The sequence below is a fragment of the Lentzea flaviverrucosa genome, from assembly GCF_003350445.1.
In the GTDB taxonomy this organism is placed as follows: Bacteria; Actinomycetota; Actinomycetes; order Mycobacteriales; family Pseudonocardiaceae; genus Lentzea; species Lentzea californiensis.
In genome coordinates this window covers 56,899-114,569 of record NZ_QQAU01000023.1, presented here as the reverse complement: position 1 = coordinate 114,569, position 57,671 = coordinate 56,899, and the positions used below count along the sequence as shown (strand labels likewise).

At 69.4% G+C, this 57,671-nt stretch carries 43 protein-coding genes (2 of these 43 only partly in view); 31 read left to right on the top strand and 12 right to left on the bottom strand.

Features of this window, described 5'->3' with window-relative positions:
- The 6 genes from DFR72_RS44110 to araA form a co-directional block, all read left to right on the top strand.
- On the top strand, positions 1-2,173 hold the 3' portion of the coding sequence (locus DFR72_RS44110) for an alpha-L-arabinofuranosidase C-terminal domain-containing protein (protein ID WP_090064688.1). It extends 296 nt beyond the left edge of the window; only the last 2,173 of its 2,469 coding nucleotides appear in the window; its start codon lies off the left edge, out of view; its stop codon occupies positions 2,171-2,173.
- Entirely contained in the window at positions 2,170-3,606 is a 1,437-nt protein-coding gene (locus DFR72_RS44105; RefSeq protein WP_090064687.1) for a family 43 glycosylhydrolase, read from the top strand. Before DFR72_RS44110 ends, DFR72_RS44105 begins: the two co-directional genes overlap by 4 nt.
- A 108-nt stretch (positions 3,607-3,714) precedes the next feature.
- Positions 3,715-4,701: a LacI family DNA-binding transcriptional regulator gene (locus DFR72_RS44100; RefSeq protein ID WP_090065199.1), complete on the top strand. Its 987-nt coding sequence runs from the start codon at positions 3,715-3,717 to the stop codon at positions 4,699-4,701.
- Positions 4,702-5,086: 385 nt separating this feature from the next.
- Complete coding sequence (gene araB, locus DFR72_RS44095) at positions 5,087-6,760, top strand: ribulokinase (RefSeq protein ID WP_090064686.1); 1,674 nt, start codon at positions 5,087-5,089, stop codon at positions 6,758-6,760.
- Positions 6,760-7,413, top strand: a complete 654-nt coding sequence (locus DFR72_RS44090) for an L-ribulose-5-phosphate 4-epimerase (protein ID WP_090064685.1) — start codon at positions 6,760-6,762, stop codon at positions 7,411-7,413. Before araB ends, DFR72_RS44090 begins: the two co-directional genes overlap by 1 nt.
- 17 nt (positions 7,414-7,430) lie before the next feature.
- Complete coding sequence (gene araA, locus DFR72_RS44085) at positions 7,431-8,933, top strand: L-arabinose isomerase (protein ID WP_090064684.1); 1,503 nt, start codon at positions 7,431-7,433, stop codon at positions 8,931-8,933.
- On the opposite strand, the gene DFR72_RS44080 is transcribed toward araA, so the two are convergent.
- Positions 8,903-9,730 (bottom strand): alpha/beta fold hydrolase, encoded by an 828-nt coding sequence (locus DFR72_RS44080; RefSeq protein ID WP_090064683.1) that lies wholly within the window; start codon positions 9,728-9,730, stop codon positions 8,903-8,905. The genes araA and DFR72_RS44080 overlap by 31 nt on opposite strands.
- A 155-nt stretch (positions 9,731-9,885) precedes the next feature.
- On the opposite strand from DFR72_RS44080, the gene DFR72_RS44075 reads away from it, so the two are divergent.
- From DFR72_RS44075 to DFR72_RS44065, 3 genes are all read left to right on the top strand, one after another.
- The gene (locus tag DFR72_RS44075; RefSeq protein ID WP_090064682.1) at positions 9,886-10,653 is read left to right on the top strand and encodes a hypothetical protein; all 768 of its coding nucleotides are present in this window, start codon (positions 9,886-9,888) and stop codon (positions 10,651-10,653) included.
- 156 nt (positions 10,654-10,809) lie between these two features.
- Positions 10,810-12,786 (top strand): RICIN domain-containing protein, encoded by a 1,977-nt coding sequence (locus tag DFR72_RS44070; protein WP_090064681.1) that lies wholly within the window; start codon positions 10,810-10,812, stop codon positions 12,784-12,786.
- 74 nt (positions 12,787-12,860) lie between these two features.
- Positions 12,861-13,796: a cellulose-binding domain-containing protein gene (locus DFR72_RS44065; RefSeq protein ID WP_170176679.1), complete on the top strand. Its 936-nt coding sequence runs from the start codon at positions 12,861-12,863 to the stop codon at positions 13,794-13,796.
- On the opposite strand, the gene DFR72_RS44060 is transcribed toward DFR72_RS44065, so the two are convergent.
- Positions 13,797-14,780 carry a LacI family DNA-binding transcriptional regulator gene (locus tag DFR72_RS44060; RefSeq protein ID WP_090064679.1) on the bottom strand — a complete coding sequence of 328 codons (984 nt, stop codon included), beginning with the start codon at positions 14,778-14,780 and terminating at the stop codon, positions 13,797-13,799.
- A gap of 73 nt (positions 14,781-14,853) precedes the next feature.
- On the opposite strand from DFR72_RS44060, the gene DFR72_RS44055 reads away from it, so the two are divergent.
- The 7 genes from DFR72_RS44055 (at position 14,854) to DFR72_RS44025 (ending at position 23,273) form a co-directional block, all read left to right on the top strand.
- Positions 14,854-16,026, top strand: a complete 1,173-nt coding sequence (locus DFR72_RS44055; RefSeq protein ID WP_090064678.1) for an MFS transporter — start codon at positions 14,854-14,856, stop codon at positions 16,024-16,026.
- Positions 16,027-16,113: 87 nt separating this feature from the next.
- The gene (locus DFR72_RS44050; protein WP_090064677.1) at positions 16,114-16,632 is read left to right on the top strand and encodes a DUF4365 domain-containing protein; all 519 of its coding nucleotides are present in this window, start codon (positions 16,114-16,116) and stop codon (positions 16,630-16,632) included.
- Between the two features lie 283 nt (positions 16,633-16,915).
- Positions 16,916-19,099, top strand: a complete 2,184-nt coding sequence (locus DFR72_RS47385) for a pectinesterase family protein (protein ID WP_245984056.1) — start codon at positions 16,916-16,918, stop codon at positions 19,097-19,099.
- The gene (locus DFR72_RS44040) at positions 19,096-19,971 is read left to right on the top strand and encodes a carbohydrate ABC transporter permease (protein ID WP_211335798.1); all 876 of its coding nucleotides are present in this window, start codon (positions 19,096-19,098) and stop codon (positions 19,969-19,971) included. The genes DFR72_RS47385 and DFR72_RS44040 overlap by 4 nt, the downstream gene beginning before the upstream one ends.
- Complete coding sequence (locus tag DFR72_RS44035; protein ID WP_090064676.1) at positions 19,968-20,849, top strand: carbohydrate ABC transporter permease; 882 nt, start codon at positions 19,968-19,970, stop codon at positions 20,847-20,849. Before DFR72_RS44040 ends, DFR72_RS44035 begins: the two co-directional genes overlap by 4 nt.
- A gap of 10 nt (positions 20,850-20,859) precedes the next feature.
- Complete coding sequence (locus DFR72_RS44030) at positions 20,860-22,131, top strand: ABC transporter substrate-binding protein (RefSeq protein WP_090064675.1); 1,272 nt, start codon at positions 20,860-20,862, stop codon at positions 22,129-22,131.
- Entirely contained in the window at positions 22,128-23,273 is a 1,146-nt protein-coding gene (locus DFR72_RS44025; protein WP_090064674.1) for an enolase C-terminal domain-like protein, read from the top strand. The genes DFR72_RS44030 and DFR72_RS44025 overlap by 4 nt, the downstream gene beginning before the upstream one ends.
- Positions 23,274-23,306: 33 nt before the next feature.
- On the opposite strand, the gene DFR72_RS44020 is transcribed toward DFR72_RS44025, so the two are convergent.
- Entirely contained in the window at positions 23,307-24,071 is a 765-nt protein-coding gene (locus DFR72_RS44020) for a pectate lyase (protein ID WP_090064673.1), read from the bottom strand.
- 173 nt (positions 24,072-24,244) lie between these two features.
- Here DFR72_RS44020 and DFR72_RS44015 point away from each other — a divergent pair, with 173 nt between their 5' ends.
- The 7 genes from DFR72_RS44015 to mmuM all read left to right on the top strand — a co-directional run bounded on the left by DFR72_RS44015 (position 24,245) and on the right by mmuM (position 34,139).
- Positions 24,245-25,177 carry a pectate lyase family protein gene (locus DFR72_RS44015; protein WP_090064672.1) on the top strand — a complete coding sequence of 311 codons (933 nt, stop codon included), beginning with the start codon at positions 24,245-24,247 and terminating at the stop codon, positions 25,175-25,177.
- A gap of 243 nt (positions 25,178-25,420) precedes the next feature.
- Complete coding sequence (locus DFR72_RS44010) at positions 25,421-28,297, top strand: glycoside hydrolase family 48 protein (protein WP_090064671.1); 2,877 nt, start codon at positions 25,421-25,423, stop codon at positions 28,295-28,297.
- A gap of 11 nt (positions 28,298-28,308) precedes the next feature.
- Positions 28,309-29,577 (top strand): lytic polysaccharide monooxygenase, encoded by a 1,269-nt coding sequence (locus tag DFR72_RS44005; protein WP_090064670.1) that lies wholly within the window; start codon positions 28,309-28,311, stop codon positions 29,575-29,577.
- Positions 29,562-30,029: a hypothetical protein gene (locus tag DFR72_RS44000; RefSeq protein ID WP_090064669.1), complete on the top strand. Its 468-nt coding sequence runs from the start codon at positions 29,562-29,564 to the stop codon at positions 30,027-30,029. Before DFR72_RS44005 ends, DFR72_RS44000 begins: the two co-directional genes overlap by 16 nt.
- Before the next feature lie 20 nt (positions 30,030-30,049).
- Positions 30,050-31,798, top strand: coding sequence for a glycoside hydrolase family 6 protein (locus DFR72_RS43995; RefSeq protein WP_090064668.1), 1,749 nt, complete (start codon positions 30,050-30,052; stop codon positions 31,796-31,798).
- 235 nt (positions 31,799-32,033) lie between these two features.
- Entirely contained in the window at positions 32,034-33,059 is a 1,026-nt protein-coding gene (locus DFR72_RS43990) for a LacI family DNA-binding transcriptional regulator (RefSeq protein ID WP_030478547.1), read from the top strand.
- Positions 33,060-33,293: 234 nt separating this feature from the next.
- Positions 33,294-34,139: a homocysteine S-methyltransferase gene (gene mmuM / locus DFR72_RS43985; protein WP_245984062.1), complete on the top strand. Its 846-nt coding sequence runs from the start codon at positions 33,294-33,296 to the stop codon at positions 34,137-34,139.
- A gap of 501 nt (positions 34,140-34,640) precedes the next feature.
- On the opposite strand, the gene DFR72_RS43980 is transcribed toward mmuM, so the two are convergent.
- The 6 genes from DFR72_RS43980 to DFR72_RS43955 all read right to left on the bottom strand — a co-directional run bounded on the left by DFR72_RS43980 (position 34,641) and on the right by DFR72_RS43955 (position 44,337).
- The gene (locus DFR72_RS43980; RefSeq protein WP_177224525.1) at positions 34,641-35,951 is read right to left on the bottom strand and encodes a ricin-type beta-trefoil lectin domain protein; all 1,311 of its coding nucleotides are present in this window, start codon (positions 35,949-35,951) and stop codon (positions 34,641-34,643) included.
- Between the two features lie 29 nt (positions 35,952-35,980).
- The gene (locus DFR72_RS43975; RefSeq protein WP_090064665.1) at positions 35,981-37,270 is read right to left on the bottom strand and encodes a CE1 family esterase; all 1,290 of its coding nucleotides are present in this window, start codon (positions 37,268-37,270) and stop codon (positions 35,981-35,983) included.
- A gap of 45 nt (positions 37,271-37,315) precedes the next feature.
- Positions 37,316-40,150, bottom strand: a complete 2,835-nt coding sequence (locus tag DFR72_RS43970; RefSeq protein WP_090064664.1) for a glycosyl hydrolase family 95 catalytic domain-containing protein — start codon at positions 40,148-40,150, stop codon at positions 37,316-37,318.
- A 25-nt stretch (positions 40,151-40,175) separates the two neighbouring features.
- Positions 40,176-41,513 (bottom strand): extracellular catalytic domain type 1 short-chain-length polyhydroxyalkanoate depolymerase, encoded by a 1,338-nt coding sequence (locus DFR72_RS43965; protein ID WP_090064663.1) that lies wholly within the window; start codon positions 41,511-41,513, stop codon positions 40,176-40,178.
- Positions 41,510-42,883 (bottom strand): glycoside hydrolase family 43 protein, encoded by a 1,374-nt coding sequence (locus DFR72_RS43960; RefSeq protein ID WP_090065196.1) that lies wholly within the window; start codon positions 42,881-42,883, stop codon positions 41,510-41,512. The genes DFR72_RS43965 and DFR72_RS43960 overlap by 4 nt, the downstream gene beginning before the upstream one ends.
- A 77-nt stretch (positions 42,884-42,960) precedes the next feature.
- Entirely contained in the window at positions 42,961-44,337 is a 1,377-nt protein-coding gene (locus DFR72_RS43955; RefSeq protein WP_090065195.1) for a glycoside hydrolase family 10 protein, read from the bottom strand.
- Positions 44,338-44,792: 455 nt separating this feature from the next.
- Between DFR72_RS43955 and DFR72_RS43950 the strand changes: the two genes are divergently transcribed.
- The gene (locus DFR72_RS43950) at positions 44,793-46,169 is read left to right on the top strand and encodes a glycoside hydrolase family 6 protein (protein WP_090064662.1); all 1,377 of its coding nucleotides are present in this window, start codon (positions 44,793-44,795) and stop codon (positions 46,167-46,169) included.
- A gap of 52 nt (positions 46,170-46,221) precedes the next feature.
- On the opposite strand, the gene DFR72_RS43945 is transcribed toward DFR72_RS43950, so the two are convergent.
- Positions 46,222-48,384, bottom strand: a complete 2,163-nt coding sequence (locus DFR72_RS43945; protein WP_245984054.1) for an RICIN domain-containing protein — start codon at positions 48,382-48,384, stop codon at positions 46,222-46,224.
- Between DFR72_RS43945 and DFR72_RS46595 the strand changes: the two genes are divergently transcribed.
- The 7 genes from DFR72_RS46595 to DFR72_RS43915 all read left to right on the top strand — a co-directional run bounded on the left by DFR72_RS46595 (position 48,371) and on the right by DFR72_RS43915 (position 57,164).
- On the top strand, positions 48,371-48,598 hold the full coding sequence (locus tag DFR72_RS46595) for a hypothetical protein (protein WP_211335796.1): 228 nt from the start codon (positions 48,371-48,373) through the stop codon (positions 48,596-48,598). The genes DFR72_RS43945 and DFR72_RS46595 overlap by 14 nt on opposite strands.
- Positions 48,599-48,885: 287 nt before the next feature.
- Positions 48,886-49,653: a FadR/GntR family transcriptional regulator gene (locus tag DFR72_RS43940; RefSeq protein ID WP_090065193.1), complete on the top strand. Its 768-nt coding sequence runs from the start codon at positions 48,886-48,888 to the stop codon at positions 49,651-49,653.
- A 141-nt stretch (positions 49,654-49,794) separates the two neighbouring features.
- Positions 49,795-50,835, top strand: coding sequence for a LacI family DNA-binding transcriptional regulator (locus DFR72_RS43935; RefSeq protein ID WP_211335794.1), 1,041 nt, complete (start codon positions 49,795-49,797; stop codon positions 50,833-50,835).
- A 170-nt stretch (positions 50,836-51,005) separates the two neighbouring features.
- Positions 51,006-52,019 (top strand): cellulose binding domain-containing protein, encoded by a 1,014-nt coding sequence (locus DFR72_RS43930; RefSeq protein WP_090064660.1) that lies wholly within the window; start codon positions 51,006-51,008, stop codon positions 52,017-52,019.
- 31 nt (positions 52,020-52,050) lie between these two features.
- Positions 52,051-53,508 carry a glycoside hydrolase family 62 protein gene (locus DFR72_RS43925; protein ID WP_090065192.1) on the top strand — a complete coding sequence of 486 codons (1,458 nt, stop codon included), beginning with the start codon at positions 52,051-52,053 and terminating at the stop codon, positions 53,506-53,508.
- 63 nt (positions 53,509-53,571) lie between these two features.
- Positions 53,572-55,209, top strand: a complete 1,638-nt coding sequence (locus tag DFR72_RS43920; RefSeq protein ID WP_090064659.1) for a glycoside hydrolase family 27 protein — start codon at positions 53,572-53,574, stop codon at positions 55,207-55,209.
- Positions 55,206-57,164, top strand: coding sequence for a family 43 glycosylhydrolase (locus DFR72_RS43915; RefSeq protein WP_090065191.1), 1,959 nt, complete (start codon positions 55,206-55,208; stop codon positions 57,162-57,164). Before DFR72_RS43920 ends, DFR72_RS43915 begins: the two co-directional genes overlap by 4 nt.
- Positions 57,165-57,168: 4 nt before the next feature.
- Here DFR72_RS43915 and DFR72_RS47655 read toward each other — a convergent pair whose 3' ends face one another.
- Both DFR72_RS47655 and DFR72_RS43905 read right to left on the bottom strand, forming a co-directional pair.
- Complete coding sequence (locus DFR72_RS47655; protein WP_090064658.1) at positions 57,169-57,501, bottom strand: anti-sigma factor family protein; 333 nt, start codon at positions 57,499-57,501, stop codon at positions 57,169-57,171.
- On the bottom strand, positions 57,498-57,671 hold the 3' portion of the coding sequence (locus DFR72_RS43905) for a sigma-70 family RNA polymerase sigma factor (RefSeq protein ID WP_090064657.1). It continues 336 nt past the right edge of the window; 174 of the gene's 510 nt are visible here — the last part of the coding sequence; the start codon falls outside the window, past its right edge; its stop codon occupies positions 57,498-57,500. Before DFR72_RS43905 ends, DFR72_RS47655 begins: the two co-directional genes overlap by 4 nt.

Here is a 57,671-nt window from a genome sequence, read left to right as displayed (position 1 = left end):
CGCCGACGACACCGGCCGGATGAACGAGCGCAACCGCCGTTACCTGAAGCTGGGGCTGCCCGCCGGGGTCATCAACTCCGGCTACAACAGCGGCATCGCGGTCCAGAGCGGCCAGCGCTACGACTTCTCCGTCTGGGCGCGAGCCGACCAGTCGGCGCAGCTCACCGCCACGATCACCGACCCCGCCGGCGCAGCGCTGGGCGACCCGGTGAAGGTCCAGGTCAACGGCGACGGCTGGGCCCGCTACACCGGCACGGTCCGTGCGAAGAAGTCCACCACGACCGGCAGGCTGCTGGTCACCGGCGGCGGCACCGGGACCCTGCGCCTCGACATGGTCTCGCTGATGCCGCAGGACACCTTCAAGGGCCACGGCCTGCGCCGCGACCTCGCCGAGAAGATCGCCGCGCTCAAGCCCGGCTTCGTCCGGTTCCCCGGCGGCTGCCTGGTCAACACCGGCAGCCACTACGGCTACGACGCGCCGGGCTTCGAGCGCCGCCGCTCGTACCAGTGGAAGGACACCATCGGCCCGGTCGAGCAGCGTGCCACCAACTGGAACTTCTGGGGCTACAACCAGTCCTACGGTCTCGGCTACTACGAGTACTTCCAGTTCTCCGAGGACGTCGGCGCCATGCCGTTGCCCGTCGTCCCCGCGCTCGTCACCGGCTGCGGCCAGAACCGCGCCACGGACGACCCGGCGTTGCTGGCCAGGCACGTCCAGGACACGCTCGACCTGATCGAGTTCGCCAACGGTCCCGCCGACTCCACCTGGGGCCGCAAGCGCGCCGAGATGGGGCATCCCAAGCCGTTCAAGCTGACCCACGTCGCGGTCGGCAACGAGGAGAACCTGCCCGACGAGTTCATGGCCCGCTTCACGAAGTTCCGCGACGCCATCAACGCGAAGCACCCGGACATCACCGTCGTCAGCAACTCCGGCCCCGACGACACGGGTGGCAACTTCGACCGCCTGTGGCAGCTCAACAAGCAGGCCGGCGTGAAGATGATCGACGAGCACTACTACAACAGCCCGAGCTGGTTCCTGGAGAACAACAACCGCTACGACTCCTACGACCGCAACGGTCCCAAGGTGTTCCTCGGCGAGTACGCCTCGCTGGACAACACGTACTTCAACGCGCTGAGCGAAGCCGCGTTCATGACCGGTCTCGAACGCAACGCCGACGTCGTGAAGCTCGCCTCGTACGCACCGCTGCTGGCCAACGAGGACTACGTCCAGTGGCGCCCGGACATGATCTGGTTCAACAACCACGCGTCGTGGGGCTCGGCGAGCTACGAGATGCAGAAGCTCTTCATGACCAACGTGGGCGACCACGTCGTGCCGAGCACCGCGTCCGCCACGCCGTCGACCCAGGCGCCCATCACAGGAGCGATCGGGCTCTCGACCTGGGCGACCGCCGCCACCTACGACGACGTGAGCGTTACCAATGCGTCTGGTCAGGCGTTGTTCCGCGACGACTTCTCCGGCACCGACGCGCAGTGGACCAAGTCCGGCCGTGGCGCGTGGAACGTCGTGAACGGCGCGTACGTCCAGTCCGACGCCGCCGCCGAGGACACGCTCGTCACGGCGGGGGACAAGACCTGGCGTGACTACACGCTGAACCTCAAGGCCACCAAGCAGTCCGGGCGTGAAGGCTTCCTCGTCGCGTTCGGCGTGCAGGACACCGGCAACTACTACTGGTGGAACCTCGGTGGCTGGAACAACACCCAGTCGGCGGTGGAGAAGGCCGTCGGCGGCGCCAAGAGCACGCTGATGACGAACAACACCCGCATCGACGCCGGCCGCACGCACGACGTGCGCGTGGAGGTCCGCGGACGTCACGTCGCGTTGTTCCTCGACGGCCAGAAGTGGGGCGAGTTCACCGACGACAAGCTGGCCGAGCCGTTCCGCCAGGTCGTCACCCGCGACCTCGCCACCGGTGAGTTGATCGTCAAGGTGGTCAACGCCCAGGACAACGCCGCCCGCACGCGCGTCGACCTCGGTGTGCCGGTGGCCTCGACGGCGCGGGCGACCGTGCTGCAGGGCCGTCCCGACGACGTGAACACCGAGTTCAGCCAGCCGATCCGCGCTCGTGCCGAGCAGGTCAGGGTGGCGAGCAGCTTCACCCACACGTTCCCGCCCCACTCCGTCACGTTCCTCCGGATCAGGAGCCGCTCGTGATCACCCGACGATCTCTGCTGGCCACGGGCGGCGTGCTCGCCGCGACCGGAGCGCTCAGCTCCGCCGCGCCCGTCGCCACCGCCGCCGAACCCGCCGCGGAGGTGCCGACCCGCGCCCCGCTGGTCGAGCAGCGCGCCGACCCGTTCATCACACCGCCGACCGACGGCATGTACTACCTGACCGGGTCCGTGCCCGAGTACGACCGGGTCGTCATCCGCGGAGCGTCCACTCTGGACGGTCTGTCCGCCGCCCGCGAGCGCACGATCTGGCGGCGTCCGGCGTCAGGCAAGATGGGCGGCTACATCTGGGCGCCGGAGCTGCACCGCATCGACGGCAAGTGGTACGTCTACTTCGCCGCGGGCGACAAGGACGAACCGTTCCGGATCCGCACCTACGTGCTGGAGTCCTCGAACGCCGATCCGCGCGAGGGCGGCTGGGTGCTGCGCGGGCAGATGATGACGGCGTGGGACACGTTCACCCTGGACGCGACCACCTTCGCGCACCGGGGCAAGCGCTACTTCCTGTGGGCGCAGAGCGAACCCGGCATCGACACCAACACGAACCTCTACATCGCCGAGATGGCCTCGCCGCTCGCGTTGAAGACGGCGCCGGTGCGCATCGCGACGCCGACGCTGCCGTGGGAGGTGCAGGGCTTCAAGGTGAACGAGGGGCCCGCGGTGCTGGTCCGCAACGGCCGGGTGTTCGTGACGTTCTCCGCGAGCGCCACCGACGCCCGTTACTGCATGGGCCTGCTGACCGCCGACGAGAACGCGAACCTCCTCGACGCGCGGTCATGGACGAAGTCGCCGAACCCGGTGTTCGCGACCCACGTACCGACGTCGCAGTACGGGCCGGGGCACAACTCGTTCACCACGGTGGGTTCCACCGACGTGCTCGTCTACCACGCCCGCGACTACCGCGACATCACCGGTGACCCGTTGTTCGACCCGAACCGGCACACCCGCGTGCAGGAGCTGCACTGGAACGCGGACGGCACACCGTCGTTCGGCGTTCCGGTCGGCCGCGGCGGTCCGATCGCGCGGCTGTCGCCTGTGGACGCGCCGTCGCTGGTGCTGCGGCACTACGAGTACCGGCTGCGGGTCGACGGCAACGTCCGGGACGTCGCCGACAGCCAGTTCCGCTTCGTACCGGGATTCCTCGGTGCCGGCACGGTCGCGCTGCAGTCGGTGAACTTCCCGGACCGGTACGTGCGGGTGGACGGGGACGCGTTCCGCATCGACCCGTTCGAGGACACCGACGCCTATGGCCGCGCGGCGAGTTTCGTTTGTGTACCGGGACTTGCGGACCGGGGCGCGGTGTCGCTGCGTGTCGGTGCGGACACGTATCTGGCCCACGACAACGGCCGCGTCGTGTTGTCCAGACCAGGAAGCGACCGCGACGCGCGCCGACGTGCCACATTCCGACTCGAATAAGTGGACAATGAGCACTGCATCGAAGCCGACCTGGTGTTATCGCTAACATCACCGGCTCAGATCGAAGATCGGAGACCGCTCGTGGAGAAGACGTCGCGTGACCCCGCGATGACCGATGTGGCACGACTTGCCGGGGTGTCGCACCAGACGGTCTCGCGTGTGCTCAACAACCACCCGAACGTCCGCGAGCAGACCCGGCTCAGGGTGAAGGCGGCCATCAAGGAGCTCGACTACCGGCCCAACCGCGCGGCCCGCGCGCTGGTCACCGGCAAGACCCAGCTCATCGGCGTGGTCGCGCAGAACTCGACGCTCTACGGCCCGGCCTCGTTGCTGTCCGCCTTCGAGGAGGCGGCGGGCGCGGCCGGGTTCGCGGTCAGCGTCGGCAGGGTCAAGGTCCTCGACCGCGACTCCATCGCCGCGGCCGTGGAACGCCACCGCGACCAGCGGGTGGCCGGCATCGTCGTGATCGCGCCGAACTCGTCCGCGGCGGACGCACTGGCCGACGTGCCTGCCGGCGTGCCACTGGTGACCGTGGACGGCGACCCGGACCGCCCCACCCCACTCGTGACAGTCGACCAGGCGAAGGGCGCGTTCGAAGCCACGAAGCACCTAATCGACGCGGGCCACGAGACCGTCTGGCACGTGTCCGGCCCAGCGGACTGGTTCGACGCGGCGGGCCGCGTGCAGGGCTGGCGCGCGGCGCTCGACGCCACCTCGGCCGAGGTGCCCCCGGTCGTGGCGGCCGACTGGAGCGCGGCGTCGGGCTACCGGGCAGGCCAGATGCTGGCCAGGATGCCCGAGGTGACGGCCGTGTTCTGCTCGAACGACCACCTCGCCCTCGGTGTGCTGCGCGCGATGAGTGAGCGCGGCAGGAGGGTGCCCCACGACGTGAGCGTCGTGGGCTTCGACGACGTGCCCGAGGCGGCGTACTTCATCCCGCCGCTCACCACCGTGCGCCCGGATTTCGCCGCGGTGGCGCACGAGACGCTCGGGCTGCTGCTCGAGCAGGTCAGCGACGGGGAGACCACCCGTCCTCAGCGGACGGTCGCGCCGATGCTGGTGAAGCGGGACAGCGTGGCGCCGCCGCCCCGGTAGGCGGGCTGGGCAAGTCGGGCTGGAGAGGCTGGGCCAGGAGGGCGGCCTCTCCGGTTGGAAGTTGTTCTCGCGGTGGCTGAGATGTGCCGCGACTGAGGCGGACATCAGTCGAGTGGCGCAGCGGCTGAGCCGCTTGAGCGCCGCTTCGGCACGCAACGGTCAACACCCAGGGCGCCGCTTCGCAACCAGGCGGTTCCCCTGCGCGGCGCCCGCTTCCTCGCCGTTCCCGCGCCGCTAGCGTGCCGCTCCCGCACTGGTCCCGGCACGGACGGGATTGTCGTGCGCTCACGCCGCACCCATTTCCCCCACTCGCAGGGAAATCACGATGTATCGGGCACATCTTGACTCCCTGATTGTTAGCGATAACACTCAGGTCGTGACTGACATGACGATCGACCGCGACGCGTGCGTGGTGGGTGTCGACTTCGGCACGCTGTCAGGCCGCGCCGTGGTCGTGCGCGTCCGCGACGGCGCCGAGCTCGGCACCGCTGTGCACGAGTACCGCCACGGAGTGGTGGACCAGGTGCTGCCCGCGACCAGCCGGCCGCTGCCGCCGGAGTGGGCGCTGCAGGTCCCGGCCGACTACCTCGACGTCCTGCGCACCGCCGTCCCGCAGGCCGTCGAGGCGGCCGGGATCTCCGCGGCACAGGTGGTCGGCATCGGGACCGACTTCACCGCCTGCACGATGGTGCCGGTCACCGCGGACGGCACGCCGTTGTGCGACCTGCCGGAGTTCGCGGAGAACCCGCACGCCTACATCAAGCTCTGGCGCCACCACGCCGCCCAGCCGCAGGCGGACCGCATCAACGAGCTCGCCCGGCAGCGCAAGGAGCCGTGGCTCGCGCGCTACGGCGGGCTGATCTCCTCGGAGTGGGAGTTCGCCAAGGGACTGCAGGTGCTGGAGGAGGCACCCGAGGTCTACGCGGCGATGGAGCACTGGGTCGAGGCCGCCGACTGGATCGTCTGGCAGCTCACCGGTACGTACACGCGCAACGCCTGCACCGCCGGGTACAAGGGCATCCACCAGGACGGCCGGTACCCGAGCGACGACTTCCTCGCCGAGCTCAACCCCGAGTTCGCGACGTTCGTCGCGGACAAGCTCGACCACCCGCTGTCCGCGCTCGGCGACCGGGCCGGCGGACTGACCGCGCGGGCCGCCGAGTGGACCGGGCTGCCCCAGGGCATCGCGGTGTCGGTCGGCAACGTCGACGCGCACGTCACGGCGCCCGCCGCACAGGCCGTCGGGCCCGGCCAGATGGTCGCGATCATGGGCACCTCCACGTGCCACGTGATGAGCGGCGACGTGCTGCGCGAGGTGCCGGGCATGTGCGGTGTCGTCGACGGCGGCATCGTGCCGGGGCTGTGGGGCTACGAGGCCGGGCAGAGCGGTGTCGGCGACATCTTCGCGTGGTTCCTGCGCAACCAGGTGCCGCCCGCCTACCACGAGCAGGCGAGCGAGCGCGGCATCACGGTGCACGACCTGCTCTCCGAACTGGCGGCCGGCCAGCAGGTGGGCGAGCACGGGCTCGTCGCGCTCGACTGGCACAGCGGCAACAGGTCCGTGCTGGTCGACCACGAACTGTCCGGTGTCGTCGTCGGCCAGACGCTCGCCACGAAGGCCGAGGACGTCTACCGCGCGCTGCTGGAGGCCACGGCGTTCGGCACGCGGATGATCATCGACACCTTCACCGACGCGGGCGTGCCGGTGACCGAGTTCGTCATCGCTGGCGGACTCGTCAAGAACACGCTGATGATGCAGATCTACGCCGATGTCGTGAACCTGCCGCTGTCGGTGATCGGTTCCGCACAGGGCCCCGCGCTCGGCTCCGCGATGCACGCCGCGGTGGCGGCGGGCGCGTACCAGGACATCCGGGAGGCGTCGGACTCGATGGGATCGGTGCGGCGCAACGTCTTCACACCCGTGCCGGAGAACGTCGAGGCGTACGAACGGCTCTTCCACGACTACCTGGAGCTGCACGACTACTTCGGCAGGGGTGCCAACGATGTCATGCACCGGCTGCGCGAGTACCGCCGCGCCGCCCTGGAGGGGAAGAGCTGATGTCCGCAACGGCAGAACTCCGCCGCACGGTCGCCGAACTCCACCGCGAGCTGACGCGCTACGAACTGGTGAGCTGGACGGCGGGCAACGTGTCCGCGCGGGTGCCCGACCAGGAACTGATGGTGATCAAGCCGTCCGGCGTGTCCTACGACGAGCTGGGACCGCACGCGATGGTCGTGACGGACCTGCACGGAAAGCTCGTCGAGGGTGAGCTCGCGCCGTCCTCCGACACCGCGGCGCACGCGTACGTGTACCGGCACATGCCCCACGTCGGCGGCGTCGTGCACACGCATTCTCCTTACGCGACAGCGTGGGCGGCGCGCGGTGAGCCCATCCCGTGCGTGCTCACCATGATCGCGGACGAGTTCGGCGGTGACATCCCCGTCGGGCCGTTCGCCTTGATCGGCGACGACTCGATCGGCAAGGGGATCGTGGAGACCCTCAGCGCCAGCAGGTCTCCCGCCGTGCTGATGCGCAACCACGGCCCGTTCACCGTCGGTGCGACCGCCCGCGCCGCCGTCAAAGCAGCGGTGCTGGTGGAAGACGTCGCCCGCACCGTCCACTTCGCACTCCAGCTCGGCAAGCCGGACGTGATCGAGCAGCAGCACGTCGACCGGCTCTACGAGCGCTACCAGAACGTTTACGGCCAGTGAGCCCAGAAGGAGAGCACATGCCGGACAAGCCCCAGATCTGGTTCCTCACCGGCAGCCAGCACCTCTACGGCCCCGAAACGCTCGACCAGGTCGCGGCCCAGTCCCAGCAGATCCAGCGGATGCTCAGCGAGTCCGGCCGGATCAGCGCGGAGATCGTGTGGAAGCCGGTGCTGACCGACTCCGGCGCCATCCGCGCGATCATGCAGGAGGCGAACAACGACCCGTCGTGCGTCGGCGTGATCGCGTGGATGCACACGTTCTCGCCCGCGAAGATGTGGATCACCGGGCTGGACCTCCTGCGCAAACCGTTGCTGCACCTGCACACGCAGCTCAACGAGGCGCTGCCGTGGTCCACCATCGACATGGACTTCATGAACCTCAACCAGGCCGCGCACGGCGACCGCGAGTTCGCCTACGTGCAGACCCGGATCGGGGTGGCGCGCAAGACGGTCGCCGGGCACGCGAGCGATCCCGTGGTGGCCGAGCGGATCGACGGCTGGGCCCGTGCCGCCGCCGGTCGCGCGCACCTGCGCGGCCTGAAGCTGGCCCGGTTCGGCGACAACATGCGCGACGTCGCCGTGACCGAGGGCGACAAGGTCGAGGCGGAGCTGCGGTTCGGCGTCTCGGTCAACACCTACGGCGTCAACGACCTCGTGGCCGTGGTCGACGCCGTGCCCGACGCGAGCATCGACCTGCTCGTCGCCGACTACGCCGAGACCTACCGGCTCTCGGCGGAGCTGGCACGCGGGGGAGAGCGGCACGACTCGCTGCGCTACGCGGCCCGCATCGAGATCGGCCTGCGGTCCTTCCTCGACGACGGCGGGTTCGGCGCGTTCACCACGAACTTCCAGGACCTCGGCGGGCTGCGGCAGCTACCGGGTCTCGCCGTGCAACGGCTGATGGCGGACGGCTACGGCTTCGGCGGTGAGGGCGACTGGAAGACGTCGGCGCTGCTCGCGGCCGTGAAGGCCATGGGCACCGGCACCGGCCGCGGCACGTCGTTCATGGAGGACTACACCTACCACTTCGGGCCGGGCACGCCGAAGATCCTCGGCGCGCACATGCTGGAGGTCTGCCCGACGATCGCCGCGGCGCAGCCGTCCTGCGAGATCCACCCGCTGGGCATCGGCGACCGCGAGGACCCGGTGCGGCTGGTGTTCGACGCGGCGCCCGGCCCCGCCGTGGTGGTCGGCCTGGCCGACATGGGCGACCGGTTCCGCCTGGTGGCCAACGAGGTCACGGTGGTCGAACCGGACGAGCCGCTGCCGAAGCTGCCGGTCGCACGGGCCGTGTGGCAGCCGGCGCCGTCGCTCTCCACGTCGGCGGAGTGCTGGCTCACCGCGGGCGGCCCGCACCACACCGTGATGACGCAGGCCGTCGGGGCCGAGGTGCTGCGCGACTTCGCGCAGATGGCCGCCACGGAGCTCGTGCTGATCGACTCCGAGACGACCCCGGCCTCGTTCATCGACCGGCTGCGCTGGAACTCCGCCTACCACCGCCTGGCGCTGGGAATCAGCTGACGAGCGTGGAACTCGGCGATCTGCCGCCACGTCGCGACGGGGTTGGAGTAGAGGGGGAGCTGCCCGCTGTGCGGGATCTCCGCCAGCTCCACCCCGTTCGCGTCGAGGATCGGCAGGTAGGACAGGCCGGCGCACTGCTCGCCGTAGAGGTACATCTTCGGGCAGGGCAGTGACAGGAACTTCTGCAGCAGGTTCCCGTGGTCGGCGAGTTCGACCATCGACCGGAAGAGCGTCGGCACGGCACCGCGCTGGACCTTGTTCGGGAGGTTCGACGCGTACAGGCCGCCGCCGTAGCAGGGCGTCTCCCGGCTGCGCTCCGCGAGCTTGAAGAGGAAGTCGCCGGGATCGCGGTGGTTCAGCGCCTCCCGGCTCAGCACGCAGTCCTCGGGCGCGAGCACGCCCTTGATGTTGACGAAGCTCAGCACCCGCCCAGGTTCCTTGTGCGCCAGGAGCAGCGCCGTGAGCGCGCCCGTCAGGTGCCCGACGACGTGGAACCGGCCGATGCCCGCGCGGTCGAGCATCGCCCGCGCGGTCTCCGCCAGGAACGGCAGGTCGACCTCTCCCAGACCGGCGCACTCCGTGGCGCCCGAACCGGGTGCGTCGTAGGCGAGGAACGGGCGCCCGGCGAACTCGTGCCGCTGGAGCACGTCGAGGTAGTCCTCCTTGCTCGTGCCGAACCCGTGCAGGAAGACGACGGGGGCGTCGACGCCTCCGCGGCGCACCGACGCGACCTTGAGGTTGACGCCGTGGATGCGCAACGGGATCTGCTCGTGGACGACTCTGGCTGCCGATGGCATGGCTGTTCCCCGGTTCTTCGCAGGTGCGGGACTGCGGAATGAGTCGAGAGCATGCCACTAGCTGTGAACGCTCACAAGTGGTTGAACTTTTTGCTTTCCCGGTCCGTACTCCACTTGTGCCGGCACAAAACGTCCCCAAGTCGTGAGGTTCGAATATGTCGAGAGCGCATGCACGACCGCAACGGAGCAAGCGGGTGCTCGTGGCCGGAGTCGCCGTCGCCGCGACGTTGACCGCGGTGACCGCGGCCGTCGCCTTCGCCGGCGGGGAGACCGTCACCGGCTCGATCGCGTGTCCGCAGCCGGTCGTCCCGGCGGTGCCGGCCGCGGCGCAGGCCGAGGTTCAGCGAGAGCTGGCCAACCTCGACAAGCAGATCGCGGAGGCGAACAACCGGCTGCGCACGTCGGCCGGTGAAGGCGGCCCGAACTTCGTGCAGAACGCGATCCTGGGCCCGCTGGCGAGCAAGCGGGTCGCGGCGCTGAACCGCATCGAGACCGCCATCGGCAGGGTCGCGGAGAAGCCGGAGGGGCTGGAGAGGTTCGCGACCTGCGGACTTGGTCAGGCACCTGCCGTGTCCGCGCCGGCGACGACGACGCGACCGGCGTCGACGAGCGCGAACGCCGGCACCGGTTCGGCGGCCGGGCAGGTGATCGAATGCCCGCTTCCGGTGGTGCAGAACGTTCCCGCGGCCGCGCGCGCCGAGGTCGACCGCGAGCTCGCGAACCTCGGCAAGCAGCTGGCCGAGGCCAACGAAAGGCTGCGCACGTCGGCCGGTCAGGGCGGCCCGAACTTCGTGCAGAACGCGATCCTGGGCCCGCTGGCGAGCAAGCGGAACGCGGCGCTGGACCGGATCGCGATCTCCATCGGCCGCGTGGGGGCGCGGCCTCAGGGGCTGGAACGCTTCGCCACCTGCTCGCTCAAGTAACTCTCCTCGGGGTTCGAGCGAGTGGGCCCGTCTCCTCGGGGGCGAGCGTTCCGCGGGTCCTGCCGGGCGGACGCGCCTCTGGCCGGCAGGACCTTGACGCACGAGTAGGTTCTCGATAGATGTTAGCGTGAACATCGCGCGTTCAACGGAGAACCGATGACCAGACTTCTTGCCCTGCTCGCCGTTTCGGCGCTCACGCTCTCCACCGCGGCCCCTGCGACGGCCGCCGTCGAGGCCGTCACGGTGAGACCGGATCCGACCTATCAGCAGGAGCCGTTCCAGGGCTGGGGCACGAGCCTGGTGTGGTTCGCCAACGCCACCGGTGGTTATCCGGACGAGATCCGCAACCAGCTGGCGGAACTGCTGTTCGGCGAGGACGGTCTCAACCTCAACATCGCGCGGTACAACATCGGGGGCGGCAACGCCCCGGACGTGCCGGAGTACCTGCGCGCGGGTGCCGCGGTGCCCGGCTGGTGGAAGGCACCCGCCGGCACCACCCGCACGGACACCGACTGGTGGAAGCCGGGCGACCCGCGCTTCTTCGACGCCGACGCGGATCCGCGCCAGCGGTGGTGGGTCGACCGGATCAAGCGGGACGTGACCCGGTGGGAGTCGTTCAGCAACTCGCCGCCGTGGTTCCAGACCGTCAGCGGGTACGTCTCCGGCGGCTTCGACCCGAACGCGGACCAGTTGCGCGAGGACCGGATCGGCGACTTCGCCGCCTACCTCGCCCAGGCCACCGCCGAACTGGAACGGGCCCACGGCATCAAGTTCGCCACGGTAGACCCGTTCAACGAGCCCAACACGTCCTACTGGCGCACGACGCTCGGCCCGGACGGCAACCCGACGGGCGGGCGGCAGGAAGGGGCTCACCTCGGGCCCGCCCTGCAGGCGAAGGTGGTGCCCGCGATGGCGCAGGCCTTGCGCGCCAGCAGGCTGAAGGCCACGGTGTCCGCACCGGACGAGACCAACCCCGGAATCTTCGCCGACGACTGGGCGGGCTATCCCGCCTCGGTGCGCGCGCAGGTCAGCCAGTTGAACGTGCACACGTACGGCACGGCTCGCCGCACGTCCGCCCGGGACATCGCCAAGGGCGCGGACAAGCCGTTGTGGATGAGCGAGGTCGACGGGCACTGGGGTTCCGGGCAGAGCTTCACCAGCATGGAACCGGGCCTCGGCATCGCCGAGCGCGTGATCGACGACCTGCGCGAGCTGGAGCCGCGCGCCTGGCTGCTGTGGCAGGCGGTCGAGGACTACAACAACATGAAGCCCGGTGCCGAGTCCCCGGACGGCATGAACTGGGGCGTGATCCAGATCCCGTTCGACTGCGGGGCTCAGGACTCGCTCGCGACGTGCCCGGCGCGCGTCAACACGAAGTTCCACGCGCTGCGCAACTTCACCCACTTCGTCAAGCCCGGCGACCGGCTGGTGAAGGTCAACACCACGACCGACGTGGCGGCCGTGCGCAACACCGAGCTGAAGACCGTGGTGCACCTGAACAAGTCCGACCAGGCGCAGTCCGTGACGCTGGACCTGTCGGCGTTCGGGTCGGTGCGGCAGAACGCGTCCGTCCGTCCGGTGGTGACGGACCAGCACGGCGCGTTGATGAAGGGCGCCGCAGTGCGCGTGAAGGACCGCAAGGCGACGCTCTCCGTGCCGGCGAAGTCGGTCACCACGTTCGAGGTGAGCGGTGTCAGCGGGGTGAACCGCGCGGCGGCGCTGGGCGGGGAGTACCGGCTCACCGGCGTGCAGAGCGGCAAGTCGCTCGCGCCTTCGGGCACTTCGCTCGTCCAGCGCACCACGGATGTGGCCGCGGCGAACCAGGTGTGGCGCGTGGAGCGCCGGTCCGGCGGTTACGACAACCGCGCTCGGTTCTCCATCGTCAACGCCGCCACAGGCCAGCGGATCGCGGCAGGCGGCGGGAACGTCGTGCTGAGCTCTTCCGACGGTCCGGCCGCGAGGTGGGTGCTCTCGTCGACCGGGGACGGCACGTGGACCTTCGTCAACCAGGAGACCGGAAGTCTGCTCGACGTGGTCGGCGAGTCGCGTGAGGACGGTGCCAGAATTGGTTTGTACCAAGCGACTTCCGGTGCCAACCAGCGTTGGTCGCTGACGGCCGTTCCGCGCAGGTAGTCCACTCCGAACGGTCGATTGCGCCGGATTCGCGACCCTCTAGGGTTGTTGAGGGTTCAACGACAATTGGGGTAGTGGTGGCGCGCAAGCACTGGCTCGTGGTTCTGGTCCTGCTCACCGGAGCCTGCACGGCAGAGCCGCCGTCACCGGCACCGTCCAGCCGCACGCCCTGGAAACCGCCCTCCCTCGTCAACGAGGAGGCGCGCTACCAGGGCGTGCTGCACTTCGTGCGCGACGTGATCGACGGCCGGACCGTCGAACTGGCGGACGGCACCAAGGCCCGCATCGCGCAGCTGGCGGAACCCCCGGCCTGCTGGTCCGAGGGCGCGCTGTCGTTCGCCAGGACGACACTGCTGGCCACCGCCGTCCGCATCAGCCCCGTCGTCTCCGGCGACGTGAACCTGACGCTGGAGGACGGCACCGACTACGCGTTGCTCGCGGTGCGCCAAGGCGTGCTGCGGGCGCAAGGCGTCGACGGCGGTGCGCTGCTCACGGCGGAGTCCGAGGCCGCCGGGGCGAACAAGGGCCTGTGGGGTCCGCCCTGCGACGGTCTCGACGCGCCCCTGCCCCCGGCCACCACGGGTCTCCCGGCGCCGGACACCACCGCGGCGCCGCCTCGGCCCGTTCCCACGACCACGGTGCCACCCCGTCCGGCACCCACGACCACCGTGCCGCCGAAACCGCCCGCGCGGACGTGCGCCGTCGCCTACCGAATCTCCGGTCAATGGCCGGGTGGCTTCCAGGCGAATGTGAACGTGCGCAACACCGGTTCCACGTCCGTCAACGGCTGGACGCTGCGGTGGAGTTTCGCCAACGGCCAAACCGTGACGGAAATGTGGAACGCGAAAGCACGGCAGTCCGGCGCGACCGTCAACGCGGCGAATGCCGATTACAACCCGCAGATCCAGCCGGGTGGTTCGGTGTCGATCGGGTTCAACGGCTCGGTGCGGGGGAGCAACTCCGTTCCCGGCGCCTTCACCCTCAACGGCCAGTCCTGTTCGGTCGAGTGATCACGCGCTGTCCCGCACGACGAGCGCAGAGGGGTAGAACGTCGCCCCGGAGGTGTCACGGCGGTCCAGGACGGCCTGCGCCGCCGCGGCGGCGATGTCCTCCACCGGGTGCGTGGTCGTCGTGAGCGCGGGGCGGCTGAGCCCGGCGAACGCGATGTCGTCGAACCCGGCGACGGCCACGTCCCCCGGCACCCGGACGCCCAGTGCGTGAAGTCCGTCGAGGACACCCAGCGCGGTGAGGTCGCTGAGCGCGAACACCGCGTCGGTGTCGGGCCACCGAGCCATGATCTCGGTGGCGGCCTCGGCGCCGCGGGCGGCGGTGAAGTCGCCGTGGACGATGCGGGGTTCGGCACCGCTGTCGCGCAGCACCCGCCGGTAGGCGTCGACGGCGCGGTCGCAGCAGGGCAGCCAGGCCGGCCCGGTGACCATCGCGATCCGGTGCCTGCCGGTGCGCACGAGGTGCCGCACGACCCCGTCCGTGCCGGCGCGGTTGTCGACGTCGAACGACGGCACGTGCCGTGCGCCGACCCCGACCGCGGCGACCCGGCCGCGCAGGGTCCGCGGCACGCTCTCCAGCGCCGGTCGCGTCGGGTTCACCACCACCAGGCCACCGAGTCCGCGCCCGTCGGCGAGCCGGGCGAGCGAGCCTGGATCGTCCAGGGGCAGCCAGTGCAGGGAGACACCGACCTCGCGCTCGGCGGCGACGTGCGCCGCGGAGATCAGCACGCGGCCCACGTAGGGGTCGTCGAGCACGGCCGCGGTGTGGCCGATGACGGCGATGGCGAGGCGGGTGCCGGTGCGGGTGACCAGCGCGCGGGCGGAGGCGTCCGGCACGTACCCGAGCTCCTCCACGGCCGCGGTCACCCTGTCCCGTGCCCGCGGCGACGCGGGACCCTGGCCGGTGACCACGCGCGAGGCGGTGGCCCGGGACACGCCTGCGGCCCGTGCCACGTCGTCGAGTGTCGCGGTGCGTTCTCCCGTCATCTCTGCAGTATTGCGGTGGAAGCGCTTCCATGTATGGGGTGGGTACTTCGTGTATCGAGAAAGGAGGGCCGGTATGTCGGTCACGGTGCCACGCAGTCAGGTCCGAGCCGCCGCCGCGGGGGTCGCGGTCACCTTCGGGCTGAACGGCGTGGCCGTGGCGACGTGGTTCGCCCGCGTGCCCGCCGCCCGTGACGCGCTGGGTCTCACCCCGGGCGCGCTGGGGTTGCTGCTGCTGTCGATGTCCGTGGGCGCGTGCCTGGCGATGCTCACCGCGGGCGAGGTCACGCACCGCCTCAGGCCGAAACGGACGGTCAGCCTCTCTGCGGTCACGGTCGCGCTGGGACTCGCGGTCGCAGGCGTCGGCATCGGCGCCTACCCGTCACCGGTCGTGACCGCGATCGGGATCTTCGTGCTCGGCTACGGCTCGGGCCTGTGCGACGTCGCGATGAACGTGGAGGCCGCCGAGGTGGAACGCGCCCTCGGCAAGACGGTGATGCCGCGCTTCCACGCCATGTGGAGCCTCGGCACGGTGGCCGCAGCAGGCATGGCGTCGTTCGCGGCGTGGGCGCTCCTGCCCGTTACCGCACACCTCGCGGTGGTGGCCGTCGTGGTAGCCGGCGGCACGCTGCTGGCCGCGCGCACGTACAGCCTGGCCGCCGAGGCGGAACACGGCACCGGCAGCGGGGTCATGGCCGCGTGGCGCGAACCCCGCACGTTGCTGATCGGGCTGCTCGTGCTGGTGCTGGCGTTCACCGAGGGCACCGCGAACGACTGGGTCGCGGTGGCGTTCATCGACGGATACGACGTCGACCCGGCCCTGGGCGCCCTGGTGTTCGGCGTGTTCGTCACGACGATGACGTTCGGCAGGATCTTCGGCACCATCGCACTGGACCGCTGGGGCCGTGTGCCCGCGGTCGTCCTGTCGATGCTGCTGGCCGCCGCGGGCGTGACGCTGGCGGTGTTCGCCGGGTCGTTCGGGCTGGCGGTCGCGGGCGTGGCCGTCTGGGGACTCGGGACCGCGCTGGGCTTCCCGGTCGGCATGAGCGCGGCCGCCGACGATCCCGACCGTGCCGCGGCCCGGGTCAGCGTCGTCGCGGTGATCGGGTACACGGCGTTCCTGGCGGGGCCGCCGCTCGTGGGGCTGCTCGGCAACCAGTCGGGGGTGTTGCGGGCCTTGCTGGTCGTGCCGCTCCTGCTGCTGCCCGCGTTGGTGCTCACGCCCTCGTTGCGGCAGCCCAAGGACTGAGGCTCGTAACTCGCCGACGTCAAGGTGCGATAGCACCGGCACGTGTCCGGTTGCGTCCGGCACCTCGACGTCGGCGAGCGGAGCCGTATGGATGAAGAGCCGTCGCCCGCGGGACGGATGGGCAAGGCCGCTGAGCACCTGGTGGCGGCGACGTGCATCCTGGCTTCACGCGGCAAACTCAACGTCGCCACTCCACTGGTCGACGACGAAGGCATCGACCTCCTGTTCAACGGTGTCGGGACCGAGGCGATCCTCGCTGTCCAGGTCAAGGCGCGGATGTCGACCAGCAAGCGCCTGAAGTCCGACACGTTCATGGCGTTCGTCGGCACCAGGACCTTTCGGCCGCGTCCCGCGCTGGACCTCCTGTTCGTCGCCATCGACGTGGACCGCGGCGCGATCATCTCCGCATGGCTGGTACCGAGCGTGAACTTCGCCGAGTCGGCAACGGAGTCCATCACTCAGGGACGGTTCCGGTTCTACGCCTCGCTGAAGGACGGCGGCCGCGATCGCTGGCTGGCGTACCGGCTCGCGCCGGAGGAACTGGCGCCGCGTCTGATGGCACGGCTGCGCGAACTGGACGGCCACACCACGGACCGCAAGAACTGATCACCCGCTGATCCACCGGCTCGCCGGAACACGAACGCCGCGATCGACTTCCGATCGCGGCGTTCGTCTGTTCGTCGCATCCCGGAGCGGGAAAACTGATCAACCCCTGATCCACCGGCGCGGACGTTCGACGGTATTCGATTCGAAGAATGGTCGAACACCGTGCCGAATCATCGAATGAATTCACTTCGTTGACGCGTGCCGGAAGCATTCGTAATACTCGGTTCACGATCGTGGACCTTGTTCAAGAATGTGAATCCTCCTTTCCGAAGGGTATTCCGTCATGCGGCTTTTCGTTGGCGCGCTGGTTCTGGCCTGCGCATCCGCCGGGGTGGTGAGCCTTCCCGCGCACGCCGGTCACGACCCGGCGCGGCAGGTGCTGCCCGCGGGGGACGGCTGGGCGTCGGCCGGGCCGGGTACGACCGGGGGAGCGGCGGCCCCCACCGCGAACGTGCACGAGGTGCGCACGCGGGCCGAGCTCGTCGCGGCGCTGGCCTCGCCGGCCCCGCGGATCATCAAGGTCAGGGGAGTGGTCGACGCGAACACCGGTGCCGACGGGAATCCGTTGCGGTGTGAGGACTACGCGACCGACGGCTACACGCTGGCCGGGTACCTCGCGGCGTACGACCCGGCGGTCTGGGGGTGGGAGCGGGAACCCGAAGGGGCGCTCGAGGACGCTCGGGTGGCGTCGGCCAAGAAGCAGGAAGCGGTCATCGGGCTGAACGTCCTCGCGGACACCACGATCATCGGGGTCGGCCGCGGGGCCGGGATCACGGGCGGCAGCCTCAGGATCCACAACGCGCGCAACGTGATCGTGCGCAACCTGACCTTCCGCGACACCCGTGACTGCTTCCCGCAGTGGGATCCCACGGACACCAGCCCGGGCTCGCCTCCCGGCAACTGGAACTCGCTCTACGACTCGGTGTCGGTGCAGCGGTCCGAGAACGTGTGGGTCGACCACAGCACGTTCACCGACGAACCGAACGTCGACAGCACCCAGCCGCTCCACTTCGGACGGCCGTACCAGGTGCACGACGGGCAGCTCGACATCACCAACGGCTCCGACCTCGTCACCGTGTCCCGCAACGTCTTCGCCGAGCACGGCAAGACCATGCTGATCGGCTCGTCGAACTCCTCGACGACCGATCCGGGCAAGCTGCGCGTCTCGGTGCACCACAACGTCTTCCGCAACGTGCTGGAACGCGCGCCCCGCGTGCGGTTCGGCCAGGTGCACGTCTACAACAACCTGTACGAAGGCGCGCAGACCTACAGCTGGGGCGTCGGCGTCAAGTCCCAGATCTACGCGCAGAACAACTACATCAGGGGCATCGCGCCGGAGAAGATCGTCTACAACTGGGGCGGCACGGCGATCACCGACTCCGGCAACCTGGTGGACGGCAGGAACAAGAGCCTGGTGGACGCGCACAACGCGGCGTTCCCGGACAAGGCCCTCGGCACCGACGCCGGGTGGACGCCGACGCTGAACCGCGGTCTCGAACCCGCGCACCGGATCAGGCACCTCCAGGCGGGCGCACCACCGGCGGGACACCACCTCGTGGTGGGCAAGGGTTTCGCCACCGTCCAGTCCGCGATCGACGCGGCACCGGCCGGAGGCGTGATCACGCTGCCGAAGGGCGTGTACCGGGAGGTCGTCAAGATCCCGGCGACCAAGAAGGACCTCACCCTGCGCGGCGCCACCGGGCGCGCCCAGGACGTGGTGATCGACTTCGACAACGCCAGCGGCACCAAGAAGCCCGACGGCACCACCTACGGCACGACGGGCAGCGCCACGGCCACCATCGCCGCGGACGGGTTCACCGCCCGCGACATCACCTTCCGCAACTCGTTCGACCGCGCGAAGCACCCGGAGATCACCGCGACACAGGCCGTCGCCGTCAAGGCCACCGGCGATCGAATGCTGTTCGACCGCGTGCGCTTCGAAGGCCACCAGGACACCCTGTACGCCGACACGCCGGCCGTGAACACGCGGTCGCGGCAGTACTACCGGGACTGCGCGATCACCGGCGACGTCGACTTCCTGTTCGGCAGGGCCACGGCCGTCTTCGAACGGGCGACCATCACCGCGCTGAACCGCGGCGGCGACCCCAACGGGTACGTCACCGCCGCCAGCACCCGCAGGGACAACCCGCACGGCTTCCTGATCGTCAACTCCAAGATCCGCAGCGACGCCCCGGCCGGCACGTACTTCCTCGGCAGGCCCTGGCACCCCGGCGGTGACCCGGACGCGATCGCGCAGGTCGTCATCCGCGACACCGAGCTGCCCGCGGCGGTCAAACGCCAGCCGTGGACCGACATGTCCGGCTTCCCCTGGCGGGAGGCCAGGTTCGCGGAGTACCGCAACACCGGGCCGGGCGCGGGCACCGGAACCGACCGTCCCCAGCTCACCGACGAGCAGGCGCGGCAGCACACGAAGGCCGCCTACCTGAGCGGGTGGAACCCGGCGTGAGGACCCGCACGTGGGCGCCGTACGCCCTGATCGCCCCGACGCTCGTGCTGATGGCGGTGTTCCTGGTCTACCCGATCGCCAGTGTCGGGTGGTTCAGCCTCCGCCAGCACACCGTGACGCAGCCGTGGAAGAACGGCTTCATCGGGTTCGAGAACTTCCGGCGGATGCTGTTCGAGGACCAACTCTTCTGGCAGAGCCTCGTCTTCAGCGCCAAGTGGGTCGTCGTCGAGGTCGGCCTGCAGCTGGTGCTGGGACTCGTCCTCGCGCTGATCGTCAACGAGACGTTCGTCGGCCGGGCGATCGCACGGGCGCTGGTCTTCTCGCCGTGGGCGGTGTCCGGGGTGCTGACCACCGGCATCTGGATCCTGCTCTACAACCCGTCGACGGGCATCTTCCAGCAGCTCGCGCAGTGGGGCATCGGTGATCCCGGTACCTCGGTGCTCGGTGATCCGGCGACCGTGTTCCCCGCGACCGTCATCACCGAGCTGTGGCGAGGGGTGCCGTTCTTCGCGATCCTGCTGCTCGCCGACCTGCAGACCATCCCCAACGACCTGTACGAGGCCGCCTCGGTCGACGGTGCCGGACGCTGGCGCAAGTTCATCAGCGTCACCCTGCCGCACCTGCGCGACGCGATCGTGCTGTCCACGTTGCTGCGCGCGGTGTGGGAGTTCAACAACGTCGACCTCATCTACACGCTGACCGGTGGCGGACCGGCGAACCAGACCACCACGCTGCCGCTCTACGTGGCACGCAAAGCCGTCGACTCGCACGACTTCGGCTACGGCTCGGCGCTGACGATGGCCGGCTTCGTGATCCTGCTGTTCTTCTCCATCCTCTACCTGAGGCTGTCCAAGTTCGGGAGCCGGGCATGACCCAGACACTCAGCCGCCCGACGACGACGGTCGTGCCGCCACCGGCGCCGCCGCGACGCAAGAAGCACCGCGACCCGAGCCGGTACTTCCGGCTGCACCTCCCGCTGGTGCTCTACCTGCTGTTCACGCTGATCCCGTTCTACTGGATGCTCGTCTTCGCGTTCCGGCCGACGGGCGAGACCTCGCTCGTGCCGTGGCCGATCACGTTGGAGCACTTCGACACGGTGTGGAACGGCATCGGCTTCGGGGTGTTCTTCCAGAACAGCCTGATCATCGGGGTCGGCACGATGATCGTCGTCACCGTGTTCGCTCTCATGGGCGGTTACGCGCTGGCGCGCTTCAAGTTCCGCGGCCAGCGGGTGTTCCTGCTGGCGCTGCTGTGCACGCAGTTCATCCCCGGCGCGATGATGCTGATCCCGCTGTTCGTGATCTTCAAGTCCGCCGGGCTGCTGAACAGCCTCACCGGCCTGGTGATCGCGGACACCGCGTTCCAGCTGCCGCTCGCGCTGATCCTGATGAGCGGCTTCGTGCGCAACGTCCCGATCGAGCTCGAAGAGGCCGCGATGGTCGACGGGTGCTCGCGGCTGCGCGCGTTCTTCGCGGTGACGCTGCCGCAGCTCAAGCCCGCACTCGTGGCCGTCGGGTCGTTCGCGTTCATCGGCGCCTGGAACAACTTCCTGTTCGCGCTGATGTTCGCGAGCAAGCAGGACAAGTTCACGCTGCCGGTCGGGCTGAGCTACGCGCTGGGGGAGTTCAACACCGACTTCGGGGCGCTCGCGGCGGGCGGCGTCATCGCCGCGGTGCCGGTCGTACTGGTTTTCGCCGTGGTGCAACGGTTCCTGGTGCAGGGACTCAGCGCCGGTGCGGTCAAGGGATGAGGGAGAGGTCATGAGAAGGCTGCTGATCGCGTTGGTGCTCGTGCTGAGCGCGTGCTCCGCGGGAGGGCAGGACGGGCCCACGACGGTCACGTTCTGGGACAACAACGGCGGCCCCGGCCGCACGCCCATCTACCAGGAGCTGATCAAGCGGTTCGAGGCGGCGAACCCGGACATCAAGATCGAGTACGTCGGCATCCCCAGCTCGTCGGTGCAGCAGAAGTACGACACGGCCATCGCGGGCGGGTCCACTCCGGACGTCGGCGGCGTCACGACGTCCTACCTCGCGCACCTCGTCGGGCAGGACGCGCTCGAACCGGCCGACGACCGGATCGAGAACGGCGCGCTCAAGGACAAGTTGTTGCCGGGGTTGCTCGAGACCGTGCGGCAGACCGCGCCCGACGGCAAGCTCTACGCCGTTCCCGCGTCGGGCAACATGGACATCATCTGGTACCGGTCCGACCGGTTCGAGGAGAACAAGATCCCGGAACCGGCCACCTGGGACGACCTGACCAAGGCCGCCGCGCAGCTGACGAGGCCGGCGGACAACCAGTACGGCTTCACGATCCGCGGTGGCGCGGGGTCGGTCTTCCAGCTGCTGTCCGAGGCCTACTCCTACTCCGGTGTCGAGAAGTTCTACGACGGCGGCAAGAGCACGGTCGCCGACCCGCGCAACGCCGAGCTCGTGCGCAAGGTGGCCGAACTGTACAAGAAGGCCACGCCCGAGGCCGACGTGAACAACAGCTACACGCAGATGGTCGCGCAGTTCACCGGCGGCACGGTGGCGATGATGCACCACAACCTCGGCTCGACCGCGGACGTGATGAAGGCGCTCGGGCCGGAGCGCGTCGCCGCCATGCCGTTGCCCAAGGGGCCGTCCGGCAAGCGCACGGTGGTGCCGAACCCGACCGACGGTTTCGCGGTGTTCAAGGGCGGCAAGAACCGTGACGCGTCCTGGAAGTTCGTCGAGTTCCTGACCTCGGCCGAGAGCAACGGCTACTGGAACGAGAAGGTCGGCCAGATCCCGGCGAACACGGACGTGCGCGGCGCCGAGTGGATCCAGAAGAACCCGGCCGTGAAGATGGCGCTCGGGGTGCTGGAGGACCCGGCCACCGTGCTCGTGCCCGCGCCGGTCTACCTGCCCGAGTACTCGTCGATCACCAAGACCGACACCGAACCGCTCTACCAGAAGGTGCTGCTGGGCCAGATGTCCGCGCAGGAGTTCCTCGACCAGCTCGCGGCCAAGCTCACCACCGCCCAGCAGGACTGGGAGAAGCGCAAGTGATCGAACGGGTGGAGGTGCGTACGTTCAAGACCACGGCGGCCACGTCCGTCGACGCGGAGGGACACCGGCACCCGGCGCCCGAGCACGAGGTGGTCGAGGCGCTGCTGGAGATCACCGACACCGACGGCGTCACGGGGTACTGCCAGGTGCAGCCCGACCAGCTGCGGCCCGCGGTGCTGGACAAGCACGTGCGGCCGGTGCTGCTGGGCCAGGACCCGTGGGACCGCGAACGGCTGTGGCGGCTGCTCGGGCGACGGCAGCGGGGCGCGCACGGCGGGTTCACCGACCGCGCGCTCGGGTTCGTCGACCAGGCGCTGTGGGACCTGGTGGCCCGGCGGGCGGGGCTCCCCGCGTGGAAGCTCGCCGGCGGCGCCCGTGACCGGATCCCCGCCTACGCCAGCACGATGTGCGGTGACACGGACGGCCTGGCGACTCCGGGCGACTACGCGGACTTCGCGAAGCACCTCGTGTCGGTGGGTTACCGGGCGATCAAGCTGCACACGTGGATGCCGCCGGTGCCCGGTGCGCCCAGCGTCCCCCGGGACGTCGAGGCGTGCCAGGCGGTGCGGGACGCGGTGGGGCCGGACGTCGCGCTGATGCTCGACGCGAGCCACTGGTACTCGCGGACCGAGGCGCTGCGGCTCGGCAGGGCGTTGCAGGAGCTGGACTTCTACTGGTTCGAGGAGCCGATGGAGGAGGCGTCGATCAGCTCCTACCGGTGGCTCTCCGAACAGCTGGAGATCCCGGTGATCGGCCCGGAGGTGGCGTGGGGCAAGCACCTCACCCGCGCCGAGTGGATCACCGCCGGGGCCTGCGACATCCTGCGGGCCGGCCCCGCGGGCAGCGGCGGCATCACGCCGGTGCTCAAGACCGTGCACCTCGCGGAGTCGTTCAACATGGACTGCGAGGTCCACGGCAACGGGGCGGGCAGCCTCACCGTGCTCGGCGCCACCGACGCCGGCCGCTGGTACGAACGAGGCCTGCTGCACCCGCACGTCGACTTCGACCGGGTCCCGCCACACCGGAACTCCATCGCCGATCCGCTCGACGAGAACGGCGAAGTGGTGCTTCCGCTGATACCCGGAATCGGGGACGACTGGAATTTCGAACACATCGGAGTTCACACTCTTGAAGTGAGGTGAGAAATGCCCCGGCCGGCGGCCGGGGCATTTCCTCTATCGGTAGGTGATGTCCGAAGACTTGTACAGGCAGTTCGTGCTGTCCGCCCCGGTGCCGATTTTCTTCGGTTCACCGCTCGTGACGCCCTGGTACTTGTCGCAGATCGCGATCTTCTTGCTGCTGTCCCCGACGACGGTGATCCTCGAGAACCGCGCGGTGTCGCCGTAGTTGGTGTTGATGCCGACCAGCGACTTGCCGGGGGAGAACGCGGTGATGTTCTCCAGCACGACGTGCCGCTTGTGCTGCGTCTTGCAGTTGCCGCAGGACCGGTAGAGCTTGCCGAAGTCGTCCACCTGGAAGTTGCGGATGATCATCGTGCCCGGCCCGTTGTGCTGGAACACCTTGTCCGACGCCTTGCGTGCGCCACCACCGCTGATGGTCATGGTCTGCGACGACGACGTGCCCTTGAACGTGGCCGCGTCCTCGCCGACGTCCTCCCACCACACGTTGGTGAGCGTGCAGGTGCCGAGGCAGTGGACCCCGTCCGCGGCCGGCGCGCCGAGCACGACGTTCTTCAGCGTCGCGCCGTCCGCCAGCTGGAAGATGGGGCCCTGGTCTTCGCCCTGGCCGCCCGAACCGAGGTCGCCGGTGCCGTAGAACCGTTGCATGCCACCGTCGTAGCCGCTCGACCCGACCTTGATGGTCGTGCCGACCGGTTTCGACCCGGACGGGGTGGGGAAGGTGCTGCCCGCAGCCTGTGCCTGAGGTGCGAGAAACGCGGCCAGCGCCGCGGCCAACACCAATGGTGCGATTTTCTTCATGTGCGCTCCGCTTGCAGGGGGATGCGCGGCGGTAATTCAATCGTAGAGCGGAGATCTTTCCTGTCAACCTCTATTCGAACGTTCGAATCGAATATCTTCGAACAGGTTGACCGTTCTGTCCGGTGCTGGTTGTGTGAGTTCTACCGCCGCTCACTCTCATTGGGAGCGAGTAAATGATTCCAAAGCGCACAGCATTGATTTCCGCCGTCGCGCTGGTCCTGGGTGCGGTATCGGTTCCCCAGGCGGCCGCCGCTCCGTTCGGGCTGGTCGGCTGGGCCACTCAGGGTGGTGGCACGACGGGTGGCGGCAGCGCCTCTCCGATCACCGTCACCACGGCGTCCGCGTTCGTCGCGGCCGCCAAGGCGTCAGGCGCGGCGGTGATCCGGGTCTCCGGCACGATCTCGTTGTCGAGCATGACGAAGGTCGCCTCGAACAAGACCATCGAAGGCGTCGGCTCGACCGCGACGATCACCGGGCAGGGCCTGAACATCGCCAACGCCTCGAACGTGATCGTGCGCAACCTCAACTTCCGAAGCTGGGGTGACGACGCGGTCAACGTGCAGTACTCCACCCGTGTGTGGATCGATCACAACTCCTTCTCCAGCGGTTACGACGGAGCGGTCGACGTCAAGCGGGCCTCGGACTACGTCACGGTGTCCTGGAACAAGTTCAGCAGCCACAACAAGGCGATGCTGCTGGGGCACAGCGACGACAACGGCTCGGAGGATCGCGGCAAGCTCCGGGTCACCTACCACCACAACTGGTTCGCCGGCACTCAGCAGCGCCACCCGCGCGTGCGGTTCGGCAACCCGGTGCACGTCTACAACAACTATTACGGCGGTGTGACCGACTACGGCGTCGCGTCGACCGTCGAGGCCGGGGTCCTGGTCGAAGGCAACTACTTCGAGAACACCGAGGACCCCTTCCACCGCGGTGAGGGCAGCTCGCCCGGCGGTTCGCTGGTGGCGCGCAACAACCACTTCGTCAACTCGGGAACGGGTGACCAGGGCGGCTCCGTGAAGAGCATTCCCTACTCGTACCCGCTGGACAGCGCGAGCAGCGTGAAGAGCGTGGTCACGGCCGGTGCTGGAGCCGGGCGCGGCTGATGAGACCAGGGGGCGCCCGAAGTGGCGTGGGCGCCCCCACCCTCTTCTGGGACCGCTCCCAGGATTCCACTCGAAGAGAGCAGCAAGAGGAACCGGTAGAGCAACCGGTGTTGCGCTGAACGTCGCAATTTCCAGGGCTTTCCGGCTCAGAATCGGTTGCACCTGTGATCGGTTGATCGCTGTGGGCCACGTTACAGTGCCGTGAACTCTGGGAGCGCTCCCAGTTGTCGAGAGGGCGGCGGCATGACTCGACGAAGAGTGGCGTTGGCGGTTGCGGCGGTGGTGTTGGTCGGCGGAGCTCCCGCCGTCGCGGCACCTGCTGCGGTGGCCTGCACCGTCACCTACCAAGTCACCAACGAGTGGAACACCGGATTCGGCGCGGCCGTGTCGATCCGCAACGACGGGGAGGCACTCAATGGCTGGAACCTGACCTGGACGTTCCCGGACGGGCAACGCGTCACGCAGGGCTGGAGCGGCAACTTCACGCAGACCGGTGCGGTCGTGAGCGTGACGAACCCCGCCTGGGCCCCGACGCTGGCGGCCGGGGGTACGGCGCAGGTCGGCTTCAACGGCAGCAAGGGTTCGACGAACCGGCCACCAACGGACTTCGCCGTGAACGGCGTGTCCTGCACCGGCCCCAACCAGGCGCCCTCGGTGGCGCTGACGGCGCCGGCGAGTGGCAGCAGCTACACCCTGCCCGCGCAGATCCCGCTGGCGGCGACCGCGCAGGACACCGACGGAACGGTGGCCAAGGTCGACTTCTACGCGGGTGACACCCTGATCGCCACCGACACCAGCGCGCCGTTCAGCGGCACGTGGACGTCGGCGCCGGCGGGTGACCACAGCATCACCGCGAGGGCGACGGACAACCTCGGCGCCACCAAGACCTCGGCACCGGCAGCGGTCAAGGTCCTGTCCGGACCGGCGGTGCTGGCCTCGCCCAGCACGGTCTCGGTCAAGCAGGGCCAGACGGCCACGTTCGACGTCTCCCTGGCCACGGCACCGAGCCAGCCCGTCACCGTCACGCTCGCCCGCAGCGGCAGCGCGGACCTGACGGCGACCCCGGCGACGCTCACGTTCTCCGGCACCGCGAAGCAGACGGTGACGGTGACGTCGGCGAACAACGGTGGTGCGCTCGGCACCGCCACGTTCACGGCCTCGGCCACCGGGTACAGCCCGGCGAGCGTCGCGGTCAACGAGATCGACCCGTCCACTTCGGACTTCAACAAGGCGTTCCTCGACCAGTACAACAAGATCAAGGACCCGGCGAGCGGCTACTTCCGCAAGTTCGGCGACCTGCTCGTGCCCTACCACTCGGTCGAGACGCTGATGGTGGAGGCGCCGGACCACGGTCACCAGACCACGTCCGAGGCGTTCAGCTACTACCTGTGGCTGGAAGCGAGCTACGGCCGGGTCACCGGTGACTGGGCGCCGTTCAAGTCCGCGTTCGCCTCGATGGAGAAGTTCATCATCCCGGCGAAGGCCGACCAGCCGACCAACGACAAGTACGACCCGTCGAAGCCGGCCACCTACGCGCCCGAGCACCCGAGGATGGACGCCTACCCGTCGACCCTCGACGGCACCGTGCCCGTCGGCCAGGACCCGATCGCGGCCGAGCTGAAGACCGCGTACGGCAACTCGGACGTCTACGGCATGCACTGGCTCATCGACGTCGACAACACCTACGGCTTCGGCCGGTGTGGTGACGGCACGACGGCCCCCGCGTACATCAACACCTACCAGCGCGGCTCGTCGGAGTCGGTGTGGGAGACCATCCCGCAGCCCTCGTGCGACACGTTCAAGCACGGTGGCCCCAACGGCTTCCTGGACCTGTTCACCAAGGACGCCTCCTACGCCAAGCAGTGGAAGTACACCAACGCACCGGACGCGGACGCCCGCGTGGTGCAGGTGGCGCTGCTCGCCCAGCAGTGGGCCACCGCCCAGGGCAAGGCCGGGGACATCTCCAGTGAGATCGGCAAGTCCGCGAAGATGGGCGACTACCTGCGGTACGCCATGTTCGACAAGTACTTCAAGCGCGTCGGCAACTGCAACAGCCCTTCATCGTGCCCCGGTGCGACGGGCAAGAACAGCGCGCATTACCTGATGTCCTGGTACTACGCTTGGGGCGGCGCGACCGACACGTCCGCCGGCTGGGCGTGGCGCATCGGTGACGGTGCCTCGCACCAGGGCTACCAGAACCCGTTGGCAGCGCACGCTCTCGCGAACGTGCCGGCGCTCAAGCCGTTGTCCGCCACCGGGCAGCAGGACTGGGCGACGAGCCTGAACAGGCAGCTCGAGATGCTGCAGTGGCTGCAGTCGGCCGACGGCGGTCTCGCCGGTGGCGTCACGAACAGCTGGGAAGGTCAGTACGCCTCGCCTCCCGCGGGCACGCCGACGTTCTACGGCATGCACTACGACGCCCACCCGGTGTGGCGCGACCCGCCGAGCAACCGGTGGTTCGGCTTCCAGGTGTGGGGGATCGAGCGCACGGCGGCGCTGTACCGGCTGACCGGTGACGCGCGCGCCAAGAAGATCCTCGACAAGTGGGTGCCGTGGGCGATCGCGAACACCACCACGGGCACGAACTTCCAGATCCCCGCGGACCTGGAGTGGTCGGGCGCACCGGACACGTGGAACGCGACCAACCCCGGCGCGAACGCGAACCTGCGGGTTCGGGTGGTCAACCACAACCAGGACGTCGGCATCGCCGCGTCGTACGCGAAGGTGCTGCTCAACTACGCGGCCAGGTCGGGCAACGCCGTGGCCAAGACCACGGGTGAGTCGCTGCTGACGTCGCTGCTCTCGCACCAGGACAGCCTGGGCATCGCGACGCCGGAGACCCGCGCGGACTACAACCGGTTCGACGACGTCTACAACACCTCCACCGCGGAAGGCCCGTACGTGCCACCGGGCTGGACCGGGAAGATGCCCAACGGTGACCAGATCGGGCAGGGCTCTTCGTTCCTGTCGATGCGCTCGATGTTCCGCAACGACCCGCAGTGGCCGAAGGTGCAGTCCTATCTGGACGGTGGACCCGCACCGACGTTCACCTACCACCGGTTCTGGGCGCAAGCCGAGATCGCGACGGCGTTCTCCCTGCACGCCGAGATCTACGGGTGAGGAGTCCCGAGATGAGGAAACGCATAGCTCTGCTGGCAGTCGCAGCCGCTGTGGGCGCCGTCCTGGTGCACACCGGTGGCACGGCCGTCGCGCACGGGTCGATGGTCTGGCCCGGCAGCCGCACCTACCTCTGCTACGAGGACGGCCGCGCCGGCGGCGGTGGCGGTGACCTCCAGCCCACCAACCCGGCGTGTGCCGCGGCTGTGGCCCAGGGCGGGAAGCAGCCGTTGTGGGACTGGTTCGGCAACCTGATCAGCAACGCCGCCGGGCGCCACCGGGAGATCATTCCCGACGGCAACCTGTGCGGTCCTACCACGAAGTACTCCGCCTACAACCTGACGCGCGCCGACTGGCCCACGACTCAGGTGCAGGCGAACAGCTCGGTCACCTTCCGGTACAACGCGTGGGCGCCGCACCCCGGCACGTGGGAGCAGTACGTCACCAAGGACGGCTTCGACGTGACGAAGCCGCTCAAGTGGTCCGACCTCGAGTCGGTCCCGTTCGACAAGGTGACGAACCCGCCGCTGGCGAACGGCGAGTACGCCTGGCAGGCCCGGCTTCCCAACAAGTCCGGCCGGCACGTCATCTACTCGCTCTGGCAGCGCTCGGACAGCCCTGAGGCGTTCTACAGCTGTTCGGACGTCGTGTTCGGCGGCGGCACCGGTACGCCCGACACCAGTGCGCCCTCGATGCCCGGCACGCCGGTCGCGTCCGCCATCACCGGCAACTCGGTGAAGCTGGACTGGACCGCGGCGACGGACAACGTGGGCGTGACGGGCTACAGCGTGTACAGCGGTGGCCAGGTCGTCGCCACGTCCGCCACCAACTCGGTGACGGTCAGCGGCCTGACCGCGGACACCCAGTACTCGTTCACGGTGGTCGCGACGGACTCGGCGGGCAACGCCTCGCCGGCGTCCTCCGGGGTCACGGTCAGAACGGCGACGGGTGGCGGCAGCACCGGTTCCTGCACGGTGGCGTACGCGCGACCGAGCACGTGGAACGGCGGTTTCACCGCGAACGTGACGGTGTCCAACAGCGGCACCAGCGCGATCAGCGCGTGGCAGCTCGTGTGGGCGTTCCCTTCGGGGCAGCAACTCTCGCAGGCCTGGTCGTCGACGGTGACCGTCGCGAGCGGGCAGGCGACCGCGAAGGGCGTGTCGTACAACGCGGACATCCCGGCCGGAGGCTCGGTGACGTTCGGGTTCAACGCCACGTCGGCGTCCACACCTGCTGATCCGACGTCCTTCACGCTCAACGGGTCGGCGTGCGCCATCCGGTGACGAGGGCCCTGGCCGCCCTCCTGGTGGTGGGTTCGGTCGCGTTCGTCCTCCTCGTCGGACGCGCCGAACCCTCCCCGGACCTCAGCAGAGGCGTCGACGGCGTCGCCGCGTGGTTGCACGACCTGACTGACGAGTGCACGAACGTCAGGCGGGACGACGACTTCGCGGGCTTCGCCGGCCCGGTGCGGTCGAAGGTCTACGCGCCGTTCATCGCGGAGTGGGGGACCTGCGCCAAGGCACCGTACGAACGGCTCGGGCTGATGGTCCTGCGGCCAGGACTCGAACAGGCCTGGCGCACCGCGCTCGCCAACGGCGAGGTGCGCGGCGATCCGGACCTCGCGTTCGGGGACGGGTTCGCGCTCACCGGCTCGATCGGCATGGAGTACCTCGGGCTGAAAAGACTTGAGTGCACGCCCACCGCGTGTTCGCTCAGGGAGATCAAGCACCATTGAGAGACAGGAGATCCGGAGCAATGAAGCTCAACGGACAGAGGCGGTGGGCCGCGACCGGAGTCGTGGTCGCCACCACCGCGGCGACGATCGCGGTGGCGCTCAGCGCGCCACCCGCGGGCGCCGCACCCGGCTGCCGTGTGGACTACACGGCGAACAACTGGGGCGGCGGAGGGTTCGGCGCTTCGGTGAAGATCACCAACCTCGGTGACGCGGTGACGGGCGGCTGGACGCTGAAGTTCGCGTTGCCCGGCAACCAGCGAGTGGCACAGGGCTGGAGTGCGACCTGGTCGCAGTCGGGTGCGAACGTGACCGCGGCGAGCATGCCGTGGAACGGGAGCCTGGGCACCAACGCGTCCATCGACATCGGCTTCAACGGTTCCAACGCGGCCAGCGGTGACGCGAACCCGACGACGTTCACCTTGAACGGCACGGAGTGCACCGGAGCGCCGACGACGACCACGACCACCACGACGACCACCACCACGACGACGACGACGTCGAACAACCCCGACCCCGGCACCCGCGTCGACAACCCGTACGTGGGCGCGAAGCAGTACGTGAACCCGGACTGGTCCGCCAAGGCGGCCGCCGAAGCGGGCGGCAGCCGGATCGCGAACCAGCCCACCGGCGTGTGGATGGACCGCATCGCGGCGATCGCGGGCACCACGGGCGCCCGCGGCCTGGTCGGACACCTGGACGAGGCGGTGCGCCAGGCGGCGGGCTCACCACTCGTCATCCAGCTGGTGATCTACAACCTGCCCGGTCGTGACTGCTCGGCGCTCGCCTCCAACGGTGAGCTCAAGGCGACGGAGATCGACCGCTACAAGTCGGAGTACATCGACCCGATCGCGGCGATCCTCGCCAGGCCCGCGTACGCCGGCCTGCGGATCGTCACGACGGTGGAGATCGACTCGCTGCCCAACCTGATCACCAACGTGTCCCCGCGGCCCACCGCCGTGCCGGCGTGCGACGTGATGAAGGCGAACGGCAACTACGTCACCGGTGTCGGCTACGCGCTCGCGAAGCTGGGTGCCGTGCCGAACGTCTACAACTACCTGGACATCGGCCACCACGGCTGGATCGGCTGGGACGACAACTTCGGTGCCACCGCCGAACTGCTGTTCCAGGCGGCGAACGCCTCCGGCAGCACGAAGGCGAACGTTCAGGGCTTCATCGCCAACACCGCGAACTACGGCGCGTTGAAGGAGCCCTACTTCAAGATCGAGGACTCGGTGAACGGCACGTCCGTGCGCCAGTCGAAGTGGGTGGACTGGAACCGCTACGTCGACGAGCTGTCCTACGCCCAGGCGTTCCGCAACCGGGCCGTGCAGGCGGGCTTCGACGCGAACGTCGGCATGCTGATCGACACCAGCCGCAACGGCTGGGGCGGCAGCGCCCGTCCGACGGGCCCCGGCCCGACGACGACCGTGGACGCCTACGTCAACGGCGGCAAGCTGGACCGCCGCATCCACCTCGGCAACTGGTGCAACCAGTCGGGTGCCGGTCTGGGTGAGCGGCCGAAGGCGGCGCCGGAGTCGGGCATCGACGCGTACGTGTGGATGAAGCCTCCGGGCGAGTCCGACGGTGCGAGCGAGGAGATCCCGAACAACGAGGGCAAGGGCGCGGACAAGATGTGCGACCCGACCTACACGGGCAACGTGCGCAACGGCAACAACATGTCCGGTGCGCTCGGGGACGCCCCGTTGTCCGGGCACTGGTTCTCCGCCCAGTTCCAGGAGCTCATGCGCAACGCCTACCCGGCGCTCTGAGCCTGAGCATGTGAGCGTGCCCACGCGGCCGGCCTCGCGTCCCAAGATTCGGACGCGTGGGCACGCTCTTCTTAATTGATACGGAGTTCTGTTCGAGAAGTTTCCAGACGGTGCAGAATTCGTCTGGACCACCGTTGACGCGCAATGTTAACGCGCACATCACTCTTGATGTCATCAGAAGGTGCTCCCTATGGTGTCGACACGCTCAGTGAGTGAAAGTGTGAAAGGAGGCTGTGTGGTCACCATCGCGGATGTCGCACGGCACGCGGGGGTCGCCCCGAGCACAGTCTCCTACGTGCTCACAGGCAAGAGATCGATCTCGGCGGACACGAAGACGAGAGTCCGCGAGAGCATCAGGGAACTGGGCTACCAGCCCCACGCCTCCGACCGGGTGCTGTCCACCGGCAGGACCAACGTGATCGGGCTGGTGCTCCCGTTGCGAGCGGGCACCCACCTGCCCGCGGTGATGCGCTTCGTCACGGCGGCGGTGACGACAGCGCGCAGGTACGACATGGACCTCCTGCTGATGACCGCGGACGACGGTGCGGCCGGCCTGCGCCGTGCCGCGAACAGCGCCCAGGTCGACGGTTTCCTCGTGATGGACGTGGAGATGGACGACGACCGCGTGCCGTTGCTCCGGCAGCTGTCCAAACCGTCCGTCCTCATCGGACACCCGGCGGCCGCCCGCGGGCTCACCTGCGTGGACCTGGACTTCGAGGCGGCGGGCGCGAAGTGCGTCGACCACCTCGCCGACCTCGGGCACCGTTCGATCGGTTTCCTCGGCGCGCCGAGCGCGGTCTACCGCCGCAGCACCGGTTTCGCCCACCGCACCATGAACGGGTTCAGCGCGGCCGCGATGCGCAGGGGAGTCGCCGCGACGGCACTGGCCGTCGAGGGCGACCACGACTCGGTGCTCAGGGCGACCAAGGCCCTGATCCGCGCGCACCCGTCGATGACGGCGCTGGTGGTGCACAACGAGGCGGCACTGGGCTGGATCACCGCGTGCCTGCGCGCGGCCGGCCGCCAGGTCCCCGGCGACGTGGCCGTGGTCGCGATCTGCCCGGACGAACTGGCCGAGCAGACGTCACCGCTGCTCACCTCGGTGCGCCTGCCCGCGGAGGAACTCGGCAGGCACGCCGTCGACCTGCTCGTCGCGAAGCTGGAGGGGAAGCAGCCGCCACCGCTGATGCTGTTGCCCCCCAGGCTTTCCCGGCGGGCGAGCACACCGGATCACGCCGCACACCGCGGCGCGACGGGCTGACCGGTCCGCCGTCGGCGGACCGGGGCATGACGGGCGGTCACTGGGACGGCTTCCGCGCGTGCGGAAATGCGGCGCGCACACGCGGAGGCCCCCGAAGATCGTCCTGGAGGGGTGCGCGACACCACGGCGGAGCGGCCGTCGCGCACCCCTCCCCTTGCGTTCCGGGGCCGTAGACTCGCCGGGGTGGAACTGGCAGAGGCTGTGGCGCGCAGGGCGGTCGTGCTCGACGGCGGGATGTCGACGGCCCTGGAACTCGCCGGGCACGACCTGTCCGACGAACTCTGGTCGGCCCGGCTGCTGCTCACCGACCCGGACGCAGTGCGCGCCGCGCACCTCGCCTACTACCGGGCGGGCGCCGAGGTCGCCATCACCGCGAGCTACCAGGCCAGCTTCGAGGGCTTCGCCCGCCGCGGCATCGAGGAGGCCGAGACGGCACGTCTGCTGCGCTCCAGCGTGGAGCTCGCCCGTTCCGCCGCGTCCGAAGTGGACGGACCGCGCTGGGTCGCGGCGTCGGTCGGACCGTACGGGGCGGTGCTGGCGGACGGCTCGGAGTACCGCGGCCGCTACGGCCTGAGCCGGCAGGAACTGGTCCGCTTCCACGCGCCTCGCATCGAGACGCTCTGCGAGGCCGGGCCGGACGTGCTCGCGGTCGAGACCGTTCCCGACGTGGACGAGGCCGAGGCCGTGCTGGAGGTGGTGCGCGGCAGCGGGGTACCGGTCTGGCTCTCCTACACCGTGCGCGGCGACCGGACCTGCGCCGGGCAACCCCTCGAGGAGGCGTTCGCCGTCGCGGCCGGCGTGAACGAGGTCATCGCCGTCGGCGTGAACTGCTGCGCACCGGAGGACGTGGAGGGCGCGGTCGCCGTGGCCCGCCGGGTGACCGGGCTGCCGGTCGTGGTGTACCCGAACAGCGGCGAGCAGTGGGACGCGGCGGCGCGGTCGTGGTCGGGTGACGGGGGCGGGTTCGCCGCGCGGGCCGCGGGGTGGGTCGAGGGTGGTGCGCGGTTGGTCGGTGGGTGCTGCCGGACCGGGCCGGACGGGATCGCGGTGCTGGCGGAAGGGCTCGCGGCGGGGCGGTGAGAGGACTTCGGCCGGCTGCCGGTCGGTGAAGGCCTCCACGGTGCTGTTCGGCCGGGCAACCCTCGCGTCTCGTCACATCGGTCACGGGCGAGGGATCGGACGACGGCATCCTTGAAGAGATCGGACGCGGCCGGTGGACGGGTGCTGCCGGGCCGGGCCGGATGCGGTTGCGGTGCTGGCGGAAACAGGGTGAGAAGGCTCCTGGCGGATTCAGGCCTGTGAAGGCCCGCCACGGCTAACGTTCCTCGAGTCGGCACCACCGAAGCGACCGGACACGCATCGTTGGTGGGCAAGGTGAGAGGGCTCCCACCGACCCGAGGTCGGTGAAAGCCCTCCGTTCGACCGAACGACGTCCCGCGCGTCAGGTTCGCGATGCGTCACGGGCGAAGAGCTCGGCGGCACCGCCGAAACGACCGGACACGCCCGTGGAAGGCCGGCTCGGCGGCACCGCTCCGCGCCTCTCGCCCGTGGTTCTCATGCGGCGAACCCGCGGGACACGGCCTACACCTGCGCCCAGCGCTGGTTCGCGCCTCCGTGGCAGGTCCACACGATCGCGGTCGTCCCGTTGGCGGTGCCTGCGCCGTTGACGTCCAGGCACAGCCCGGTCTGGGCGTTGCCGATGGTGCCGTTGGAGTTGACGTTCCACTGCTGGTTCGCGCCGCCCTGGCAGTCCCAGAGCCGCACCGCGGTGCCCGCCGTGGCGTTGGCGGGGGCGTCGAGGCACTTGCCCAGCACCTGCAGGGTCTGGCCGGTGCGGGTGAACTGCTGGTTGGCGTTGCTGTGGCAGTCCCACACGACCATCGGGGAGCCGTTGGCCGTGCCGGCACCGCTCACGTCCAGGCAACGGCCGGAGGCCTCGCCGCGCAGCCGGAACGTGGTCGGGGCAGGGGTGGTGTCGCCGGTGAAGAACTTCCAGACCTCGGTCTTCACCCAGCTGCGGGCTCCGCTCTCGCAGCCCGCACAGCCGTCCACCGGTCCCTGCTGGTGGCCTCCGTCGAAGGGCGCCCACACCACCGGGTAGCCGGCCCGGCAGCCCGAGTAGGTGGTGGTGATGTGGGTGCGGCTGCCCGCTGCCGGTTCCGGTGCGTTCTGGGACTGGCAGCCGTTGTTGCGCACCCACCGGTCGCGCTGGCCGCGGCCCGAGCCGATGTTGTCGCCGATGCCGTGGATCCCCATGAACGCGACCGGTGCCGTGCCGCCCGCACACCCGCTGATCTCGCCGGGGCTCGCGATGGCGGCGATCGCGCGGAAGACGTTCGGCCGGGAGCAGGCGAGCGAGATGCTCATCGCGCCGCCGTAGCTGAAGCCGAGGGAGAAGCGCTGCGTCGTGTCGACGCAGAGGTCGTTCTCGATCCGGCGGAGCATGTCGTCGACGAACGTGACGTCCTCGCCGCCGGAGTTGGCCCAGCCGTTGCCGATGCCCTGCGGCGCGACGAAGATCGCGGAGTTGTTCGCCAGCCGCCGCAGGCCGTAGTGGGCGTAGACGTCGCCGTCGCTCCCGCCGGAGGCGACGTCGTTCATCGTGCCGCCCCACCAGTGGAAGCCGAAGACCAGCCGGTACTGCCGGGTGTTGTCGTAGTTGTCCGGGACGCTCAGGACGAACGACCGGTTCTTGCCCCCGCTCTGGATCGTCTGCGTGCCGCTGCGCAGGGTCGGGGCCTTGCCGCAGCCCGGTGTCGCGGCGAGAGGCGCCTGGGAACCGGCGGCGAGAGGTGTCTGCGGGTCGGCGGCAGCGGTGCCGGTGCTGACGCCGGACAGGACGAGTGCGGCGATGGCCACCGTGGTGAGCCACCACTTCTTGTGCTGGTGCATGGGTTTGTTCGCGCTCCCTGTAGTGGCGGTCAGGCGACCGAGCACGTGTTGCCGTTGAGGCTGTAAGAGGCCGGCGCCGAGTTGTCGCCGGTGTGCGTGGCCTGGAAACCGACGGTGATCGACGCGTTCGGCGCGATGTCGCCGTTGTACTGGACGTTCCTCGCGGTGACCTGCCCGGAAGCGGGGGAGTAGGTGGCGCTCCAGCCGGACGTGATCGTCTGCCCGCCGGGCAGCGTGAAGACCAGCGACCAGCCGCTGATCGTCGAGGAACCGGTGTTCGTGATGGTGATGTTCGACGTCAGCCCGTTGTTCCAGGCGCTGATCACGTTGCCCACGCGGCAGGCCGCGTCACCGGGAGGCGAGGTGGTCGTGGTGGTCGTGGTGGTGGTGGTGCTCGTCGGGCCGCCGCCCGCGAACTGGGTGAGGAACTTCCACGCCTCACCGGACGTCCAGGTCCGCCAGCCGTCACCGCCCGAGTCGATCGGACCCGGCGTGTGGCCGCCGTCGAACGCGGCCCACACCACGGGGTACCCCGCGCGGCAGCCGCTGTAGTTCGTGACGATGTGCGTCCGGCTGCCCGCCCGCGGTTCGGGAGCGTTCTGCGGCGTGCAGCCGTTGTTGCGCACGAACGTGTCGCGCAGTCCGCGGCCCAGGCCGATGCCGAGCACGTTGTCGCTGATGCCGTGGATGCCCATGTAGCCGATCGGCTGGGTGCCGCCGTCGCACCCGCTGAGCTGCGCGCCCGAGTAGGCGACCACCGCGCGGAAGACGTTGGCGCGGGCGCAGGCCACCGCGTACGACATGCCGCCGCCGTAGCTGAAGCCGCCGGCGAAGCGTTGCGTCGTGTCTATGCACAGCCCCGAGTCGAGGCGGTTGACCAGGTCGTCGACGAACCTCAGGTCCTGGCCGCCGGGGTTGGCCCAGCCGTTGCCGTTGCCCTGCGGCGCCACGAAGATCGTGCCGTTGTTCGCGGCGTCGGAGAGCCGCCGCAGCCCGTAGTAGGACCAGTTGTAGCCGTCGGTGCCGCCGGAGTCGACGTCGTTCGCGGTGCCGCCCCGCCAGTGGAAGCCGACGAACAGCCGGTACTGGCGGTTGTTGTCGTAGTTGGGCGGCAGCCGCAGGATGAACGTGCGGTTCTGGCCACCGCTGTTGATCGTGTGCTGGCCGCTCGTCAGCGCCGGTGGCTTGCCGCACCCCGCCGTCGCCGCCGCCGTGCCGGTCTCCCCGGCGGTCTGGCCGCCCAGCGCGATCCCCGCCGCGCCCAGGAAGACCACGACGCTCGCGGCGGCCGCCGCGAGCACGGACCTATGCCGCGACATGGCAGAACCCCTTGTGCAGGTGGAACATCGTCGTCCCTTCGCTCGTCACGCTTGCTGGAGTTGGAACCGCTGGTTGTTGGAGCCGGTCGGACTCCACTGGGACAGCCGGGCGCCGTCGGCGGCCGACGCCTCCCAGACGTCCACGGCGAGCCCGCTCTGGCGGTTGACGAGGCTGATCACGCCGCCGCCGTGGTCCACCACCCGCCACTGCTGACTCGTCGCGCCGGTGTCGGGCTGCTGGGTGATGTCCGCGCCGCTGCTGGAGCTCGCGACCTGGAGCACCAGGCCGCTGTGCCGGGCACGGACGCGGTAGTGACCGCCCCCGGAGTCGAGGAAGTCGAACTGCTGGTTCAGCCCGCTGGTCGGGGCCCACTGCTGCAGCAACGCCCCTGCCGCGGTCGACCCTCCGCTGACGTCGGCGCACTTCCCGCTGTGCCGTGCGACGAGCCGGTAGTGGACCCCCGGCCGCACGCCGGGACCGGAGGCCTGACCCGTCACGCGGTAGGTGCGTCCACGTTGGACGGAGAACGTGACGACGTCGGCTTCCGGCTTGGTGTGCTCCACGACCGCGCCGCTCGTCGTGTCGCGCAGCTCGAACGTGCCGCCGAAGACCCGGTTGCGGATCCGGACGGCGCCGTCGCGGTCCGGCGTCACGGACAGGGTGGTGGCACCGTCGGCTCCCCAGGTCGCGCCGACGGTGTACCCACCTCGCCCGCGCAGCCCCGTGAAACTGCCCGCGGACCAGGCCGGTGGCAACGCGGGCAGCACGTGCAGCTCCCCGGTGTGGCTGTGCAGCAGCATTTCCGCGACGCCGGAGGTCGCGCCGAAGTTGCCGTCGATCTGGAACGGCGGGTGCAGGTCGAACATGTTGGGCGCGAGGCGGTCGGTCGTCACCAGCGAACGCAGCAGGTCGTGCGCCCTGGCGCCCTCCTCCAGCCGGGCCCAGAAATTGATCTTCCAGGCGAGCGACCACCCGGTGCCCGCGTCACCCCTCAGCTCCAGGGTGCGCAGCGCCGCGGCGTGCAGCTGGGGAGTGCCGCGCTTGGTGATCTGGTTGCTCGGGTGCAGGCCGTAGAGGTGCGAGACGTGCCGGTGGTTGCGCTCGGTCTCGGTCCAGTCGTAGAGCCACTCCATCACGTTGCCCCGCGACCCGATCCTCGTCGGGGCCAGCCGCTGCCGCGCGGTGCGCACCTGCGTGCGGAAGTCGGCGTCGACGCCGAGCACCTCGGAGGCGCTCGCACAGCCGTCGAACAGGTCGCGCAGGATCTGCATGTCCATCGTCGGCCCGGCGCAGACGCTGGCGTTGGTGTGGTGGTTGAGCTCCGGCGAGTTCGACGGGTTGGTGACGAGGTTGCCGAGGCTCGGCTCGGTGACGAGCGTGTCCAGGAAGAATTGCGCGCAGCCCTTGAGAGCCGGGTAGTACGTGCGCAGGAAGCCGAGGTCGCCGGTGAACAGGTAGTGGTCCCAGATCAGCGTCGAGAGCCACGCACCGCCGGTCTGCCACATGCCCGCCGCGGCGAAGTCGACGACCGAGGAACCGCGCCAGGCGTCCGTGTTGTGGTGGGTGACCCAGCCGCGGGCGTTGTACTGCAGCTGCGCGGTGCGGGCACCGGTGACGGTCAGGTCTTCGACCATCCGGAACACCGGCTGCAGGCACTCGCCGAGGTTGGTGGTGTCCGCCGGCCAGTAGTTCATCGGCAGGTTGGCGTTGATGGTGTACTTCGAGTCCCACGAGGGCGCCATCTGGTCGTTCCAGATGCCCTGGAGGTTGGCCGGTTGCGTGCCGGGGCGCGACGACGAGATGAGCAGGTAGCGGCCGTACTGGAACAGCAGCACCGCGAACTGCGGGTCGCTCGTGCCCGCGTGCCGGGAGATCCGGACGTCGGTCGGCTGGTCGGCCGCCGCCGTCCGCCCGAGGTCGAGCGACACGCGCCCGAACAAGGCCTGGTAGTCGGCTACGTGCCGGGCCCGCAGGGTGTCGAAGGCGATGCCCTGCGCCGCGTTCAGGCGGTTGCGGGCGTTGCCCTGGTAGTCGCCGTTGACCGTGCGGAAGTCGACGTAGCTGCTGCCGATGGCGATCAGCACCGTCACCGCGTTCGCTCCGGTGACGCGCAACGTGCCGCCTGAGCTGCTGACGGTGCCGCCCTCGGTGACCGCCCTGGCGAGCGCGAGGAACCGGACGGTGCCCGCGATGCCCCGCTGGGCGCCGGAGGTCCCGTCCAGCCCGATCGTCGTGGCGTCCACTGTGGACGTCGTGGTGCGCTGCGGTGAGCCGAACGACGCGGTGAACGAGATCGAGCCCGGCGTCTGGGCCGTCAGGCGCATCACGATCACCTGGTCCGGCGCGCTGGCGAACACCTCCCGCTGGTATCGGACGTTGTTCGCCGTGTAGGTCACGGCGGTCGTCGCCGTGGTGAGGTCGAGCGACCGCTGGTAGGACGACGCGGTCGCGGAGGGGAACGTCAGGCGCAGGTCGCCGACCGGCTGGTAGGCCAGCTGCCCGGCGGGACTGCCGAGCATGGTCTGGTCGATCAGCGACTGCGCCTGCGTCCACTGGCCGGCGAACACGAGCCGCCGGATCTCGGCGAGCGATCCGGCGCCACGCGGGTTGGTGTAGTCGTGCGGCCCGCCCGCCCAGACCGTGTCCTCGTTGAGCTGCAGGCGTTCGGTGTCGGTGTTGCCGAACACCATCGCGCCCAGCCGCCCGTTGCCGATGGGCAGGGCGCGCAGCCAGTCGTTCCCGGCAGGCCCGCCGTACCACAGCGAGAGGTCACCGGGTGCCCGCACGTCCGCGGAGGCGGGGCTCGCGGTCCACCCCGCCTGCGTCAGTGCTACACCCGCGCCGAGCTTGATGAGCTGCCGGCGGTTCAGGTCGGACATGCCGGTCCTCCAGTGGTGTGCGCGGTCAGGTCACGGCACAACGCACGCCGTTGAGCGTGAATCCGTCCGCTGGTCCGCTGTTGCCCGTGTGCGTTGCCTGGAAGCCGATGGACACCTGAGCGGAAGGTTGGATCTGCGCGTTGTAGCCGACGTTGCGGGCGGTCACCTGGCCGGTGGTGGGGGAGTAGGTGGCGCTCCAGCCACCCGTGACGGTCTGCCCGCCGGGCAGCGTGAACTGCAGCTCCCAGCCGTTCACCGGTGCCGAGGACGTGTTGGTGATGGTGATCGTCTCGGTGAGGCCGGTGTTCCAGGCGTTGACCACTGCCTTCACCGAGCAGCCCTGGGACGGCGGCGGTGTCGTGGTGGTCGTCGTGGTCGTGGTCGTGGTCGTTGTGGTGGTCGTCGTGGGCGGGCGGTCCAAGCCGAGGAAGGTGATGGCGTGCGAGACCATCCCCGCCGTCGGCACGTCGTGCCCGGTGCCCTGCGCGCTGATCCCCTCGACGACGGCCGGCGTGCCGGTGCCGTAACGGGTGCGGGTCCAGTTCGCCTGCGGCTGGTCGGTCGTCGTCGGTGTCCTGCTCACCCCGTGCACGTTCGTCCACTGGTCGAGCGCCTCACCGAAGTTCGGGTACGCCAGCGTCGTGTCGGCGGTGCCGTGCCACAGCTGCATCCTCGGGTAGCGCCCGGTGTAGCCGGGGTACATCGCCCTCGCCTGGTCTCCCCACTGCTGCGGGGTCTTCAGCAGGGTTCCGCCCGAGCACTGGCTGTTCCACATCGACCCGTCCGTCGTCGCGAAGCAGCCCGCCGGGACACCCGCGAAGGCCGCGCCGGCGCTGAACACGTCCGGGTACTGGGCGGCCAGCACGTTGGTCATCATCGCGCCGGACGAGATGCCCGAGACGACGATGCGTTCCGGGTCCACGTTGTAGCGCTGACGCGCGTACGACACCATCGACATGATTCCGGTCGAGTCGCTGCCTCCGTTGCGACGCAACCCGTTCTGGGTCGACACGTCGAAGCAGCGCCCGTCCCTCGTGGCCTCCGGGTAGATGATCACGTACCCGTTGCGGTCCGCGGCCGTGACGTAGTCGCGTCCGCCGCCGTTGTGCACCGCGCTCGCGGAACCGGTGCAGTAGTGCACCATCACGAGCAGGGCCGGGCGTTCCGCGAGCCGGTCGGGTGCGTAGACGTACATGTTCAGGCCGGTCGGGTTGGTGCCGAAGCTGGTGACCCGCACCAGGGACGCGGCCTGTGCGGGCTGCGGCACGAGTGAGATCGCGACCGCCGCCACCAGCACCAGCACGGCCGCGATGATGCCGGCGAGGCTGAGTCCGTCGAGGCTCGCCCTGTTCACGTTGCTCATGACGAGCTCCCCCCGCTGAACTGCCACCAGTTCATGTTGAGCAGATAACCGCTGCCACCGCTGAACCTCAGGTAGAGGTCACGCGTACCGGTCAGCCCGCTCACCGGGCAGGTGACCGTGGTCCACGCCTGCCAGCCGCCGGTGCTGGGCACCGTGCAGCGGCCGGCGAGGGTGCCGGTCGGGCTGCCGCTGCGCACCTCGACGGAGCTGCCCGCGACGGTGGACGCGACCCGCGCGGTGAACGTCGAGGCACCGTTGCCGAAGGCGACGTTCTTGACCTTGATGTTGTCGCCGTTGTTGATGTAGCCGACGTTCATGCCGCCTTCGCTGGAGGCCTCGGTCTCGATGCCGTTGCCCCAGGCGATGGTCTCGGCTTCCTGACGTGCGTAGGGGTTGAGGGTGTCCGCCGCCGGCGGTCCGGCCGTCGTCATGGTGAGGGACGGGATGGTGCCGTCGGCGTTGTAGGTGAACTTCTCGACGGCGACGGAGCGGGTGAAACCGCCACCGCCGGGCAGGGCCCCGTTGTGGTAGAAGAAGTACGAGCTGCCCTTGAAGTCGATGATGCCGGGGTGGTTGGTGAAGCTGCTGCCCTGCGTGGCCATCACGGTGCCGCGGTAGGTCCACGGCCCCGTCGGTCCGGGGGAGGTGGAGTAGGCGATGAACTCCGAGCAGCACTTGGCGGCGAAGACGTTGTAGTACAGGCCGTTGCGCTTGTAGACCCAGGGGCCTTCCTCGTAGAGGGTGGGCCGGTTCGGGTCGCCGGTGCGGGTGCCGAACCCCGCCGTGGTCAGCGGGATCCTGGTGATGCCGCCCGAGTACGACGTCATGTCGGCGTTGAGGCGGACGTAGGAGAGGTTGGGGTTGCCCCAGTACAGGTAGGCCTGGCCGTCGTCGTCGATCATGACCGAGGGGTCGATCTCGCCGTTCTCCACCAGGGGGCGGCCGATGGCGTCGCGGAACGGGCCCGTGGGGCTGTCGGCGACGGCGACACCGATGGCCGGGCGTCCAGTGGCCTTGGTGACGACGGGGACGTACCAGTAGAACTTGCCGTTGCGTTCCACGGCCTGGCCCGCCCACGCGTCCTGTTTCGCCCAGCTGAACGAGGCGATGTTCAGGGGAGAACCGTGGTCGGTCCAGTTGACCGTGTCGGCCGAGGACCAGACCCGCCACTCCTTCATGGTGAACCAGGTCGAGCCGTCCTCGTCGTGGCCGGTGTAGAGGTAGACCCGTCCGTTGTGGACCAACGGCGCCGGGTCGGCCGTGTAGATGTGCTGCACGATCGGGTTGTCCGCCTTCACCGGCGAGACCACCGTCAGGACCGTGCCCACCACCAGGGCGATGCTCGCCCAAAGCCTTCGCGTCTCGACCATCATCTTCTTCCCAGGGCAGGGCGCTCCGGCGAACGGTCACCCGTCCGCCGGAGCTCACCGGTCGTGTGGTGCCGGAGTCAGCTCGCGGCGCAGGACGGGTTCAGCCCTGCTCCGCTGCCGTTGCCCTGGAAGCCGAACTCGGTGGACTGGCCGGCGGGCACGTTGGCGTTGTAGTCGACGTTGGACCAGTTGACGGTGCCGCTGGTGCCGCTTCCGTTGGCACTCCACGAACTGGTGACCGTGCCGTTCGACAGCGTGGTCGTGACCCTCCAGCCGCGCAGGGCGCTGGAGCCGGCCGTGACCTTGATCGTCGCGACGAATCCACCGTTCCACTGGTTCAGCGACACCGCCGCCGTGCAGCCGCCGGTGCCCGGGTCGTTGCTCGTGGTGGTGGTAGTGGTGGTCGTCGTCGTCGTGGTGGACGTCGGACCGGGACCGCCCGCGTTGAGCGCGTTGAGCACCGAGGTGTAGGCGGCCTTCTTGTTGCCGTTGCCGTCGAACAGCAGCGGGGTGCCGTTGGCGCGCCAGGAGTCGGTGTCGCGGATGCCCCACACGGTGATGCCGGTGCACCGCGTCACGGCGAGGCAGGCCCGCGTCACGCGGTCGTAGTTCGACGCCTGGGAGCTACCGGAGCCCTCGATGTCCAGCTCGGTGATCTGCACGTCGACGCCGAGGTTGGCGAAGTTCTGCAGGGTGGTCTGGTAGTTGGAGGGAACCGGGCTCTGCGAGTTGAAGTGGGACTGCAGGCCGACGCAGTCGATCGGCACGCCGCGGGACTTGAAGTCCTGCACCATCCGGTACACGCCCTGGGTCTTGGCGTGCGACCAGTCGTCGGTGTTGTAGTCGTTGTAGCAGAGCTTCGCGCCGGGATCGGCGGCCCGTGCCGCGCGGAACGCCGCCTCGATCCAGTCGTTGCCGGTGCGCTGCAGGTTGGAGTCACGACGTGCGCCGCTGCTGCCGTCGGCGAAGGCCTCGTTCACCACGTCCCAGGCGTAGATCTTGCCCCGGTAGTACGTGGCGACCTGCGTGACGTGGTTCAGCATCGCGTTGCGCAACGCGGTACCGGACATGTTCTCCATCCAGCGGGGTTGCTGCGAGTGCCATGCCAGTGCGTGTCCGCGGATTCGCTTGCCCTGGTTGCGCGCCAGGTTCACGATCCGGTCGGCGTTGCCGTAGCTGAACTGGTTCTGGTTCGGCTCGGTCGCGTCCATCTTCATCTCGTTCTCGGCCGTGACCATGTCGAACTCGCGGTTCAGGATCCCGGTGTAGGTCGAGTCACCGAGTCTGCCCGCGGCGACTGCGGTACCGAAGTAACGACCGCTCTGCTGGGCGGCCGCGCCGAGAGTGGTCGCCGCGTTCGCGGCGGGAGGTGCGATCAGGGTGGCGCCGATTACCACAGTCGCGACCGTGGCAATGATCGGGATCAGAGCCACTGACTTCGATGTCAGTCTCATCATTCACGCTTTCGCCGGAACACCCGTTGCGGGGTGTGATGGGCAGGGCCAGCTCACGAGGTCCGGTGCGCCAGGGCCGGATCCCTTGAGCGACAACGAGTGTCTCAGCTCACTGTTCACGCTCACAAGAACGCACTGTCGAATTCGACAGCAGGTTGACTCGATCGGCGCACAAATGTAGGGGAGCGCTCCCAGTGCGAACGTCAAATCGTTTGAGCACGACTGTCGAACGGCATTGAAACCGCATTCGGCTAAAGTTAGCGCTAACATTTTTAGCGTTGACGGACTGGTGTTCCGAGGCTACGTTGACCCGAACTCGTATTCGCTTTTCCGCGATGCCGGTCCGAGGCGGACCGAGTGCTCGGCTGTGCGCCGCTCGTTTCGCGCGCTGCCTGTGAGAGCGCTCTCACGCATCGCACCCCTTTCCCCATGGCAACGACGCTGCGAGGACCTGAATGACAGCAACTGTTCCGTCCCGAGAAGTCACGACGGCACCGAGGAGGCGGGCGGCGGGCGCGTGCCTGTTCGCGTCCGCGCTCGTCGCCGGGGTCACCGCCCTGGTGGTCAGCGGCGGCACGGCCGTCAACGCGGCAGAGTCGGCGTTCTACGTCGACCCGTCGAGCTCCGGAGCCAGGTGGGTCGCCTCCAACCCGGGAGACTCGCGCGCGGCGGTCATCCGCGACCGCATCGCGTCGGTGCCCCAGGCGCGCTGGTACACCACGACCAACACCTCCACGGTGCGGTCGGAGATCAGCTCGTTCGTCGGCGCGGCGGCCTCCGCCGGCAAGATCCCGATCCTGGTGGTCTACAACATCCCCAACCGCGACTGCGGAGGAGCCAGCGGCGGCGGAGCCTCCTCCCACGAGGCCTACCGGGCCTGGGTCGACGAGGTGGCCGCCGGCCTGGCGGGCCGGCCGGCGACGATCGTGCTCGAACCGGACGTGCTGCCGCTGATGACCAGCTGTCAGAACGCGGACCAGCAGAACCAGACCAGAGCGTCCATGGCCTACGCCGGCAAGAAGCTCAAGTCCGGCTCCGGGCAGGCGAAGGTGTACTTCGACATCGGGCACTCCGCGTGGCTGAGCCCGTCCGAGGCCGCGAACCGGTTGCGCGCCGCGGACATCTCCAACAGCGCCGACGGCATCTCGACGAACGTGTCGAACTACCGTTCCACGTCCGACTCGGTCAACTTCGCCAAGAACGTGCTCAACGCCGTCGGCGACAGCCGTCTCAAGGCCGTGGTCGACACGAGCCGCAACGGCAACGGCCCGGCCGGCAGCGAGTGGTGCGACCCGGCGGGACGCGCGATCGGCACGCCCAGCACGACGAACACGGGCGACTCGAAGATCGAGGCGTTCCTGTGGGTCAAGCTGCCGGGCGAGTCCGACGGCTGCATCGCGCCGGCCGGTCAGTTCGTGCCGCAGCGCGCCTACGAGCTCGCGATGGCGGCGGGCCCGATCACCACGACGACCACCACCACGACCACGACGACGACGACCACCACCACGGGTGGCGGCAACCCCGGCGGCTGCAAGGCGACCCACCGCGTCGTCAGCCAGTGGCAGGGCGGCTACACCGGCGAGATCGTGATCGAGAACCGCGGCCAGGCCATCAACGGCTGGACGTTCTCGTTCTCCGCTCCCGGCGTGTCCGTCACGCAGGGCTGGAACGGGACGTGGAGCGACACGGGCGACGAGGTCCGCGTGGCGAACACGGCCTGGAACGGCTCGCTGGGCGCCGGTGCGCAGCTGAGCATCGGGTTCAACGCGAACTTCAACGGTGGCACGCCTCCGTTCTCCTCAGCGGTGCTGAACGGCGTCGCCTGCTCCTGAGGGCGACGGTGAACGGGTCCCCGCACCGCAAGGTGCGGGGACCTCGCCGTGTTCACGCGCGCAGGCTCCACTGCTGGTTCGTCCCGCCGTGGCAGGCCCAGAGATGGATCAGCGTACCGTTCGCGGTGCCGTTGCCGCTGGCGTCGAGGCACAGCCCCGCCTGTGCGCCGGTGATGGTGCCGTCACCGTTGACGTTCCACTGCTGGTTCACGCCGCCGTGGCAGTCCCAGAGGATCGCCGCTGTGCCGTTGGCGGTTCCTCCGCCAGAGGCGTCGAGGCACTTGCCCTGCACGGTGAGCTGCCTGCCGGCCGTGTGGTTCCAGCGCTGGTTCGTGCCGCCGTTGCAGTCCCAGAGCCTCGCCTGGGTGTTGTTGCTCGTGGCGGCGACGTCGAGGCAACGGCCCGACTGGCTGCCGACGACCGTGACGTTCTCCCGGCCACCGCCGGTACCGCCCGGTCCCGCGTTGGCGATCACGGCCTGGGCACCGGACGGCCAGTTGCCGTTGGACACGACCACGTTGCCGTTGACCACGTTGCCGCGGTCGCCGTTGGTCACGTTGGTGCTGTTGTTGGTCGACCAGTTGCCGGTGAGCGTCCAGTTGCCCATGTTCTCGCCACCCCAGTAGTTGGCGGTGGCCCAGGTGCCGGTGGAGGAGAACACGTTGCCGGTCGCGCGGTAGTACTTGGAGCCCTCGTCGAAGTAGAGCCCGAACCACCCGTTGGTGCGCAGGCAGTGGTTGCCGCTGATCTCCGCGTTCGGGTTCCAGGCGAGCGTGTAGATGCAGCCGCCGTCGGTCATCTGCTGCATGACGTCGTGGACGTAGTTGTTGATGAGCTTGTTGTTGGACGCGGTGGTGGGTGTGGAGTACCGCGGCTGGTAGTTGTACAGACCGCGGTTCGCGTAGTGGTTGCTGCCGCCCGCGTCGTTGGCGCCCCAGCCGTAGCCGAGGGACAGTCCGGAGTACGGCAGGTTGTAGATCTCGTTGTGGGACACGGTCGCCGTGCTGACGTAGGTGTTGAGCACCGACACGTTGCCGCGGTACTCGACGGCGATGTCGTGGATGCGGTTGTGGCTGACCGTGATGTTCCGGTTGACCATCCGCTGGTCGCCAGGGTGGTGCGCGTCGGCCCGCACACCGCCGACCACGACGCCGCCCGCCGAGTTGCGCGCGATCTCCGACCTGGTGACCGTGATGCCGGACGCGCCCAGTCCCACTCCGCTGGCGTGCGCGTTGGCGTCGTTGCCGATGCCGATCGCGGTCTGGCCGAGGTTGACGAACTGCGAGTCGGTGAAGGTGATGCCGCTGGCCGCGGAGACCTGCACCGCCGCAGGCATCTGGGACCAGTGCGGCCGCGCCGCCTCGAACTGCGCACAGCCCTGCTGGCACGAGTTGATGCGGTCGGCGGGCCAGTTCTGGTTGCCCGCCATGAAGGCGCCGGTCTGCTGGTCGGCGAACCCCTGGTTGCTGCTCGGGCCGAGCCACGACGTGCCGGTGAAGGTGATGCCGCCGAACGTGATGTCGCGCGCCGGGGCGTCGTACGTGCCGCCGACGTTGACCAATGACTGCAGCACCGGCAGTTCCACGCTGACGTTGCTCATGTTCTGCCCGGCGAGCGGGATGTAGTAGAGCGCGCCCGCGCCGGGGTTGACGTACCACTCACCTTGCGCGTCCAGGAACTCGTACGCGTTCGCCAGGTACAGCGGTCCGGCCCGGTGCGGCTTGCTGAGCGTGTCGTAGCCGAAGGTGTTGTTGTTCCACGCGGGTTGTTGCATCGTGAGGAAGTTGCCCGCGATGCTCTGCACCGGCGAGTAGCGGTCGGTGAACGAGTTGACGCTCTCCACCTCGACGCGGTTCTGGTTCGCCAGGTTGTTGAGGTAGTTCAGCGAACTGTTCGAGAAGCGCATGCCGGTGTCGGTGAACGTGAAGTCGGCGCGGTTCACCTGGGTCCGTGCGCGAGTGGCGATCGCGCCGTTGACGTACAGCTGGCGGCTTTCGACACCGGTGCCGACGCTGGCCCGCCAGATGTTCCTGCCGGCGTCGGCCAGCGACCACCCGGTGACGGCCCTGGCACCGCTGATGACGGGACGCGCCGACGCGGCGGCCTGCCACAGCACGCGGTACCCGTTGCTGCCGGAGTCCGCCGCGGTCAGCCGGAACGGCGCGGTGAGCCGGTAGGTCCCTCCGGCCAGCTCCACGACGATGTCACCGGACATGGAGGTGTTGCGGGACCTCACCGCGGTCTGCGCTCCGGACAACGAGCACGGCGCTGCGGCGGTGCAAGCGGTGCCGGTGCCCGTCGGAGAGGCGTGGAGGGTCGTGGTGGCCGCGGAGGCCGGGGGAGCGGTGGCGAGGGCGGCGATCACCGCCGCGGTGGCGGCGAGTGCGATCCGCCCGCGTGCGGCGGGTGACGAGGACGTGGACAAGTGACCTCCTGGTGGGTGTGGCCTGATCACCTCTCCCGCTGCGGCGGACGGGACAGCTCGCGTCCTGTGTGGACGTTCGGGTTTCGTCGTGCCGGGGAACGCGGCGGCCGGGGGACTTCGCGGCGACGGCACCGTGGAACGGGGCGTGCGGACGGGTCTCCGTGGACGGGAGGACCGGGCGTCCGGGCCGGTTCAGGAACAACGTGAACGTAACTCGTATGACGTGTGACGTCAATGGTGTTACGTATACTGTCGGGTCCTGACAACAGGTTGCGGCGCAACGGAGGCGAGATGTCGGTGACACGTCCGGAGCAGGGTGCGGCCGAGATCCCCGGATGGACGCGGAGACCAGCGAGCCTGGCCGTCGCGGTCACCGCCGAGCTCGTGCAACGCGTCGTGCGCGGTACCTACGCCCCTGGCACCACGCTCCCGCCCGAGCCGGTGCTGTGCGAGACCTTCTCGGTGAGCAGGACGGTGATCCGCGAGGCGGTGAAAGTCCTGCAGGAGAAGGGGTTGGTGCGAGTGCGCCAAGGCGCCGGCACCACGGTCACCCCGATGGCGCAGTGGAACATGCTCGACGAGCTGGTGCTCGCCGCCGCCGTCGCAGGAGACGAGAGCCTCGCGATCCTCGACGACCTGGTGGTGACGCGCCGGTTGCTCGAGTCGGACATGGCACAGGTCGCCGCGCGCACCGCCGGCGAGGACGTCCTGGACCGGTTGCGCGCACTGGTGGACCGGATGGACGAGCTCGTCGGGGACACCGCCACCTACGAGGAGCACGACCGCCTGTTCCACGACACCATCATGCAGGCCTCGGGCAACCGCATCGCCCGTGGAGTCGTGCGCTCGCTGGAGAGCCAGGTCCTCGGTTCCGCCGGCTACCACGGCCGCAGCGGCCGGGACATGTGCACGGCGTCCAACAAGGGGCACCGCCGCATCTTCGAACGCATCGCCGCCCACGACGGGGCCGGTGCGGCGCAGGCCATGTTCACCCACATCACCGAGGCGTGGCTCGTGCGCCGCGGCGAGGCGGGAGATCCCGGTCGTCTGAAGAGGTAGAGCGCTCGTCGCCGGACGGTCCCCTCCGCCAGGGCCGTTCGGCGCAAGGCGTGTGAGCACAACCATTTCGTGGAACATCCGGCCGGAACTCGGCCGGGCCCGCACGGCACGGGAGGCGGATCTGCTGTGGGACGAACTCGCGTGACCCTGGCCGACGTCGCGGCGGCGAGCGGGGTGTCGGTGACGACGGCATCGCTCGTGCTGACCGGACGCGCGCGCGAACTGCGCATCTCCGAGGACGCCGAGCGGAGGGTCCGTTCCACGGCCCAGGAGCTGGGCTACCGGCGCGGTGTGCTGGTGAGCGGGCCGCGGCCAGGGCCGTCGCGGACGATCGGGTTCGTGCTCGACACCGTCACCTCGTCCGGACTGGCCGGCGAGGTGGTGAAAGGCGCGGTGGAGGCCGCCTACCGGCACGGCTTCATGCTGTTCGCCGGGGAGACCGGCGGGGACCCGGGACTCGAGCGGTCGCTGGTCGAGGCGATGCGCGACCGGCGCGCGGACGGCATCGTCCTCGCCACCACGCACACGAGGGCGATCGCGGTGCCGGAACGCCTGCACCACGGGCCCGCCGTGCTGCTCAACGCGACCGCCGGCGCCCGTTCGGCCATTCCGTCGGTGGTGTCCGACGAGGAGCAGGGCGGACGTTCGGCGGCACGCCTCCTCGTGGACGCCGGGCACCGCCAAGGCGTGCACCTGATCGGCGCGGGACCGGGTTCCTACGACGTCCCGCCCCACAGCATCGCGGCCGTGCAGCGCCTCATCGGCCTGCGCGAGGTGTTCGCGGTCGCGGGCGTCGAGGTGGTCAGCGCGCACCGCTGTCCCAGGTGGACACCCGAGGACGGGTACGACGCGACCAGACAGCTGCTGCGCCACCACCTGCCCAAGGCGCTGGTGTGCTTCGACGACCGCCTGGCGTTCGGGGCCTACCAGGCGCTCGGGGAGGCCGGGCTCTCGGTGCCGGGCGACGTGTCCGTGCTCGGGTTCGACGACCACCCCGTCGCGTCGTGGATGCGTCCGCGGCTGACCACCATCGCCATGCCGCACCACGAGCTCGGCGTGCAGGCGGTCGAGGTGCTGGTGGAGATGCTGGGACGGCGGGGACGAGGCACCCGCCCCCCGCTGATCCGCCGGGTGCCGATGCCGGTGCGCGAGGGTGGTTCGGTCGCGCGGCCGCAGCCGTGAACAGCTTATGTTCGCGTTAACAGAGCGAAGGCGTCTGGTCGGGTGATGGACGCATCTCAACGTCGTTCTGCTAAAGGTTAGCGCTCACATTTAGCTTTGACCCGGCGTCGCGGGGTCTTCTACATTGCTGGAAGCCGCCCCGCCGCTGACCGCTCGTCGAAAGGCTCATCATGCCGAGCCCGCTCAAAGCGTTGTGCGGAGCGCTGATCGCCGTCCTGCTGGCCGCGTCGCCCGCCTTCGCCGAACAGTCCACTGTGGATGATCCGGCCGCCTCCGCCGACCCGGTGCGGGTGATGCCGCTGGGCGACTCCATCACCCAGGGCGGCTCGATCGGCGGCTACCGCCTCGACCTGGGCACGAAACTGCGTGCCGCGGGACGTGCCGTCGACTTCGTGGGTTCACTCGCAGACGGGCCGGGCTCCATGCCCGACCGCAACCACGAGGGGCATCCCGGCTGGACCATCGCGCAGGTCGACGCGAGCGTCGTGAACTGGCTGAGGACCTACACCCCGCGCACGATCCTGCTGCACATCGGCACCAACGACATGTACGGCAGCGATCCGGCCGGCGCGCCGCGACGGCTCTCCGCGCTGGTGGACAAGATCACCGCGCAGGCGCCGGGCGCGACCGTGTTCGTCTCGACCATCATCCCGATCCGCTTCGCCGACTCCACCGTGCGCGGCTACAACGCCGCCATCGTCCCGCTGCTGCGGGCGAAGGCGGCGGCCGGCAAGAAGGTGCACGTCGTGGACATGTACCCGGCGGTGCCGATCTCCGACCTGCCCGACGGCATCCACCCGAACGCCGCCGGCTACGCCAAGATGGCGACGGTCTGGTTCAACGCGCTGTCGTCGGTTCCGGGCAGCATCGGCGATCCTCCCGCGCCCGGCGGCGCCTGCACCGCCACGCCGAGCGTCACGGGCACCTGGAACGGTGGTTTCCAGGCCGAGGTCACGGTCGCCAACACGACCGCGACCCCCATCACCGGCTGGACCGTCCAGTTCACGCTTCCCAACGGGCACAGCGTGTCGCAGATCTGGGGCGGCGCCGCCAGCGGTTCGGTCACGGTCACCAACGCCCCCTACAACGGCTCGATCAGCCCCGGCGCCTCGGCGACGTTCGGCTTCCTCGCGTCCGGTCCCGGTGCGGCGGCGGTCGGAACCGCCACCTGCGCCGGCGCGTGATCCCTGCTCCCTCCGACGACGAAGGGTGATCATGTTCTTCGCACGATCGTTCACACCACGACGAGCCCTGCTCACGGCCGTCGCCGCCGTGCCGCTCATCGCGGTGTCCACGCTCGCCGCGGTGGCGGTGCCTCCCGCCGCTGCCGCACCGGGCTGTTCGGTGACCTACTCCGCACCGTCGCAATGGGACGGTGGCTTCACGGCGAACGTCAGCGTCACCAACCTGGGTGACGCCGTCAACGGCTGGTCGCTCACCTGGAGCTTCTCCGCGGGCCAGCAGGTGAAGCAGGCCTGGAACGCCGAGGCGACCCAGTCCGGTACTGAGGTGACCGTCCGCAACGTCTCGTACAACGCGGCGATCCCCACCGGCGGCCGGGTCGAGTTCGGGTTCAACGGTTCCTCCACGGGCACGACCAACCCGAACCCCACGGCGTTCACGCTCAACGGCACCCTGTGCACCGGCGACGTCGGCCCCACCACGACGACCACCACGACCACCACGACCACGACCGGCAACCCGCCCGTGGGCAACCTGCCGTCGAGCTTCCGCTGGAACTCCAGCGGCGTGCTGATCAGCCCGAAGCCGGACGCCACACACGCGAACGTCGCGGTGAAGGACCCGAGCGTCGTCTACCACAACGGCAAGTACCACGTGTTCGCGTCGACCTACACCAACGGCTACAACCTGATGTACACCAGTTTCAGCGACTGGTCCCAGGCGTCGGCCGCACCGCACTACTACCTCGACCGCTCCGGCATCGGAGGCGGGTACCGGGCCGCGCCGCAGGTGTTCTACTTCGCGCCGCAACGCCTCTGGTACCTCGTCTACCAGACCGGGGACAACGCGTCGTACTCCACGAACACGGACATCGCCAACCCGGCATCGTGGTCCACGCCGAAGAACTTCTACGCCGGCGGAATGCCGCAGATCATCCGCGACAACATCGGCAACGGCTACTGGGTCGACTTCTGGACGGTGTGCGACACCGCCAAGTGCTACCTGTTCTCCTCCGACGACAACGGCCACCTCTACCGGTCGGAGACCAACCTCGCGCAGTTCCCGAACGGCTTCACCAACACGGTGATCGCCATGCAGGACAGCAACCGCAACCGGTTGTTCGAGGCGGCCAACGTCTACAAGATCGCCGGGAAGAACCAGTGGTTCCTGGTGCACGAGGCGATCGGCTCGGACGGCCGCCGCTGGTTCCGCTCCTGGACCGCGCCCTCGATCACCGGCCCGTGGACGGGACTGGCCGAGAGCGAGTCGAACCCGTTCGCCCGCGCGAACAACGTGACGTTCCCAGGTGGACAGTGGACCCGCGACATCAGCCATGGCGAGATGGTGCGCACGAACGTCGACCAGACCATGGAGATCAGCCCCTGCAAGCTCAGTTACCTCTACCAGGGCATGGATCCCAACGCCGGTGGTGACTACAACCGGCTGCCCTGGCGGCTGGGCCTGCTGACCCAGACCAACTCGACCTGCTGAGTGCGGGACCGACGCCGCCGGGCACGCCCACCGGCGGCGTCACCCCGCGAGAAAGGGGCAACGATGCCCTCCTGGTCCAGGAAACTCACGCACCTCGCCGTCGTCCTGCTGGCGGCGATGGCGACCGTCACTGCGAACCCCGCCACCACCACCGCCGCTCCCGGCAGCCCGGCGCTCACGCCACCGCTCGGCTGGAACAGCTGGAACAGCTTCGGCTGCGGCATCACCGAGGGCCAGGTCCGCCAGGCCGCCGACGCGATGGTGTCGTCGGGCATGCGCGACGCCGGCTACCAGTACGTCGTCGTGGACGACTGCTGGTTCGACCCGCAGCGCGACTCCGCCGGCAACCTGCGGGCACACCCGTCGAAGTTCCCGAGCGGGATGAAGGCGTTGGGTGACTACATCCACGGCCGCGGCCTGAAGTTCGGCATCTACCAGGCGCCGAACGAGAAGACGTGCGCGCAGGGCACCGGCGCGCACCCCGGTTCGACCGGCAGCAAGGGCCACGAGGTCCAGGACGCGCGGATCTTCGCGTCGTGGGGCGTCGACTACCTGAAGTACGACTGGTGCTCGGGCGCCGGCACCCGCGACGAGCAGATCGCCCGGTTCACGATCATGCGCGACGCCCTGCGCGCCACCGGCCGGCCGATCGTCTACAGCATCAACTCGAACAGCTTCCACGCTCCCACCGGCGACAGGTACGACTGGAGCGAGGTCGCCGACCTGTGGCGCACCACCGAGGACCTGCTGGACATCTGGCAGAACGGCAACACCAACAGCTACCCGATGGGCGTGGGCAACGTCGTCGACATCACCGCCCCGCTCGCCGTGCAGGCCGGTCCCGGCCACTGGAACGACCCGGACATGCTCGTCGTCGGACGCCCCGGCCTCACGCTCACCGAGTCGCGGTCGCACTTCACCCTGTGGTCGCTGATGGCGGCGCCGCTCATGGCCGGCAACGACATCCGCACCATGTCCGCCGACGTCAGCGCGGTCCTGCGCAACCAGCGCCTGATCACCGTCAACCAGGACAGCCTCGGCGCGGGCGGCCGCCGGGTGCGTGACGACGGCGCCACCGAGGTGTTCGCCAAACCGCTCGCGGACGGCTCGGTCGCCGTCGGCCTGTTCAACCGGGGCGGCGGCACCGCCACCATCGCCACCACGGCCGCCCAGATCGGCCTGTCCGGCGGCAGCTTCACGCTGACCGACCTCTGGACCGGCGGCACGTCCAGCACGTCGGGCGCGATCTCCGCGTCCGTTCCCGCGCACGGCGTCACCGCGTTCCGGGTGACCGGCGGCAGCCCGCTGCAGAACACCACCTCCCGGTTGCGGGGCGCCGGGTCGAACCGCTGCCTCGACGTCGAGAACGGCTCCACGGCGGCAGGGGCCGCGGTCGTGATCCAGGACTGCCTCACCCCCGCCTCCCAGCGGTGGACGTCCTGGACGAACGGCGAGGTCCGCGTGTTCGGCGACAAGTGCCTCGACGCGTACGACCAGGGCACCGCCACCGGCACGAGGGTCATCGTCTGGCAGTGCAACGGTCAGACGAACCAGCGCTGGACGCTGGGCTCCGACGGGACGCTGCGCAACACGAACGCCGGGCTGTGCCTCGACGTCGAACGGGCCGCGACCGGCAACGGCTCGAAGCTGGTGCTGTGGACCTGCAACGGCCAGACCAACCAGAGGTGGTCACGATCATGAGATGGGCTCCCGTCGCGGCGGCGGTGTCCGCCCTCACGCTGGTGGCAGCCGGACTCGCCGCCAGCACGACTGCGCAGGCCGCTCCGGGCTGTTCGGTCACCTACACCAAGACCTCCGAGTGGCAGGGCGGCTTCGGAGCCTCCGTGTCCATCACCAACACCGGTGACGCGATCACCGGCTGGACGCTCGAGTGGGCGTACGCCTCCGGCCAGCAGGTCGGACAGCACTGGAACGCCGTGATCACGCAGAGCGGCGGCCAGGTCAGCGCGCGCAACGCTTCCTACAACGGCTCCGTGCCGGCCGGCGGCAAGGTGGACTTCGGGTTCAACGCCACGTCCGGCTCCGCCAACGCCGACCCGGTGTCGTTCCGCCTCAACGGAACCACCTGCAACGGCGGCACGGATCCGACCACCACCACGACGACCACCACCACGACGACGACATCGACACCCCGGCCAGCGTCGTTCAACAACCCTGTGCTGTGGCAGGACTTCGCGGACATCGACATCATCCGCGTGGGTGACGCGTACTACTACTCGGCGTCGACCATGCACTACTCGCCGGGAGCGCCGATCCTGCGTTCCTACGACCTCGTGAACTGGGAGTTCGCCGGGCACTCCGTGCCACGCCTGGACTTCGGCTCCAAGTACGACCTCAATGGCGGCCGGGGCTACGTGCGCGGTATCTGGGCGTCGATGTTCAACCACCGCAAGAGCAACAACACCTTCTACTGGGGCGGGTGCGTCGACTTCGCCCAGACCCACATCTACACCGCCGCGGCCGTGGACGGGCAGTGGTCGAAGCTCTCCACCATCAACAAGTGCTACTACGACGCGGGAATGCTGTTCGACGACAACGACACCATGTACGTCGCGTACGGCAACACCACGATCAGCGTCGCGCAGCTGTCGGCGGACGGGAAGTCGGAAGTGCGGTCGCAGCAGGTGTTCCAGACGCCGTCCAACATCGGCACGCTGGAAGGCGCGCGGTTCTACAAGCGCAACGGCAGCTACTACATCTGGCTCACCAGGCCGGCGAACGGCCAGTACGTGCTCAAGTCGTCGAGCCCGTGGGGCCCCTACACCGTCCAGCAGGTGCTGCTGAACATGCCCACGCCGATCCAGGGCGGGGGAGTCCCGCACCAGGGCGGCATGGTGCAGACGCAGAGCGGCGACTGGTACTACATGGCGTTCGTGGACGCCTACCCCGGCGGCCGTGTGCCGGTGCTCGCGCCGATCACCTGGACCTCCGACGGCTGGCCGCGCATCACCACCGTCAACGGCGGCTGGGGCGCGAACTACCCGATGCCGAACCTGCCCCCGCCACCGCGCCAGGTCAAACCCATGACCGGCGTGGACACCTTCGACGGCACGAGACTCGGGCCGCAGTGGGAATGGAACCACAACCCGGACACCACGAAGTACAGCGTCAACAACGGTCTGCGGCTGTCCACCGCGACCGTCACCAACGACCTGTACAACGCCCGCAACACCCTCACCCACCGAATACAGGGCCCTACCTCCACGGCCACCGTCACACTCGACCTCGCGTCGATGCGCGACGGCGACCGCACCGGCCTTGCGATGCTGCGCGACTCCTCGGCGTGGATCGGGGTCAAGCGCGACAGCGGCCGCAACCGCGTGGTCATGGTCAACGGCCTGACCATGGACAGCAGCTGGAACACCACCGGCACCGGCACCGAGGTCGCGAGTGCGAACTTCACCGGCACCCGGATCTGGTTGCGCGCCAACGCCGACATCAGACCGGGCAGCGGACGGCAGGCCCGGTTCTCCTACAGCACGGACGGCGTGAACTTCACGTCACTGGGCAGCGGCTTCACGCTGAAGAGCGACTGGCAGTTCTTCATGGGCTACCGGTTCGGCGTCTTCAACCACGCCACGCAGGCGCTCGGCGGCTCGGTGGGCGTGCAGCGCTTCGAGCTGTCGACACCGTGACAGCTCAGAGGTAGCAGAACAGCACGCCGAGCACCGCACCGGTCACGGCGGCGACGAGGACCGCCGCCGCCGTGACCAGGAGGTGACGCCGCCGCACTGCCCGGACGAGCCGGGGCAGGACGGCGGCGGGCACCTCCGGTCCGGTGCCCAGCGACTGCACCGCCCACTCCTCCGGCACACGCGACAGCAGGGCCGTCACCCCCGCGAGCCCGCAGACCTCGCGCTCGCACGAGGCGCACTGCGCGAGGTGCTGCTCGTAGGCCAGCCGGTCCGCGGTCGACAGCGCCCCCAGGACGTAGGCGCCGTCCCACTCCCGGAACGGATCCGGTGTGTTCACCGCCCGGTGACCCCGTTCTCCTGCAGAGCCAGCCTCAGCGCCCGCAGGCCGTAGTGCAGCCGCGACTTCACCGTGCCCTGCGGCACCTCCAGCGCGTCGGCGAGCTCCGCGATGGACTCGCCGCGGTAGTAGGCCCGCACGATCACCTGCCGGTGCTCCGGTTTGAGCGT

Coding starts and splice junctions, on each gene's coding strand:
- DFR72_RS44100 (WP_090065199.1), top strand. CDS start 3,715: ATGACCGATGTGGCACGACTTGCCGGGGTGTCGCACCAGACGGTCTCG.
- araB (WP_090064686.1), top strand. CDS start 5,087: ATGACGATCGACCGCGACGCGTGCGTGGTGGGTGTCGACTTCGGCACG.
- DFR72_RS44090 (WP_090064685.1), top strand. CDS start 6,760: ATGTCCGCAACGGCAGAACTCCGCCGCACGGTCGCCGAACTCCACCGC.
- araA (WP_090064684.1), top strand. CDS start 7,431: ATGCCGGACAAGCCCCAGATCTGGTTCCTCACCGGCAGCCAGCACCTC.
- DFR72_RS44080 (WP_090064683.1), bottom strand. CDS start 9,730: ATGCCATCGGCAGCCAGAGTCGTCCACGAGCAGATCCCGTTGCGCATC.
- DFR72_RS44075 (WP_090064682.1), top strand. CDS start 9,886: ATGTCGAGAGCGCATGCACGACCGCAACGGAGCAAGCGGGTGCTCGTG.
- DFR72_RS44070 (WP_090064681.1), top strand. CDS start 10,810: ATGACCAGACTTCTTGCCCTGCTCGCCGTTTCGGCGCTCACGCTCTCC.
- DFR72_RS44060 (WP_090064679.1), bottom strand. CDS start 14,780: ATGACGGGAGAACGCACCGCGACACTCGACGACGTGGCACGGGCCGCA.
- DFR72_RS44055 (WP_090064678.1), top strand. CDS start 14,854: ATGTCGGTCACGGTGCCACGCAGTCAGGTCCGAGCCGCCGCCGCGGGG.
- DFR72_RS44050 (WP_090064677.1), top strand. CDS start 16,114: ATGGATGAAGAGCCGTCGCCCGCGGGACGGATGGGCAAGGCCGCTGAG.
- DFR72_RS47385 (WP_245984056.1), top strand. CDS start 16,916: ATGCGGCTTTTCGTTGGCGCGCTGGTTCTGGCCTGCGCATCCGCCGGG.
- DFR72_RS44035 (WP_090064676.1), top strand. CDS start 19,968: ATGACCCAGACACTCAGCCGCCCGACGACGACGGTCGTGCCGCCACCG.
- DFR72_RS44030 (WP_090064675.1), top strand. CDS start 20,860: ATGAGAAGGCTGCTGATCGCGTTGGTGCTCGTGCTGAGCGCGTGCTCC.
- DFR72_RS44020 (WP_090064673.1), bottom strand. CDS start 24,071: ATGAAGAAAATCGCACCATTGGTGTTGGCCGCGGCGCTGGCCGCGTTT.
- DFR72_RS44015 (WP_090064672.1), top strand. CDS start 24,245: ATGATTCCAAAGCGCACAGCATTGATTTCCGCCGTCGCGCTGGTCCTG.
- DFR72_RS44010 (WP_090064671.1), top strand. CDS start 25,421: ATGACTCGACGAAGAGTGGCGTTGGCGGTTGCGGCGGTGGTGTTGGTC.
- DFR72_RS44005 (WP_090064670.1), top strand. CDS start 28,309: ATGAGGAAACGCATAGCTCTGCTGGCAGTCGCAGCCGCTGTGGGCGCC.
- DFR72_RS43995 (WP_090064668.1), top strand. CDS start 30,050: ATGAAGCTCAACGGACAGAGGCGGTGGGCCGCGACCGGAGTCGTGGTC.
- mmuM (WP_245984062.1), top strand. CDS start 33,294: ATGTCGACGGCCCTGGAACTCGCCGGGCACGACCTGTCCGACGAACTC.
- DFR72_RS43980 (WP_177224525.1), bottom strand. CDS start 35,951: ATGCACCAGCACAAGAAGTGGTGGCTCACCACGGTGGCCATCGCCGCA.
- DFR72_RS43975 (WP_090064665.1), bottom strand. CDS start 37,270: ATGTCGCGGCATAGGTCCGTGCTCGCGGCGGCCGCCGCGAGCGTCGTG.
- DFR72_RS43970 (WP_090064664.1), bottom strand. CDS start 40,150: ATGTCCGACCTGAACCGCCGGCAGCTCATCAAGCTCGGCGCGGGTGTA.
- DFR72_RS43965 (WP_090064663.1), bottom strand. CDS start 41,513: ATGAGCAACGTGAACAGGGCGAGCCTCGACGGACTCAGCCTCGCCGGC.
- DFR72_RS43960 (WP_090065196.1), bottom strand. CDS start 42,883: ATGGTCGAGACGCGAAGGCTTTGGGCGAGCATCGCCCTGGTGGTGGGC.
- DFR72_RS43955 (WP_090065195.1), bottom strand. CDS start 44,337: ATGAGACTGACATCGAAGTCAGTGGCTCTGATCCCGATCATTGCCACG.
- DFR72_RS43950 (WP_090064662.1), top strand. CDS start 44,793: ATGACAGCAACTGTTCCGTCCCGAGAAGTCACGACGGCACCGAGGAGG.
- DFR72_RS46595 (WP_211335796.1), top strand. CDS start 48,371: ATGTCACCGGACATGGAGGTGTTGCGGGACCTCACCGCGGTCTGCGCT.
- DFR72_RS43945 (WP_245984054.1), bottom strand. CDS start 48,384: ATGTCCGGTGACATCGTCGTGGAGCTGGCCGGAGGGACCTACCGGCTC.
- DFR72_RS43940 (WP_090065193.1), top strand. CDS start 48,886: ATGTCGGTGACACGTCCGGAGCAGGGTGCGGCCGAGATCCCCGGATGG.
- DFR72_RS43930 (WP_090064660.1), top strand. CDS start 51,006: ATGCCGAGCCCGCTCAAAGCGTTGTGCGGAGCGCTGATCGCCGTCCTG.
- DFR72_RS43925 (WP_090065192.1), top strand. CDS start 52,051: ATGTTCTTCGCACGATCGTTCACACCACGACGAGCCCTGCTCACGGCC.
- DFR72_RS43920 (WP_090064659.1), top strand. CDS start 53,572: ATGCCCTCCTGGTCCAGGAAACTCACGCACCTCGCCGTCGTCCTGCTG.
- DFR72_RS43915 (WP_090065191.1), top strand. CDS start 55,206: ATGAGATGGGCTCCCGTCGCGGCGGCGGTGTCCGCCCTCACGCTGGTG.